This window comes from Paenibacillus allorhizosphaerae (assembly GCF_042659105.1).
Classification (GTDB): Bacteria; Bacillota; Bacilli; order Paenibacillales; family NBRC-103111; genus Paenibacillus_G; species Paenibacillus_G allorhizosphaerae.
In genome coordinates this window covers 113,083-170,515 of sequence record NZ_JBHSRV010000006.1, presented here as the reverse complement: position 1 = coordinate 170,515, position 57,433 = coordinate 113,083, and the positions used below count along the sequence as shown (strand labels likewise).

55 protein-coding genes and 1 riboswitch (1 of these 56 cut by a window edge) are annotated in these 57,433 nt (G+C 54.3%); of the genes, 32 read left to right on the top strand and 23 right to left on the bottom strand.

Annotated features, from left to right (window positions below; genetic code table 11):
- Positions 1-140 precede the first annotated feature (140 nt).
- Entirely contained in the window at positions 141-374 is a 234-nt protein-coding gene (locus tag ACFQI7_RS22175; protein ID WP_218101013.1) for a hypothetical protein, read from the top strand.
- A gap of 78 nt (positions 375-452) precedes the next feature.
- Here ACFQI7_RS22175 and ytvI read toward each other — a convergent pair whose 3' ends face one another.
- Together ytvI and ACFQI7_RS22165 are read right to left on the bottom strand one after the other, a co-directional pair.
- Positions 453-1,559 carry a sporulation integral membrane protein YtvI gene (gene ytvI, locus ACFQI7_RS22170; protein ID WP_218101014.1) on the bottom strand — a complete coding sequence of 369 codons (1,107 nt, stop codon included), beginning with the start codon at positions 1,557-1,559 and terminating at the stop codon, positions 453-455.
- A gap of 55 nt (positions 1,560-1,614) precedes the next feature.
- Positions 1,615-1,827 (bottom strand): hypothetical protein, encoded by a 213-nt coding sequence (locus tag ACFQI7_RS22165; RefSeq protein ID WP_218101015.1) that lies wholly within the window; start codon positions 1,825-1,827, stop codon positions 1,615-1,617.
- A 52-nt stretch (positions 1,828-1,879) separates the two neighbouring features.
- Here ACFQI7_RS22165 and ACFQI7_RS22160 point away from each other — a divergent pair, with 52 nt between their 5' ends.
- The 12 genes from ACFQI7_RS22160 (at position 1,880) to ACFQI7_RS22105 (ending at position 13,557) form a co-directional block, all read left to right on the top strand.
- A complete protein-coding gene (locus ACFQI7_RS22160; RefSeq protein ID WP_218101016.1) occupies positions 1,880-2,182 on the top strand; it encodes a HesB/IscA family protein in 303 nt (100 codons plus the stop codon).
- Positions 2,183-2,221: 39 nt separating this feature from the next.
- Positions 2,222-2,446 carry a DUF1450 domain-containing protein gene (locus ACFQI7_RS22155; protein WP_218101017.1) on the top strand — a complete coding sequence of 75 codons (225 nt, stop codon included), beginning with the start codon at positions 2,222-2,224 and terminating at the stop codon, positions 2,444-2,446.
- 231 nt (positions 2,447-2,677) lie between these two features.
- Positions 2,678-3,874, top strand: coding sequence for an MDR family MFS transporter (locus tag ACFQI7_RS22150; RefSeq protein ID WP_218101149.1), 1,197 nt, complete (start codon positions 2,678-2,680; stop codon positions 3,872-3,874).
- A 100-nt stretch (positions 3,875-3,974) separates the two neighbouring features.
- Positions 3,975-4,064, top strand: a riboswitch (cyclic di-GMP riboswitch).
- 94 nt (positions 4,065-4,158) lie between these two features.
- Positions 4,159-4,458 carry a hypothetical protein gene (locus tag ACFQI7_RS22145; protein WP_218101018.1) on the top strand — a complete coding sequence of 100 codons (300 nt, stop codon included), beginning with the start codon at positions 4,159-4,161 and terminating at the stop codon, positions 4,456-4,458.
- A gap of 103 nt (positions 4,459-4,561) precedes the next feature.
- A complete protein-coding gene (locus tag ACFQI7_RS22140) occupies positions 4,562-5,374 on the top strand; it encodes a DUF2935 domain-containing protein (RefSeq protein WP_230415300.1) in 813 nt (270 codons plus the stop codon).
- A 215-nt stretch (positions 5,375-5,589) separates the two neighbouring features.
- Entirely contained in the window at positions 5,590-6,534 is a 945-nt protein-coding gene (locus tag ACFQI7_RS22135) for an ArsR/SmtB family transcription factor (RefSeq protein WP_230415302.1), read from the top strand.
- 82 nt (positions 6,535-6,616) lie between these two features.
- Positions 6,617-8,089 (top strand): glycoside hydrolase family 43 protein, encoded by a 1,473-nt coding sequence (locus tag ACFQI7_RS22130; RefSeq protein ID WP_230415327.1) that lies wholly within the window; start codon positions 6,617-6,619, stop codon positions 8,087-8,089.
- 169 nt (positions 8,090-8,258) lie between these two features.
- Positions 8,259-9,224 carry a glycoside hydrolase family 43 protein gene (locus ACFQI7_RS22125; RefSeq protein ID WP_218101022.1) on the top strand — a complete coding sequence of 322 codons (966 nt, stop codon included), beginning with the start codon at positions 8,259-8,261 and terminating at the stop codon, positions 9,222-9,224.
- Entirely contained in the window at positions 9,221-9,601 is a 381-nt protein-coding gene (locus ACFQI7_RS22120; protein ID WP_218101023.1) for a hypothetical protein, read from the top strand. The genes ACFQI7_RS22125 and ACFQI7_RS22120 overlap by 4 nt, the downstream gene beginning before the upstream one ends.
- Positions 9,498-10,937, top strand: coding sequence for a sulfatase family protein (locus tag ACFQI7_RS22115; protein WP_218101024.1), 1,440 nt, complete (start codon positions 9,498-9,500; stop codon positions 10,935-10,937). The genes ACFQI7_RS22120 and ACFQI7_RS22115 overlap by 104 nt, the downstream gene beginning before the upstream one ends.
- A gap of 151 nt (positions 10,938-11,088) precedes the next feature.
- Positions 11,089-11,775, top strand: coding sequence for a VOC family protein (locus ACFQI7_RS22110; RefSeq protein ID WP_218101025.1), 687 nt, complete (start codon positions 11,089-11,091; stop codon positions 11,773-11,775).
- Between the two features lie 207 nt (positions 11,776-11,982).
- Positions 11,983-13,557, top strand: a complete 1,575-nt coding sequence (locus tag ACFQI7_RS22105; RefSeq protein ID WP_218101026.1) for a sigma-70 family RNA polymerase sigma factor — start codon at positions 11,983-11,985, stop codon at positions 13,555-13,557.
- 176 nt (positions 13,558-13,733) lie between these two features.
- Here the strand turns inward: ACFQI7_RS22105 and ACFQI7_RS22100 are convergent, their stop codons facing one another.
- Entirely contained in the window at positions 13,734-14,900 is a 1,167-nt protein-coding gene (locus tag ACFQI7_RS22100) for a THUMP domain-containing class I SAM-dependent RNA methyltransferase (RefSeq protein WP_218101027.1), read from the bottom strand.
- 148 nt (positions 14,901-15,048) lie between these two features.
- Here ACFQI7_RS22100 and ACFQI7_RS22095 point away from each other — a divergent pair, with 148 nt between their 5' ends.
- Positions 15,049-15,684 carry an O-methyltransferase gene (locus ACFQI7_RS22095; protein WP_218101028.1) on the top strand — a complete coding sequence of 212 codons (636 nt, stop codon included), beginning with the start codon at positions 15,049-15,051 and terminating at the stop codon, positions 15,682-15,684.
- A 132-nt stretch (positions 15,685-15,816) separates the two neighbouring features.
- Here ACFQI7_RS22095 and ACFQI7_RS22090 read toward each other — a convergent pair whose 3' ends face one another.
- A complete protein-coding gene (locus ACFQI7_RS22090; RefSeq protein WP_218101029.1) occupies positions 15,817-16,689 on the bottom strand; it encodes an AraC family transcriptional regulator in 873 nt (290 codons plus the stop codon).
- A gap of 190 nt (positions 16,690-16,879) precedes the next feature.
- Here ACFQI7_RS22090 and ACFQI7_RS22085 point away from each other — a divergent pair, with 190 nt between their 5' ends.
- The 3 genes from ACFQI7_RS22085 to ACFQI7_RS22075 all read left to right on the top strand — a co-directional run bounded on the left by ACFQI7_RS22085 (position 16,880) and on the right by ACFQI7_RS22075 (position 21,971).
- Positions 16,880-18,649 (top strand): alpha-1,3-galactosidase-related protein, encoded by a 1,770-nt coding sequence (locus ACFQI7_RS22085; protein WP_218101030.1) that lies wholly within the window; start codon positions 16,880-16,882, stop codon positions 18,647-18,649.
- Between the two features lie 13 nt (positions 18,650-18,662).
- A complete protein-coding gene (locus tag ACFQI7_RS22080) occupies positions 18,663-19,997 on the top strand; it encodes an ABC transporter substrate-binding protein (protein WP_218101031.1) in 1,335 nt (444 codons plus the stop codon).
- A gap of 93 nt (positions 19,998-20,090) precedes the next feature.
- Positions 20,091-21,971: a bifunctional metallophosphatase/5'-nucleotidase gene (locus ACFQI7_RS22075; RefSeq protein WP_218101032.1), complete on the top strand. Its 1,881-nt coding sequence runs from the start codon at positions 20,091-20,093 to the stop codon at positions 21,969-21,971.
- Between the two features lie 116 nt (positions 21,972-22,087).
- Here the strand turns inward: ACFQI7_RS22075 and ACFQI7_RS22070 are convergent, their stop codons facing one another.
- The 6 genes from ACFQI7_RS22070 to ACFQI7_RS22045 form a co-directional block, all read right to left on the bottom strand.
- A complete protein-coding gene (locus ACFQI7_RS22070; protein WP_218101033.1) occupies positions 22,088-22,270 on the bottom strand; it encodes a hypothetical protein in 183 nt (60 codons plus the stop codon).
- 49 nt (positions 22,271-22,319) lie between these two features.
- Positions 22,320-23,531 carry an MFS transporter gene (locus ACFQI7_RS22065; protein ID WP_218101034.1) on the bottom strand — a complete coding sequence of 404 codons (1,212 nt, stop codon included), beginning with the start codon at positions 23,529-23,531 and terminating at the stop codon, positions 22,320-22,322.
- A gap of 271 nt (positions 23,532-23,802) precedes the next feature.
- A complete protein-coding gene (locus ACFQI7_RS22060; protein WP_218101035.1) occupies positions 23,803-24,558 on the bottom strand; it encodes a metallophosphoesterase family protein in 756 nt (251 codons plus the stop codon).
- A gap of 118 nt (positions 24,559-24,676) precedes the next feature.
- Positions 24,677-25,648 (bottom strand): ABC transporter ATP-binding protein, encoded by a 972-nt coding sequence (locus ACFQI7_RS22055; RefSeq protein WP_218101036.1) that lies wholly within the window; start codon positions 25,646-25,648, stop codon positions 24,677-24,679.
- 16 nt (positions 25,649-25,664) lie between these two features.
- Positions 25,665-26,456 carry an ABC transporter permease gene (locus ACFQI7_RS22050; RefSeq protein ID WP_218101037.1) on the bottom strand — a complete coding sequence of 264 codons (792 nt, stop codon included), beginning with the start codon at positions 26,454-26,456 and terminating at the stop codon, positions 25,665-25,667.
- Positions 26,453-27,229, bottom strand: coding sequence for an ABC transporter permease (locus ACFQI7_RS22045; protein ID WP_218101038.1), 777 nt, complete (start codon positions 27,227-27,229; stop codon positions 26,453-26,455). The genes ACFQI7_RS22050 and ACFQI7_RS22045 overlap by 4 nt, the downstream gene beginning before the upstream one ends.
- A gap of 452 nt (positions 27,230-27,681) precedes the next feature.
- Here ACFQI7_RS22045 and ACFQI7_RS22040 point away from each other — a divergent pair, with 452 nt between their 5' ends.
- From ACFQI7_RS22040 to ACFQI7_RS22030, 3 genes are all read left to right on the top strand, one after another.
- Complete coding sequence (locus ACFQI7_RS22040) at positions 27,682-29,271, top strand: CapA family protein (protein WP_230415304.1); 1,590 nt, start codon at positions 27,682-27,684, stop codon at positions 29,269-29,271.
- A gap of 125 nt (positions 29,272-29,396) precedes the next feature.
- Complete coding sequence (locus ACFQI7_RS22035) at positions 29,397-30,029, top strand: fumarylacetoacetate hydrolase family protein (RefSeq protein WP_218101039.1); 633 nt, start codon at positions 29,397-29,399, stop codon at positions 30,027-30,029.
- 128 nt (positions 30,030-30,157) lie between these two features.
- Positions 30,158-30,982, top strand: coding sequence for a DUF92 domain-containing protein (locus ACFQI7_RS22030; RefSeq protein WP_218101040.1), 825 nt, complete (start codon positions 30,158-30,160; stop codon positions 30,980-30,982).
- A 168-nt stretch (positions 30,983-31,150) separates the two neighbouring features.
- Here ACFQI7_RS22030 and ACFQI7_RS22025 read toward each other — a convergent pair whose 3' ends face one another.
- The 3 genes from ACFQI7_RS22025 to ACFQI7_RS22015 form a co-directional block, all read right to left on the bottom strand.
- Positions 31,151-33,625 carry a beta-propeller domain-containing protein gene (locus ACFQI7_RS22025; RefSeq protein WP_218101041.1) on the bottom strand — a complete coding sequence of 825 codons (2,475 nt, stop codon included), beginning with the start codon at positions 33,623-33,625 and terminating at the stop codon, positions 31,151-31,153.
- Between the two features lie 144 nt (positions 33,626-33,769).
- Positions 33,770-35,560 carry an oligoendopeptidase F gene (gene pepF, locus ACFQI7_RS22020; RefSeq protein WP_218101042.1) on the bottom strand — a complete coding sequence of 597 codons (1,791 nt, stop codon included), beginning with the start codon at positions 35,558-35,560 and terminating at the stop codon, positions 33,770-33,772.
- Between the two features lie 231 nt (positions 35,561-35,791).
- Positions 35,792-35,974, bottom strand: a complete 183-nt coding sequence (locus ACFQI7_RS22015) for a hypothetical protein (RefSeq protein ID WP_218101043.1) — start codon at positions 35,972-35,974, stop codon at positions 35,792-35,794.
- A 133-nt stretch (positions 35,975-36,107) separates the two neighbouring features.
- Here ACFQI7_RS22015 and ACFQI7_RS22010 point away from each other — a divergent pair, with 133 nt between their 5' ends.
- Complete coding sequence (locus ACFQI7_RS22010) at positions 36,108-37,802, top strand: thiamine pyrophosphate-binding protein (RefSeq protein ID WP_218101044.1); 1,695 nt, start codon at positions 36,108-36,110, stop codon at positions 37,800-37,802.
- Between the two features lie 84 nt (positions 37,803-37,886).
- Here the strand turns inward: ACFQI7_RS22010 and ACFQI7_RS22005 are convergent, their stop codons facing one another.
- Together ACFQI7_RS22005 and ACFQI7_RS22000 are read right to left on the bottom strand one after the other, a co-directional pair.
- Positions 37,887-38,696, bottom strand: a complete 810-nt coding sequence (locus ACFQI7_RS22005; protein WP_218101045.1) for a TerC family protein — start codon at positions 38,694-38,696, stop codon at positions 37,887-37,889.
- A gap of 281 nt (positions 38,697-38,977) precedes the next feature.
- On the bottom strand, positions 38,978-39,211 hold the full coding sequence (locus ACFQI7_RS22000; protein ID WP_218101046.1) for a hypothetical protein: 234 nt from the start codon (positions 39,209-39,211) through the stop codon (positions 38,978-38,980).
- A 272-nt stretch (positions 39,212-39,483) separates the two neighbouring features.
- Here ACFQI7_RS22000 and ACFQI7_RS21995 point away from each other — a divergent pair, with 272 nt between their 5' ends.
- The 5 genes from ACFQI7_RS21995 (at position 39,484) to ACFQI7_RS21975 (ending at position 44,920) form a co-directional block, all read left to right on the top strand.
- The gene (locus ACFQI7_RS21995) at positions 39,484-40,209 is read left to right on the top strand and encodes a class I SAM-dependent methyltransferase (RefSeq protein WP_218101047.1); all 726 of its coding nucleotides are present in this window, start codon (positions 39,484-39,486) and stop codon (positions 40,207-40,209) included.
- Positions 40,210-40,302: 93 nt separating this feature from the next.
- Positions 40,303-40,500 carry a cold-shock protein gene (locus tag ACFQI7_RS21990; RefSeq protein WP_054974055.1) on the top strand — a complete coding sequence of 66 codons (198 nt, stop codon included), beginning with the start codon at positions 40,303-40,305 and terminating at the stop codon, positions 40,498-40,500.
- Between the two features lie 471 nt (positions 40,501-40,971).
- A complete protein-coding gene (locus ACFQI7_RS21985) occupies positions 40,972-41,988 on the top strand; it encodes an ABC transporter substrate-binding protein (RefSeq protein ID WP_218101048.1) in 1,017 nt (338 codons plus the stop codon).
- Positions 41,985-44,051 (top strand): iron ABC transporter permease, encoded by a 2,067-nt coding sequence (locus ACFQI7_RS21980; protein WP_329958262.1) that lies wholly within the window; start codon positions 41,985-41,987, stop codon positions 44,049-44,051. The genes ACFQI7_RS21985 and ACFQI7_RS21980 overlap by 4 nt, the downstream gene beginning before the upstream one ends.
- Before the next feature lie 128 nt (positions 44,052-44,179).
- Positions 44,180-44,920, top strand: coding sequence for a YebC/PmpR family DNA-binding transcriptional regulator (locus ACFQI7_RS21975; RefSeq protein WP_218101049.1), 741 nt, complete (start codon positions 44,180-44,182; stop codon positions 44,918-44,920).
- A gap of 207 nt (positions 44,921-45,127) precedes the next feature.
- On the opposite strand, the gene ACFQI7_RS21970 is transcribed toward ACFQI7_RS21975, so the two are convergent.
- The 6 genes from ACFQI7_RS21970 to ACFQI7_RS21945 form a co-directional block, all read right to left on the bottom strand.
- Positions 45,128-45,793, bottom strand: coding sequence for a nitroreductase family protein (locus tag ACFQI7_RS21970; RefSeq protein WP_218101050.1), 666 nt, complete (start codon positions 45,791-45,793; stop codon positions 45,128-45,130).
- 150 nt (positions 45,794-45,943) lie between these two features.
- Positions 45,944-47,041 (bottom strand): efflux RND transporter periplasmic adaptor subunit, encoded by a 1,098-nt coding sequence (locus ACFQI7_RS21965; RefSeq protein WP_218101051.1) that lies wholly within the window; start codon positions 47,039-47,041, stop codon positions 45,944-45,946.
- Between the two features lie 21 nt (positions 47,042-47,062).
- The gene (locus ACFQI7_RS21960) at positions 47,063-48,460 is read right to left on the bottom strand and encodes an ABC transporter permease (protein WP_218101052.1); all 1,398 of its coding nucleotides are present in this window, start codon (positions 48,458-48,460) and stop codon (positions 47,063-47,065) included.
- Entirely contained in the window at positions 48,457-49,149 is a 693-nt protein-coding gene (locus tag ACFQI7_RS21955) for an ABC transporter ATP-binding protein (RefSeq protein ID WP_218101053.1), read from the bottom strand. The genes ACFQI7_RS21960 and ACFQI7_RS21955 overlap by 4 nt, the downstream gene beginning before the upstream one ends.
- A 166-nt stretch (positions 49,150-49,315) precedes the next feature.
- Positions 49,316-50,503: an MFS transporter gene (locus ACFQI7_RS21950; protein WP_218101054.1), complete on the bottom strand. Its 1,188-nt coding sequence runs from the start codon at positions 50,501-50,503 to the stop codon at positions 49,316-49,318.
- Complete coding sequence (locus ACFQI7_RS21945) at positions 50,500-51,861, bottom strand: multi antimicrobial extrusion protein MatE (RefSeq protein ID WP_218101055.1); 1,362 nt, start codon at positions 51,859-51,861, stop codon at positions 50,500-50,502. The genes ACFQI7_RS21950 and ACFQI7_RS21945 overlap by 4 nt, the downstream gene beginning before the upstream one ends.
- A gap of 164 nt (positions 51,862-52,025) precedes the next feature.
- On the opposite strand from ACFQI7_RS21945, the gene ACFQI7_RS21940 reads away from it, so the two are divergent.
- The 4 genes from ACFQI7_RS21940 (at position 52,026) to pfkA (ending at position 55,264) form a co-directional block, all read left to right on the top strand.
- Positions 52,026-52,343, top strand: a complete 318-nt coding sequence (locus ACFQI7_RS21940) for a hypothetical protein (protein WP_218101056.1) — start codon at positions 52,026-52,028, stop codon at positions 52,341-52,343.
- Between the two features lie 225 nt (positions 52,344-52,568).
- Positions 52,569-53,174, top strand: a complete 606-nt coding sequence (locus ACFQI7_RS21935) for a hypothetical protein (protein WP_218101057.1) — start codon at positions 52,569-52,571, stop codon at positions 53,172-53,174.
- 43 nt (positions 53,175-53,217) lie between these two features.
- Positions 53,218-54,243, top strand: coding sequence for a tetraprenyl-beta-curcumene synthase family protein (locus ACFQI7_RS21930; protein ID WP_218101152.1), 1,026 nt, complete (start codon positions 53,218-53,220; stop codon positions 54,241-54,243).
- 55 nt (positions 54,244-54,298) lie between these two features.
- A complete protein-coding gene (gene pfkA / locus ACFQI7_RS21925) occupies positions 54,299-55,264 on the top strand; it encodes a 6-phosphofructokinase (RefSeq protein ID WP_218101058.1) in 966 nt (321 codons plus the stop codon).
- A 136-nt stretch (positions 55,265-55,400) separates the two neighbouring features.
- Here pfkA and ACFQI7_RS21920 read toward each other — a convergent pair whose 3' ends face one another.
- Positions 55,401-55,856, bottom strand: coding sequence for a peroxiredoxin (locus ACFQI7_RS21920; RefSeq protein WP_218101059.1), 456 nt, complete (start codon positions 55,854-55,856; stop codon positions 55,401-55,403).
- A gap of 174 nt (positions 55,857-56,030) precedes the next feature.
- On the opposite strand from ACFQI7_RS21920, the gene ACFQI7_RS21915 reads away from it, so the two are divergent.
- Both ACFQI7_RS21915 and ACFQI7_RS21910 read left to right on the top strand, forming a co-directional pair.
- Entirely contained in the window at positions 56,031-56,567 is a 537-nt protein-coding gene (locus tag ACFQI7_RS21915) for an NADPH-dependent FMN reductase (protein WP_218101060.1), read from the top strand.
- Between the two features lie 37 nt (positions 56,568-56,604).
- Entirely contained in the window at positions 56,605-57,297 is a 693-nt protein-coding gene (locus ACFQI7_RS21910) for a uracil-DNA glycosylase (RefSeq protein ID WP_218101061.1), read from the top strand.
- 64 nt (positions 57,298-57,361) lie between these two features.
- On the opposite strand, the gene ACFQI7_RS21905 is transcribed toward ACFQI7_RS21910, so the two are convergent.
- Positions 57,362-57,433, bottom strand: partial view of a putative glycoside hydrolase gene (locus tag ACFQI7_RS21905; protein ID WP_218101062.1) — the 3' end only. The gene runs 1,095 nt beyond the window's last position; the window shows 72 of its 1,167 coding nt (coding positions 1,096-1,167); the start codon falls outside the window, past its right edge; the stop codon is at positions 57,362-57,364.

Sequence of the window (57,433 nt, the reverse complement as noted above, 5' to 3'; positions counted from 1 at the left end):
ATCGTTCCATCACTCCATCGCTCGATACCCCCGGATCACATTCATGTTAGCCGGTTTTCGTATTTCAAGATGTCATAGTATAATACGAATAAGCTGTAATCAAGCTGTTACTATAACGGATGGAAGGGAAGCGAGGCGTTATGTGGTATCGCTTGTTGTCGCTGCGCCGCTGGGGTCACGTTTTCAGCCGAATTGTACCGCTCTTGCGTTCGCCGAAGGTGCCGCTGGGGGAGAAGCTTTTGTTTGCCGTTCCGGCGCTCGTATACATTGTTATGCCGGATGTGCTGCCCTATTTGCCGATTGACGATGTGGCCGTCACGCTGCTGCTGATGAACTGGTTTACGAGCCGGGCGGAGCGAAAGTACGGCGCTTGACCGGCCATGGTGCCGCAACAACCATAAGCAAAAGGACCTGACGGTTGAACAATCCACCGTGCAGGTCCTTTTTACAATTTATATCGTTCGTTCCGGTTCGTATTCCTCTGCCGGCATGCGAATCCATTTTTTCAAGTAGCCTTGCTCGTACAGCGCTTTGATTAAAATGATCAAAATAGGGGATAGAATCAATCCCGCAACGCCGAACAGCGATAAAGAGATAATCATGAACGACAGCATCGTAAATGCGGATACGCCCAGCGAATCTCCCGTAATTTTGGGCTCCAATATTTGTCTGACGGTGACGACTACAGCCAGCAGGACGGCAAGCCAAATGGCGAGCGCCGTTTGCCCGACGATGAGCAAGTAAATGATCCATGGAATAAACAGCGTCGAGACGCCTAGCAGTGGAAGCACATCGAACACCGCTGACAGCAGGGCGATCGAGAACGCGTTTTTCACGTCGAGCGCGAGCAGCGCGATGAAGACGACGACGAACGTCAAACTGATCAGCTTCGCTTGCGCTTTTACGTACGTGACGATACCGGCCAAAACGTTCTCGCGTAAAAACTGAAACGCGGTTTTGAACGTACGGGGCGTCTTCTCGTTCGCCGTCTTCTTCCATGATTCGATCTCGGCGCTGAGGAAGTAAGCGAGCACAACGCCGATGACAAAGTTAACGACGATGGTCGAGATGGACGTGATTGCATTGAAGGTAGCTGTCAGGAAGTCGCGGACGATTTCCGTCGCTTTCTTGGTAATTTCGGCCGAATATTCTTTGAGCTTGTCCAGCAGCTCCAGCTGTGTAGGCAGTGAACCGAACCGGTCGTTCAACTGGTCGGTACGCTGCACGATCTGCTTTTCGAGCACGGCGGCATAATCCGGCAGCTTATCCTTCAAGCTGATAATTTGCGTCGTAAAGATGGCGCCCGCTCCCGTAATGAGGCCAAGGATGACTAGAATGAACACAATCGTAGCGACTGCCGAGGCGATCGATTTTTTCAGCCCCCTCCGGTGCAGGAAACGGGCAAGCGGCTCGATAATCATATAGATGATGAACGCCCAGAAGATCGGCGTCGCGATCCGGTACAGGTGACTGAATAAAAACATGAACAGATATACCGTCACAACGAGCAGCGCGATATCGAAGATCGTTTTGTAATATTTTTTATAAAAGGAGAGCATCCTTCCACCTCGGCATCTTAGTACCGGAGCACCTTGAAGGCACCCTCAGTTTGATTTATTGCAGCATGAACGCTCTGGACAGGGCCTGTCTCATTGCAGGAGAAGGCGCATACCCGCTGAAGCGGGCGTGTCGGTCAAGCGTTCCGATAACGGACGCCGGTTTCTTGCAGTGGCCAGCCGTGCGGCTCGTACCTTCCATTTTATAGGATTGAGAGCCCGATAGCAACAAGCTCCGCCGCAGCAGAGCGGCATCAGGTATTGCTTTCATGCGCAGCTTTCTATACAATGGATTAAAACACAAGCGGTAGGAGATGTACCCGATGAACTGTAAAATTTCGCGCAATGCGGCAAAAAAAATTTTGGAAGAGCTGGAGCAAGAAGAGGACAAGTCTCTCAAACTCCGCGTCTATATTACGCATCAGCATGGAGATCATGCCCACTATGGGATGAGTCTCGACACGCCGACGGACAAAGATGAGATCGTATCGACCGATAAAAACATCGATGTCATTCTGGAGAAGGATCAACCGCTGCTTGACGGCATCCGCATCGATTATTTTTATGTCCCGGAAGAAGGCTTTGCGATTACCAATCCGAGCAAGGGCAACCACGGCGACCACTAAGAGCCGATCGGCTAGCTCTTCAAGGAAAGGAACATACGCATGGCCAACGATATTCGTGTTTGCGACAAGTGCAAGCACATGAAAATGAAAACGACGCTGCCTAAGCTGCAAAAGATGGCGCCCGACGCCGAGATCAAAGTCGGCTGCAAATCGTACTGCGGTCCGTGCTCGCGATTCGCATTCATCTTTATTAACGGACGGTATGTCACCGCACCGACGGAAGATGAAGTCATCGAGAAAGTGCAGAAATACGTAAAAAAATAACCAATACCGGTTTGCCGGCCGTGCAGGACTGTTTGACCCGAATAGGGGTCAAACAGTCCTGTTTTTGTGTGGATCAAAATGGTTGAAACGAAGCGGAGGCAATATTGCATCCATCTATGGGCAAGAGCGGTTTCATCTTGTATAATATAATTCTATTTAATTAACCATTGGTATAATAAGGGGATTTGCTCCGTGCTGGCACAACTTAGAAATTACGGCTCCGGACGTCTGATGCCGTTTCTGAAGCAATACCATCCGATCGTTCATCTGCTGTTGGTCGGTACGGTTATGGCCCGGATGGCCTCATCGATGAGCATGCCCTTCCTTGCGATCTATTTGTCCCGCGAATCCCAATTAAGTCCGCTGCTGATCGGCGCGTTTATCGGGCTCGGCTCGCTGGCGGGTACGGTTGGCGGATTCGTGGGCGGCGCCTTGTCGGACCGGGTAGGGCGCAAAGCGATCATGATGACCGCATTGCTCGGCTGGGTCGTTGTGTTCACCGGATTTGCTTTTGCGAAGGCGACGTTGGCGTTCATGCTGCTCAATATGCTGAACGGGCTATGCCGATCGCTCTATGAACCGGTATCCCAGGCGCTCATGGCGGATGTGACGGAAAAGGAAAAGCGGCTCAAAGTATTTTCGATGCGCTATATCGCTATTAATGTCGGGGTAGCCGTAGGCCCGCTGCTCGGCGCCTATGTAGGCGTGTTCGAAGCATGGCTCCCGTTTCTCGTGACCGGCTTTATTTATTTCATCTATTCGGCGATATTGTACACTTTCCTTCGTAAATTCGGGATACGCACGATTGAAGGCGAACAGCGCAAGAACGTGACGGTCCGTTCGGCGTGGCGGATTATCGTCAGCGATCGCGTATTCCGCTTGTACATTGGTGGGGGGATCATCGGGGCAATCGGCTACTCGCAGATGACGGTCACGCTGTCGCAATACGTAGAGCAAAGCGTGGCGAAAGGAGCAGCCCTGTTCGCGCTGCTTATGAGTTTGAACGCCGTTATCGTCGTGCTGCTGCAGGCGCCGATCTCCAGGTGGTCGGAACGCAGAGCGCCGATCGTTGCGATCGTAACAGGAAACGTCATGTTCGCGCTCGGCGATATCGGGTACGCTCTGTCGCACAGTTGGACGGCTTTCATGATTTCGATGTTTCTGTTTACGCTCGGCGAGATCTTAAATTATCCGGCGGCGAACGTGTTGATCGACCGGCTCGCGCCTGAAGGGATGCGGGGGACTTATTTCGGTGCGCAATCATTTTCTAATATCGGGCACTTTATCGGACCGCTGATCGGCGGCTACCTTTTGTCGAATTGGGGCGGAAACCGGCTGTTTTTCTTGCTTGCCGTCGTGACCGTATTCGGTACTTTCTTTTACTGGAAAGGCCACCGTCTCCATGAAATAGTTCGAAAGACCTGTTAAATTCGGTTGAAATGAGAATAAAGGATCATGTTATCCCTAGGTCTAATCTTTTATTCTTTATATGTAAGAAGAATCATAATGAGACAAATTTCGATTTCGGTCTCGATAAGGGCAACCCGGACGAAAGTCCGAGGACGCAAAACTACAGGGGCTAAAGCGATGATTGAAGCCATGCCAGCCAGTTGTCGAAGGAACGGTGATGACGTAACCATAGACGGACTCCCGTTACTGCAGTCCTGCGACGGAAGAGTCTTTTTTGTTTCAGAGAGGAGCGTTTGACAAGGATGTCGGAAAAGGGCTGGAATATTATGACCCGGAAAGGCTTTTACACGAAGATCGGCTCCGATTTGATCGGTGTGTACTCGTCATCCGAAGGGCCGAAGCTGTTCATTAACCGCGAAGTGTATGAGCTCATGTCGTCATGCTGGGATGTGGAAATGGTAGCGGGACGTCATCAGCACATCATTAATTTTTATTGGTGCGGCGAAGTGAAGCTTTCCTTACGGTGCGAAGCGGACAGCAACGTGTTTATGTCGCTGTACGACTATTTGGGTTGCCGGACGATGGCCGTCCGCAACGCCTAAACTTGAATGGAAATCGTGGATGGAGTAGGCACCTGTTTGGGCTCCTGTGCATACGATGCTTTTGTCAAAGTATGGGGAATCGCCAAACAAGGAGGGATCATTCGTGACCTACCATCCCGATTTCGTGCAATCCGCTCTGTTCGAGCACCGGTTTTGGCTGCAAATATTGGGGGATCATTCCCGTTTTATCAAAGACGGGCTTTCACCGGAGGAACGGGAAGAAATCGCGCGGGCCGGCAGCTTCGTTCAAGCGTTCGATCAGTTGCTGATGCGGGTGCGGGAAGAGGAACAGGTCGAGAAAGTAAGCGAGCTTACGCGCGATGCGGCTTCATGGACGCAGCAGCTCCGAGCGTTCAAGCTTTATCTGCTGCACCGTCATTTGACAGGTAAGATCAGGCTTCATCTGTCACCGTCGTTTCTCAGCCATATGGTAAATGAACTAGAAGAATACATGCGGGTGTTGGGAAGCTTGCTATCCGGGCAGCCGGCGCCCGTCTACGAGGATATTCATCATCATTTGCTGTGGCTCCAGGACGCTTTCGGCCATGCCGCTTCGATTGCGGGCGAGCTCGATATGGCGGAAAGCCGGCTTATGAAGACGGCTCGGACGTTTGACCGCGAATTTCGCGAATTTTATGTGAAGGCGGTCGAGCTCGCCGGCTATATGAGAGCGAATATTCGCAAGTTTCCTGCGCTGTCCCGTTTCAATAAGGAAGTGGAGCTGGAGATGGCTTTGTTCCAGCAATTTTTACGGGAGCTGGAAGAGCTCCGTTTGACGCGGGAAGCGCTCGGTACGCTGACGCCGCTGATGGCGGACCACATGGCCCGGGAAGAATGCTACTATTTAACGAAGCTGTCGCAGGTCACGGAGCTGAACTCGCCGAATTGCGACCCGACAAAGCCGCGTACGGAATAAATTTTGAAACGATTCAAGAAGCGAAAAAGCCGACTGCTGCAGTGAACTGCACCTCCAATTGCTAAGGTGTGTCTAACAATTGGGGTACTGTTCACAGCAGCGTTTTTTTTCATGCGCGTATATCACGGTAAAAGTATTGTCTTTACTTCATGTATTCATAAATTATATGATTACTATAAGAACGAATGTATAGAAACTGGAAGGGACTGCCCTACATGTCACAAGTATTGTCTGTCAACATCGATGAATTGGCTGAAATTGCAAAAGCGCTCTCTTCCGAGCTGCGCATTGAAATTTTTAAAGCGATACAGAAAAAAAGGATTAACGTCAACGAAATTGCCGAAATGTTTGATTTACCGGCTTCCACCGCGACAGTCAATGTGAAAAAGCTGGAGGAGGCGAAGCTGATCCGCACGGAATTGATCCCGGGCATCCGCGGGTCGCAAAAAGTATGCTCGGCGCTGTACGACCGCATGATTGTCGATTTCGGGAAAACGGAAAAAGTGGACCCGGCGAATTATCAATATATTAGCATGCCGATCGGCCACTACGTCGACTGCGATATTATCCCGACCTGCGGTCTTGCTTCCGAAACGGGACTGATCGGTTTTTACGACGATCCGCGGAGCTTTTACGAGCCGGACAAAGTGAACGCGCAAATCTTATGGTTCCGGCAAGGTTTTGTGGAGTACCGGTTCCCGAACAAAATCCCTTTCAACAGCCGGCTCACCGGAATTGAGGTGTCCATGGAGCTGTGCTCGGAAGCGCCGCTGCACAACAAAGATTATCCTTCCGATATAACGGTATGGATTAACGGGATCGAGCTCGGCACCTGGATGAGTCCGGGCGATTTCGGCGGGGAGCGGGGCCTCTTGACTCCGGCTTGGTGGGAGACGCACGTAACGCAGTACGGCGTGTTGAAGAAGTGGAAAGTCACGACGGAAGGCACGTTCATCGACGGCAGCCAGGTATCGAACCTTACGGTGGGCGATTTGGACATCGACGGGAAGCATTCTTTCTCCTTATGCATCGGGATTAAGCCGGACGCGGTCAATCAAGGGGGAATCAATTTGTTCGGCCGCAGATTCGGCAACTACGATCAAGATATTTTGCTTCGCATGGATTATGAACCGAAAAAAAGAGAGTCCTATTCCTCGTGAGGATTAGGTTTTTTTCACTTTATTAGTTTAACATTTGTTGAAATTAAACGAATATTGTTGAATGGTGGGGTTCAGGGTGAACATGACTGCAAAAGCTAGGGCAAGCCGCTTGTTTAGTGTCATTGTGTCCATTCCGCTCTTATGGATGGGAGGCTGCAGCTTGACGGAGCCTGCTCCGCCCGTTCAGGAGGTCAAGGGATCGCCAGCGCCGGCTTATTATCAAAATCCGCTGCTCAAAAACGCGCCGGACCCAAGCATTTTAAAGGCTTCGGACGGAACGTATTATGCTTATCCGACCGGCGGCAGCAAGTTCGAGGCGTATTCCTCGCGCGATCTTGTCCACTGGAATAAGGAAGGCGTTGCCCTTAGCGGCAAGGAGCTGAAATGGGCGAGCACGAAGTTTTGGGCGCCGGAGGTGATCGAACGGGACGGCAAGTATTATATGTTTTTTTCGGCAGCCGCTTCGGACGGCATCCCCAAATTATCGGTTGCGGTTAGCGATTCCCCGAAAAGGCCGTTCAAGCATCCTTCCGAGAAGCCGCTGTTCGACTTTGGATTCGGCACCATCGATCCGTTCATTTTCAAGGACGATGACGGCAAAATCTTTATGTATTTCACGAAAACGCTCTTCGATGTCGGAGACCGCAAAGAGAGCCATATTTATGTGGCGGAACTCGCATCTGATCTGCTTTCGGTCAAAGGGGAGCCGAAGCTGCTGTTGAAACCGGAGCAGTCCTGGGAGGTCCAGAGCGGCAAAATGCGTTGGAACGAAGGAAGCTACGTCCTCAAACGAAACGGGACGTATTATTTGATGTATTCGGCCAATTGCTATTGCGGTAAAGCGTACGCCGTCGGTTATGCCACGTCCAGGCAGGCGACGGGTCCTTTTACGAAGTATGCGAATAACCCGATTTTAAGCGCGTCTTATAAAGAAGTGTCGGGCACGGGACATCATAGCGTAACGACTTCGCCTGACGGGAAAGAATGGTTCATCGTCTACCATTCGCATATCGATCCGGCCAAAGGCGGGGCGCCGAGGCAAATGAACATGGACCGAATGGGATTCGGGCCAGACGGGACGTTATATGTGAACGGACCGACGATGACGAAGCAGCCGATGCCGTCCGGTACGACGGATTGGAGCAATATCGCGGCGGAGGCGAGGGTAACGGCCAGCTCCGGGAAGAAGGCGTTTCCGGCCGATAACATCAAAGACGGCATGTATGCGATGGCGGTCAAGGACGGAACGGGCGAATGGGTAACCGAAGGGGAGACGGACGGCGCTTGGGTCATGCTGGAATGGAGCAAAGCTAAGGAAATTTCCGATGTGCTGCTGTATGACAGTTCGGAAGTGCGCAGAGGCCTGATGTCGGGAAAATTATACGTAGATCATGACAAATCGCCCATCCCGGTCACGTTTCCCAAAGAACCCGGTGCTGCCGCGATCGTTACCGTCGACAGGAAAAAGGTGAACACCATCAAGCTGATCATCGATCAAACGCTGCTGGACGGTACGGAAACCGGAATGTCTGAGATTATCGTTATGGGAAAATAAAAATAAGTTGTTTTAGTGCGATAATAATTGAAAAAAATGATTGATGTGCAATAACGGGAAACGATAAAATTTTTATAGACGAGATCAAGTCATAAACGATTACACCCCGTATATATCGCTGCAATCAAGCTCACGAGGCATAAAAAATTACCGGTGGGAGGCAGTTGTCATGAAGGAGAAGGACATGGGCACATTTGCCAATCCGATCAAAGATGGCGGAGCGGACCCTTGGATGATATTCAAGGACGGAACGTATTACTACACGCAAACGACGGGAAAAGATATTTCGGTGTGGCAGACGCATTCCATCGAAGCGATCGGCACCGCGGAACGGCGGGTCGTGTGGACGCCGCCTCAGGAAGGTCCGATGAGCAGAAGCATATGGGCGCCGGAGCTGCATGCGCTGCAGGGGAAGTGGTACATCTATTTTGCGGCGGACGACGGAAAAAACGAAAATCACCGGATGTACGTGCTGGAGTCGGAAGGCGAAGACCCGTTCGGACCTTACCGTGTCAAAGGGAACATCGGAGATCGCACGAACAAGTGGGCGATCGACGGGACGGTATTGCAAAAGGAAGACGGCTCGCTCTATTTCATATGGTCCGGTTGGGAAGGCGACGTAAATGTCAGTCAAAAGCTGTACATTGCCCGAATGAGCAATCCTTGGACAATTGAAGGGGAACGGGTGGAAATCGCTTGTCCCGAATACGATTGGGAAACGATCGGCGATCCGAAGGTACTCGAAGGTCCGCAGGTGCTGTTGCATGAAGATCGCATCCATATCGTCTATTCCGCCAGCGGCAGCTGGACGGACGATTACTGCTTAGGCTTGTTGTCTGCGCGCAAAGACACGGACGTGTTGGATCCGGCATCCTGGAGCAAATGGCCCGAGCCCGTATTCCGGCGGACATCGGATGTGTTCGGTCCTGGCCACTGCTCGTTTGCCCGTTCCCCGGACGGCAGCGAGCATTGGATCGTGTACCATGCGGCCAAGCACCAAGGAGCAGGCTGGAAGCGCAATGTAAGAGCGCAGCGGTTCGATTGGACGGCGGACGGCAGGCCCGTTTTTGGCGAGCCGGTCTCCCCCGGGACCCCGCTGCAGAAGCCAAGCGGCGCAATGGTGGAACACCGATGAACGAACTGTCGAAGCCTACCACTTACCCGGATGCAGCGGTCTCCGGATGCAGGCAAGCAAGGCGATCTGCGAAAGACAATCCGGCCGTTTCAACCGAACCGGTTACGCTGTCCATGTGCAAGCATCAAATGAATATGAGCGCGTTGGAGCCGGTTACCATCAATACGGCGCTTCGAGAAGCGGAAGAACGAGTGAATCAAGCGATTGACGCTTTTAAACAAGCAAAAAGTAACCCGTCTTACTTGAACGAAATCTATCTTTGGGAGGGCACATATGAGCAGCAGCAGGCCGAACATTTTATGGATTTGCACGGACCAGCAGCGGTTCGACACTTTGCAGTGCTATGGCAATCCGTATGTCAGCACGCCGAATATTGACCGTCTGGCAACAAGAGGAGTGCTGTTTGAGAACGCGTATTGCAACTCAACGGTATGCGCGCCAAGCCGGGGGAGCTTTTTGACGGGACGTTATCCGCGAACCGTCGGTTTGCGCAAGAACGGGCAAAACATTCCGGATCGGGAAGTGCTGGTGACCAAAATTTTGCATGATGCGGGATATACGTGCGGGCTGTCCGGCAAACTGCACTTGAGCACTTGTTTTCCAAAAGTATGCCACGGCTCGGAGCGCCGGATCGACGACGGCTACGATATGTTCCATTGGTCTCATCATCCGGGGGAAGACTGGCCGACGAACGAATACAGCCAATGGCTCCGGGCCAAAGGAAAAGCGTTCGCGCCAAGGCCTATAGACGGATGCGAATACGTCGTTCACGGTCCGGATGCCGAGGACCATCAGGCGGCGTGGTGCGCCGAGAAGGCGATTCAGTTCATCGAAGCGCATGAGGGGAAGCCGCAGCCGTGGCTGTTTTCGGTTAATATCTTTGCGCCGCATCATCCGTTTGATCCGCCGGAAAGCCATTTGCGAAAGTATCTCGATAAGCTGGACGAAATTCCGCTTCCCAAGTATACCGAAGGGGAATTGGATACGAAAACCGAGTTTCAGCGCAAAGATCATCAGGGAGCATATGGCAATCCGAATCTATATCCGTTCAGCCGTATGAAGGATTCCGATCACCGCTATTTGACCGCAGCTTATTGGGCTATGGTAGGCCTGATTGACGAGCAGGTCGGGAAAATGCTCGATGCTTTGGAGCGCACCGGCCAATCGGATAACACGATCGTCATCTTCATGTCCGATCACGGGGAGCTGCTCGGCGATCACGGCATCTACTTGAAAGGGCCTCATTTTTACGAACCTTCCGTTCATGTACCTTTGATCCTCTCCTGGCCGGGACAATTCAAAGAAGGAATACGCGTTCCCGCTCTCGTGGAGCTCGTCGATCTCGCGCCGACGCTTCTGGAGGGGGCAGGACTCGAACCTCGCCCCGGCATACAGGGAAGGTCGCTCATGCGGCTCTTGAAAGGCGAGACCGACACGCACCGGGACGACGTATACTGTGAAGCCTATGAAACGATGCGAGGCAAATTTGCGCCCGGATACAGCATCATGGTGCGGGATTCGACGTATAAAATCATCGTCTACCATACGCGGCACGAAGGCGAGCTGTACGATCTTGCAGCGGATCCCGGCGAAACCGTCAATTTGTGGAACTCGCCCGAGCATGTGCCGCAAAAGCTCCGCATGATGGAGCGCTTATGCCACCGTATGGCCCAGACCGTCGACCCGCTGCCGGAACGATTGGCGCCGTGGTAATAGAGCATGAGTAAACGAAAGGCTGGAGCTCCCGTGCCAGCAACGGGCGGCGACAGCCTTTTCTGCAGCACATTTCTAATTCAATGGAAGGAAAAAAGGAATTTTTTGAAGAATTTAACATATGTATTCCGAACTTTCAGGAGGTGTAACGGTGAGCTTACAGTGGAAAACCGGTAACGAACCCCAAACCAAACCGTTCGAATGGGCGGGGCTGGCCTGCGTCTATATTCCGACCCGAGACGTAGCGAAAGCTTCCGAATGGTACAACCGCGTGCTGGGAATGAAGGTGACGCTTGTTGAGCCGGGAAGTCACGCCATGCTGTCGATGCCGGGCATGGGATTGTTTTTGGTACAGACGGACATCGAATCGACCGTCAATTACTATAAGCAGGATGGCGGCCAGCCGCAGGCGGCGTGGTGTTTCAAGGTGAAAAACATCGAGGATTTGCACGGCCGGCTGGCCGCAAGCGATGTTCGGGTATCGGAACTGACAGACCGCGACGAATGTGGAATCAACTTCCAATTTTACGATCCGGACGGAAATTTCTTTGATGTGAACGATGATTACCGGATTTTTGTGCCGCTGCAAAAGGCGGAACATGAGGAAGCTTTATTCACGCTGTTAAAACGGAAAATCGGGTCCAAGGAGCCTGTTGCCGACTGGGAAGCCGTTTCCGCGACCCTGCTAAGCAGCAGCCGGCTGCCTGGTCGTATCGTGCTTAACGAGTGGGAGACGTTCCGTTCCCGCCTGCCGGAAAGCGCAGACCGGCTGCTGTGGGTATTGGATCAGCATAATATGCTTCATCCCGAAAAACGGGCGGAAATCATCGTCATGTAAAATTCGTAACCTCAGCAAAGCGGAAGCCGGGTTAAAACAAGCCGGGTCCGCTTTTTTTTTGCGTCCGATTGGCATGAAGCATTATTATAAAAAGCATGAAAGAGTTGGAAACCATGAAGTTCTTGCGAAATCGTTTGAACGAGCGGGTAACCTTTTGGAACGATAACGGCACTTCTATACAGCAAGACAGAAAGGAACTGAGACAACGTGCTGCAATGGATAGAAGAGGCAAGGAAGGGAGACCGGGAAGCGTTTGAGCATCTCGTGCGGCAATTTTCGGCAATGGCCTACGCCGTGGCTTATGATAAGCTGCGTGATGCACATTTGGCCGAGGACGCGGTACAGGAGGCGTTCGCGGAAGCGTTCGTTCATTTGCGTAAGCTTCGGGAGCCGGAGGCGTTTCCGGGGTGGTTCAAAGCCATCGTGATTCGCCAATGCAACAGGCTCATCCGCAAGAAGCGGTACTTGACGGCACCGCTGTATGAAATGGACAACAATGCCGGATCGCAGCCCAGCGTATCGGACATCGCCGAACGAAAAGAAATGCAAAGCTTGCTTCATGACTCCATCGCGCATTTGTCCTCTAACCTGCGGATCGCCGTTCAGCTATTTTATTTTCACGGCTATTCCCTTCGGGAGATTTCGGATTATGTGGGAACTAGTGTTCCTGTGTTGAAGAAAAGGCTGCACGATGCCCGCAAGAAGCTGAAAGGAATGCTGCCCGTCGCCGATGTTGTCTCGGTGTTTCATGATTTGTACGAAGGAGGAGAGCACGCGATGCTTCATATTGTCAATGGCGATTCCGTCGCAGAGAAGCTGCGGCAAGGCGTCGTCCAAGGCGACATTCTGGTATGGAGAGAAATATACCCGGAAGGACCCGTGACAGCAGGTCCGGTACGGCCTGCAGAACGGCAGGCTCGGGCGAGCTACTTGGAAAAAGCGATGGGTATTCCAACTACGGAGTACATTCGCCTCAGCGAAGCGCAAGAAAAGGAATTGAACGAATTCGGAAAATATAAAGAAGTGGTGCTCTGGTTCGAACACGATTTGTTCGATCAGACGATGCTCTGTTATTTGCTCCACTGGTTCGCCCGTCAAACGTTAGGGAAAACGACATTGAGCTTGCTTAGCATCGGAACCTTTCCGGGAATCGAACTGTTTCGCGGACTAGGTCAGCTGTCGGTGAGCCAATTGAAGACTTTGTCGGGCACCTGGCAGACTATAGGACAGTCGGAGCTGGCATTGGGCAGCACGGTGTGGGAAGCGTATTGTTCCCCCGATCCCGGGGAGCTTGCACAGCTGATTAACGAGGAAAATACCACTGCGCTGCCGTTTGTGCATGACGCGTTTCAGCTTCATTTATCGCGGTTTCCGTCCACGTTTAACGGACTTGGGGTCGTGGAGCAGACGACGCTGGAGCTTGTACAATGCGGCTTGGACCGGCCGACGGACTTATTTGAGCAGGCAGGCAATAAGCTGCACTGGCTCGGCATGGGCGATCTTCAATATTGGCGCAGCCTGGCGAATATGTCGCAAGGCGCGTCACCGCTGCTCAAGCTCGAAGGCCAGGAAATGTTCCCGAGCTATTCGACGCCTTCACCGTCCTTTCGCCAGTGCAAGGTTGCGATGACCGAGCTAGGCAAGCGCGTGATGGAAGGAAAGGAAGACTGGGTCGCCGTGAACGGTATCGACGAATGGTACGGCGGCGTTCATCTGCAGGGACGGTCCGCAGCGTGGCGATGGGATCGCACGCGGAATACCGTCGTTAAGAAGCAGCAGTAGGAAAGGGGATGACACCGGATCATTCGCGCACAGAGAGTAAGAAGAAACCTCCAGCTCTGCTTTCATTCAAGCGGAGCTGGAGGTTCGTTGTCGGGACGGTTACAAGTCCTGTAGTTTAGCGATCCAGGCAATCCCGACATCGCGGATCGGGCCAGGCGACTTGGCTTTCAGCGAGGCTACTTCTCCGATTTGCGCCAGCCGTACAGCCCACCGGGAGCGAAATACTGATACAGCGCGCATTCGATGCGCCCGTTGAACAGCTTCCGCTTCTTGTCGGCGGTACGGCCCATATAATGCTCGAGCCGCTTACTCGGGCTCAAAATAAAATTCGACCAGGTCGGCAGCAGCGCATAGACCGACCCGAGCTGACGCAGCGCCTTCTCTACGTCGCTCGGATCGCCGAGCCGCTCGCCGTACGGCGGGTTCGTGATGATGCAGCCGTACTCGCCCGCCGGCCGTGCTTTCGCCACCGGCAGCACCGAGAGGCGAAGCTCCTTCGCGAGCCCGGCCGCCTTGGCCGCGGCCAAGGCCACATCGATTGCCGCCGGATCGATGTCCGACCCCGCGATCTCGAGCGGCACGTCGTCGCGCACGAGATCGAATGCTTCTTCGCGGGCTTGCTGCCACAGCTTCTCCGGGACGAGCGGCCACGCTTCGGCGTTGAAGCTGCGCCGCAGTCCCGGCGCCAAGTTCCAACCGATCATCGCGGCCTCGATCGGAATCGTGCCCGACCCGCAGAACGGGTCGTACAGCGGCCGCTCCGGCTGCCAGCGGCTTAGCAGCACGAGGGCGGCGGCCATCGTCTCCTTCAGCGGCGCTTCCGTCACGAGCTTGCGGTAGCCGCGCTTGTGCAGCCCGGGGCCGGTCGTGTCGAGCGTGAGCGTCGCCACATCGTTCAGCAGCGCCACCTCGATCACGAAGCGTCCGCCCGTCTCGCGGAACCATTCGGTGCCGTACCGCTGCTTCATTTTTTCCACGACCGCTTTCTTCACGATGCCTTGGCAGGCGGGGACGCTGGACAGCTGCGATTTATGCGAACGGCCTTCCACCGGAAATTCGGCATCCTCTGGGATCCAGTCCGGCCACGGCAGTGCTTTGGTGCCTTCAAACAGCTCGTCGAACGTTCGCGCTTCGAACTGGCCCATCTTGACAAGGATGCGGTCGGCGGTTCTTAACCACAAATTGGCGCGGCAGATGGCCAGCGCGTCGCCGATAAAGGTGACGCGGCCGTTCTCGACCGTCACCTGGCCATAACCGAGATCGCGGACCTCGCGAGCCACGACCGCTTCAAGCCCCATCGGGGCGGTAGCTATCAATTCTAGCGTAGGGGAAGCTTGGGGCATAACGAATTTCCTTTCATTTCATCGAATCGTCGGTAGTTGAAGTCTTTTTGGAAAAGCCATACAATAACCTAGTATAGGCGATTGGACTCGAATACACAACGACCGCAAGCGCCGGCAGGCGCATAAATCGCAAGGAGGATGATGGAGGATGGAGCAGCTGACGGGCGAGCAGTATGTGGAATCTTTATTTGCGCGGGATGAACAATTGGAGCGGGTGAAAGAAGGCATCCGCGCGAACCAAATGCGGGACATTTCCATTGCGCCAGGCTACGGCCGATTGCTGACGCTGCTGGTGAAGATGATCGGCGCGGGGCAGGTGCTGGAGATCGGGGCGCTGGGCGGCTACAGCGGCATTTGCCTTGCCCGCGGTTTGGGCGCGGACGGCAAGCTCGTGTCGCTGGAGCTGATCCGGGAATACGCCGATGTGGCTCACGGGCATTTGCAGCAGGCGGGGCTCGGCGACAAAGTGGAATACCGCGTAGGCGAGGCGCTTGACAGCCTCGAAGCGCTTGCGCAGGAAGGGCGTACGTTCGATTTGTTTTTCATCGATGCGGACAAAGGGAACTACCCGAATTACCTCGAATGGGCGATCAAGCTCGCTAACCCCGGGGCGATCATTGTTGGAGACAACACGCTGATGCACGGTGAAACGATGGATCCGAACGTTCAAGGCAACCGCGTGCTCAAAATGCGGGAGTTCAACGAGCGAATCGCGCGCGATCCGCGGCTGGAAAGCGTGATCTTACCTGCATATGACGGGCTGGCGATCGCAAGAGTGAAGTGACGGGTTTTGGCCCACGCCGAAAACAGCCTGTTGTATGTCATAAAGAAGGGAGCGGCCGAACATGGACTCGGCGGCTCCCATTCAGCGTTTTAGGCAGCGTTATCGAAAGAGCTTTGATCGGCAGCTTTCTTGTCAATCGAACATGAAATCGTACGAGTCGTAGTCTTTGCGCAGCCGGCCCGGCGGGATGCCGAGCGACTTGCGGAATACTTTGCTGAAATAGTTGACGTCCGCATAGCCGATCTCCTGCGATATTTGTTCGAGCGACCATGTGGTCGTCCGCAGCAGCTCCACCGCTTTTTCCATGCGTTTACGGGTCAAGTATTCGACCGGTGTTTTGCCCATCGACCGGTTGAACAGCTTGATCAGATGATATTTGGAAACTCCGAGACGGTGGGCCAGCTCGTCCAAACTTTTCATTTCATGATAATGCTCGTCTATGAGCTGGACGGCTTGCGTTACGATCTCCGGCCATACTTTGGGCATACCTAACCCTTTGCCGTACCGGTATAGTTCCATCAGAAACTGATAGGCGAACGCAGAGAGCTTGTAAGCGTCGCTTATTTTTTTTGCGCTGGCTTCCTGGTAAATGTGATTCGCGAGCCGGATCGGAGAAGAGTGCTCGGAGAAATGGTGGACGCTGCCGAGCTGGCTGACGAAAAAGGACCAGCATTTGGCCGCTTCATTCCCGTCAAACGAAAGAAACAAGCACTCGTAGTCGCAGCTTTCCTCCGGTATGTAATAATGATAATCGCTGTGAAACGGAACGAGGAATCCTGTTCCGGCATCCAGCCGAAACACCTGATCGTTGATCCGGATTGCCGCTTGGCCGGCCACGGTATACTGGAACAAATACGCGCCACTGCGGTCTTTGCGAGTCATCCCCGCGTGACTGTAATCCGACGTTTTTCTTTCTCTTCCCACCGCATACAGACTGACAGGCAGCGGCAATGCCGTATCTTGAAAACGAAAGATGTAGCTGGATATTTGGTTCGCTTGCAGCATAGGCACGGCTCCCCTTCGCGCAACGAGTCAATCGCAATATTTTACCCTTTTCTACCAATTTAGTTCATTGTGCTGCATGTAAACCCTTTCTTATACTACAAGTATACCACATGAAGCAAGGCACAGAGCGGCAAACTTCTCCCCTATAAGCAGCATATCACTCCCGCGGACGAAGAAGGAGAACCTCAATATGAACATCGACTTGAACGATTTCGGTTTGACGGCAGGCCGGGAACACGATGCGACACTCGCCGTGTATCGTGCCTTGAAGCATTGCAAAGAAGTCGAAAGGCCGACATTGGTTTTCCCGGCCGGTACGTATCAATTTCATCCCGAGAAGGCGGTGGAAGGGTATTACCACATTACGAACCATGATCAAGGAGGGACAAGAAAGATCGCCTTCCCCTTGATTGGGCCCGAGGGGCTGACGATTGACGGACAAGGCTCGGAATTTATATTTCACGGCCGCATCATTCCTTTTGTGCTGGAGCATGCACGCAACATTACGCTGCGAAATTTCTCCGTCGATTGGGAACGGCCCATGTTCGAGCAAGGTACGGTTGCAGAGACTGGGGAACAATCGTTTGTAATTCGGCTGCGCGAGGAAGCAAAGTACAAAGTGGACGCCGGGCGGCTGTACTTTACGTTCGGAGGCAGAGAAGAGCCCGTCTGGGGGCTGCATGATATCGACCCGAACACAATGGCGCACGCCTATCAGAGCGGGGACCGGATTAGCTGGAGCTCGTTTAAGAAGCTGCGGATGGAAGAAATCGGGCCGGGTCTGATCCGGGTTGCCGGAGGGCCGAGGCATATGCCGAAAGCGGGAAACATCATCGTCATGCGCATAGGCCGGCGTGAACACCCGGGCCTGTTCCTCAAGGACAGCGCGAACGTGCAGATCGACAATGTAACGGTCCATCATGCGCCGGGGATGGGGCTCGTCGCGCAGCGCTGTACCGATATCCGCCTGCACCGGTTCGACGTCAGGCTGAAGCCCGGTTCCGGCCGAGCGGTTACGGCAACCGCGGACGCGACGCACTTCACGAACTGCAAAGGCGCTATCGTGCTGGAAGATTGCCTCTTCGAGAATCAGCTGGACGACCCGCTCAACGTGCACGGCATTTACGCAAAAATTGCCGAGCGCCTATCGGATCGTTCCATCCTTGTACAATTAATTCACGGCATGCAAAAGGGCGTCGTCATCGCCGAGCCCCACGATGAGATGAACTTTATCCGCAGCGACAGTTTGACTTCCTACTCGTCGGCGGAAGTCGTAAGCGCAGACCGGTTAAACGCCGATTTTACCGCAATCACCTTTGATCGTCCGCTTCCGGAAACGATGCGGATTGGCGATGCCGTAGAAAACAAGACGTGGAATGCGGATCTCACTGTGCGCGGATGCACCGTCCGGGCAAACCGGGCAAGAGGCTTCCTGATTACGACGCCGGGAAAGGTGCTGCTGGAGCATAACACGATCAGCGCACCGGGGGCGGGCATCAAAATTTCCGGCGACGCCAATCTATGGTACGAATCAGGGGCTGTCGGCGATGTGACCATCCGGCACAATCGCTTCCTCGCCTGCAATTACTGCTTCCCGGATTGGGGGCGTGCCGTGATCGACATTGATCCGGAAATCGCGGAGCCGGAAGCGTATGCCGAAAGCTACCACCGAAACATCCGTATCGAACATAACGTTTTTGAAACGTTCGATATCGGTATCGTATACGGTCACTCCGTGAACGGATTCGTGTTTCGGGACAACGTCATTAGGCGGACTTCGGATTACCCCATGCACAAAGGGATGCCGTTTACGATTCAGCTCAAGGCCGTCAAAAACAGCTGCATATCCGGCAACGAATGTCCAGAGGATGCGCGTACGGCATTTATTGGTACGGAGAAGGTCGATATTTCGGCCGATCATTCGGCTAAGGTCGACGGAACGAATCGAATCATCATTTAATGGAGGGATTCGCATGAGGTTGGTAAAAAGCGGTTTGCTGCCGCTGCTGTCTATCGGGATCGCATCATCGATGCTGTCGGCCTGCAGCAGCTCAGGCACGCCTGGCGCGCCTGAGGCTAACGTAGAAACGAAGCCGGAAGCGTCTGCGCCGGCTAAAGTGGTCGCCTATTCGTACTGGCAGGAATTTTCCGACGATTACTGGAATAAATTGTTGATCGAACCGGTGAAAAAGCGGTATCCTCATATTGATCTGGAAATCGTCAAGCCCGGCACGAACGGGACGAAGCGGCTGGAAGAAATGATCGTTGCCGGCCAAGTACCCGATATCGTCATCAGCGACATCGGCACGGCCAAAGGCATCGGCGACCTCGGATTCAACTACGACATGACGCCGATGATTCAAAAGTACAAACTCGATTTGAGCAAGTATGATCAAAGCACGATCAATTACGTCAAGACGTTCAGTTCAACCGGCGGCGTCATTTCGCTTCCTTATTCGACCAATTTTATCGCCTTGTTTTATAACAAAGACATCTTCGATAAATTCGGCGTCCCTTATCCGAAAGACGGCGTTACCTTCGACGAAGTATTGACAAAGGCCAAGCAGCTTACCCGGTCCGATAACGGCACGCAGTACATCGGATTCGACCATAACAGCATTCACTTTTTGGCCGGGGGCATCACGCGGGATTATTTCGACCCGAAAACCGGCAAAGTCAATCTTTCCACCAAAGAATGGCGGATGGCCTACGATTTGTTAGCCCAGCTGATTGCCATACCGAACAACCGTTTTCCGCAGGACAAAACGAATATTACGAGGTGGCACAACGAAGACTTTTACAAAACGCAAATCGTCGCCATGTCCGGCGTGCCCAATCTAGTCTCGGCGGGTCTTCAGACGGTGCCGGATATGAACTGGGATATGACCTCGTACCCGGTGTTCAAAGAATATCCGAAAACGGCGCAAGCGGCGGGCGGTTATTCTTTGTTCATGAACCCGAACAGCAAAGTGCTCGATGACGCGTTCAAAGTCGTCTTGACGGCCTTATCCGAAGAAACGCAGCTGAGGGTTTCGCGGAACGGAGCCGGCCCGGTGCTGCTGACCAAAGATACGATGGATGCGTTTGCTGCGGATTTGCCGTATACGAAAGGGAAAAACGTGAAGGCCGCCTTCTACAATAAGCAGTACTGGCCGAAAAACCCGACGATCTACGACGCAACCGCTTTAGGCATCGCCTATAACCGCTCATTGGATTTGTACAACGGAAAAGATATTAACACCGTCATTCGCGAAACCGAGGAAGAAATTACGAAAAAAGTGGAAGAGATGAAGCTGGGAACGAAGTAATGCCCGCCTGGCGGACAACGGGGCGGGATCGTGCTGCAAACGCGCGTCTAACACGGAAACGGCAGGCTGAACAAGAGAGGAGCTTTTCAAGCAGTGTCCATTCAACCATCGAATGTCAAAGGGTATCAAAAGCACAGGCAATTCGGAAGAACCATGCGGCTGGCCGCGTGGTTATTGACTGCGGCGCTTGCGGTTGCTTTGTCATCCTGTTCCAGCCTGTTGCCGAAGGACGAGACGAAACCCGCCGCCGGCTCCGCTCCCATCGAGCTCCAACTGCTCTCGCTTACCGATTTTCACGGCTACTTGCAGCCTACCGCTGACAAAAACAACGGTCAACTCGTCACGCCGGAAGGCCAGCTTCGGGTCGGCGGGGCGACGTACGTTGCGGCGCATCTGAAGAAGCTCAAAGCCGAACGGGGGCAGGGGCATTCGATGCTGCTGTCGGTCGGCGACAACTTCAGCGGCTGGCCATTCGAAGTCGAAGCGTTCAAGAACGAGCCGACGATCGAGTTTTTGAACAAAATCGGCGTCGAGGCGTCTGTAGCCGGCAACCATGAATTCGATATATCCGCCGATTTTTTGACCCAGCATATGATGAAGGGACAATGCTTCGACACGGCGGACGCAGACAGCTGCTACAAGAACTCCGCCGGTAAGCCGTTCAGCGGCGCCGCCTTCGAATATCTCAGCGCGAATATCCGCGATGTCCTTACGAACCAGCTCGTGCTGAAGCCATACGTCATCAAGAACGTGCCCGACGGGCGCGGGGGGACGATTCCCGTCGGCATCATCGGTCTGACGGAAGCCGCCGCCTTGACCAAAGAACCGCTGTCGGTTCAGATAGGCGTTCTTGCGGCGGACGCCGCGCCCGAGCTGAAAGCGGGCATGCCGTCGGACCCTGCGGCGAGAGCGCTTGTGGAGCCGGCTAACCGTTATGCCAAGGAACTGCAGGATCAGGGCGTTCAGTCGATCATCCTGCTGCTGCATGAAGGCGCAAAGCAGAGCGGACCTTATAACGGCTGCCTTAACCCGACCGGACCGGCCATCGACTTTGCCAAATATGCGTCGCCGGCCATTGACGTCATTCTGACGGGGCACTGGCATGAGGCGTTTAACTGCATGATTAACGATCCTGCCGGCAACCCGCGGCCTGTCATGGAAGGCGGCTTTCACGGCAAGCTGATTACCGAAGTGAATTTGAAGATCGATGCGGCGTCCAAAGACGTCATCCGGGAACAAACGATAGCCAACAATCGACCTGTCACGCGGGATTTAACGCCCGATCCGGAAATCGCAAATCTCGTTTCGTACTGGGTGCAACGCGCGAAAGAAAAATGGGCGGAGCCACTGGCCAAACTGTCCGGCGATTTGCCCCGGACGCGCAATGCCTCAGGCGAAAGCGCGCTATCCGATGTCATCGCCGATGCTTTTTATGCCTCCGGCCAAGCCGACAGGCCGAATCCGGCCGACCTTGCGCTTACTTCCGGCGACCCGAAGCGGGATTTGACCTACGCTAAAGGTCAAAATGCGGGCGACCGTGACGGAATGATTACGTTCGGGGAGCTGTTCGATGCCTATGGAACGCAAATTTCGCAAGTCAACGTCAGTTTTACCGGCGAGCAGATCGTTCGCATTCTGGAGGAACAATGGAAGAAGAAGCCGGACGGAACGGAAGCGTTCAATCCGCTGAACGTTTCGCATAACGTCCGGTATGTGTACGACCGGACGAAGCCGATCGGGCAGCGTATTGATCCGTCCCGGCTGTTCGTTAACGATAAGCCCGTCGATCCGAAGAAATCATACCGGGTAGCTACAACGGGGCTGCTGGTCGTCTCCGGTGCCGCGACGTATCCGACATTCGCCGGCTACGCTAGCGCAAAGCGAGTCGCTTCGTGGCCGGTTGCCGACTACTTGAAAAAGCAAGGTCTCGTGAACATACCTGAACTCAACCGGATTCGTCCGGTCAATCCGTAAGCATGAACAAAGGAGCCCTGAAATTGTTCAGGGCTCCTTTGTTATGAGTGGTGCGCTCCCCTCCGCAGCGGTTCGGGGAATCGCGTTCCGATTGCCTATTGCCGCAGCCGAATAGCTCAGGAAGCTTTTTTTAATTCGGGTTCCGGCTGCTGCGTTGGGAGTTCCGGCTTCTTCGGCTGGCCTTTATCGTGCAGCACGACGGACCGGGGCGGTTCGCGAAGCTCCATACTTCCGTAATACCAAATCATTAATTCCGCGCAGACCAGGATGAACAATACTTTTTTAACATTAATTTTCATACCAAGCACCTCCTGCGGAAAATGAGCAAAGCAACACGCTATGGACGATCTAGCTCTCGGAAGTTGTATTTGAAGTACGCCGGTAAAGCGTCAGGCGCACCCAAAGCATATTCAGCAACAGCATCACTGTCGCAACCATAAAAATACCGCGGATGCCGATCCATCCGGAAATGGCGCCGCCGATGACCGGCCCGAGCATGTTGCCCAAGCTGAGGGCGCTTGTATTAAAAGCGTAGGAGCGGCTTTCCATCCCGTTCGGCGTATACTGCCGGATTAGCGTTTGCACCGAAGGCAGAAGACCGCCCATAAATACGCCGAGCATGAAGCGGGCGGCGAATAGCTGCCATATGTTCGTGACGAGCGCCTGCGGAATGAAAGCGAGCCCTGCGCCGATCAGCGCGATCGCGAGCACTTTGACCGAACCGATCCGGTCTCCGATTTTGCCGAGAAGGGGAGAGGCAATCATGTTGGAGAAGCCCGTGATTGACCCGACCAGCCCGGCGTAAAAAGCAAGAAGCTGTCCGCTTCCGTGCAGCTCCTGCACGAATAGCGGGATCAGCGGCATCGAGCTGAGAATCGAGAACTGGATAACGAACGTAACGGAGTACAGCGCCGGCAGTTCTTTGATTTTGCTCAACTCTTTGAGACCGACCAGAATCGATTGCTTCGGGCGCTTTTTCGCCTGTGCCGAATCGAACGATTCTTTCACAAGGAAAGTTGCCAGAAGCGAAGCGGCGAACAACAGCCCGCCGGTGATGTAAAAGATCGGCCGAAACCCGATCCATTCGGCAAGTAATCCGCCGAACAATGGACCGAGTATCGTGCCGGCCACCCCGCCGGACTGCAGCGTTCCCATGGCCATCCCCATCTTCTCGCGGGGGGTATTCGTCGACAACAGCGAAACCGCTGCCGGGACAAAGCCCGAGATCACGCCGTTGAGCATGCGCAGCAGCAGCAAATGCCACGGCGTGAGCGCAAATCCCATCAACGTCATGACGACCGCCATACCGAAGCCGGAACGAAGAAGCATGACCTTTCTACCATACCGATCGGCTAGACCGCCCCATATCGGCTGAAAAATAAACGAGGTAACAAAGTTGCCGGCAAAGATGATTCCTGCCCACATGGCGACCTCGTGCGCATCGTGAATACCCATTTCCTGGATATAGAGCGGCAGAAACGGGACAATCATCGTCATGCCGCCCATGACGAGGAAGTTGCCGAACCACAGTACGATCAGATTGATTTTCCAGTTTGCCAAAACGGTATCCTTCTTTCTTGTTGCTGCAAATAACACATGCTAGCGTCGGTTTACCATTCTCGGATAATTATTCCTTTGTATTATAGCACAAATTGATGCGTTCCTTGCATCGCCTGGCCTGGTCGCGGAAATCATCTGCATCGTACCCAGTCCATCCCGCTGCTATTGCGGTACTTGCGCGTACCGTCATGCCGAAACGGAAATAGGGATCCGATTTGACCGCCTGTCTTACAGCACCGCAACGCGCGCAGAAGAGAGCGGTGTGAACGGCCTACTGTTGCTCCAGGCCGGCGCGCATCTCATAGCAAAAACGGTCCAACTGCGGCATGCCCGCCCGTTCGGCAATGGCAATCACCCGCTCGACGTCGTACGGAACGCGTACGAGCCGAACGGAGAACGGGGCTGGCCTTGTTTCGTTGGCGATCCCCTCCAATATGGCGTAGCTGGCTTGCGCCAGTCCGTCGTAAGGCGCTCCTACGCTGCCGGTATTGAACAGCATGAGCCCTTGCCGCTCTTTCGATTCAAGCGTATGTACAAATGGAACATGAATATCTCCATAGCCGACGACATCGGGAGCTAGCCCAGATATGCCGTCAAAATCGCCCGTCAACTCCGTATTCGCGAACATGGCGAGCTGTTCCTCTTTGTTCGCTTCACGGTGAACCCGGTGGTAGACGCTCTTGGCGGAGGCATGCACCAGCCGGATGCGCCTGCCGCTCATCGTCAGCTCCGCGCAAAACGGCAGCTGCGCCAAGTAGTTCAATCGGCTTGCACTGAGCTGCTGCAGCTGCCATTTGCCTGCTTCGAGCACCTGGGGGCGGCCGATGCCCAAATCCCAGTTGCCGAGCACCGTCATTTCGCAAAGTTCGCGGATCCGTTCGACCGCTTCTGCAGGTTGAGGTCCTTTGCCGACAAGGTCTCCAAGACAAATGATGCGGCGTATGCCCCGGTTGCGAATATCGCTGGCAACCGCCTCAAGGGCAGGAATATTTCCGTGAATGTCGGAGATGATGGCGATGTTGTCCACGAATGCGTTCCTCTCGTTGGTTGGTAAACGATTCCAGTTTGGATGTGCCACCATTATACCACACAGTGGGAACCGCCCGAAACGGTTTATCCCTGGGAGCACGTATATGAAACGCGAGTCAATACACTTTGTGGATCACGTCTTCGAAATCCGGTTCTTCCATATGCATGTCGACTACCGCTCCGAACTGTTCCAGCCGACGAAGCACTTCCATGGCTTGCATCTCATGCCGGTTGAAGTGCACCGTCAGCTCCGTGCCGCCGTTTCCGTCGCCGACGCTGAAACCGTGCTGCGCGTTATCCGGGACGGCGACGGACTCACGGAACGTGACGCGCAAAATCGTCGGCAGCCCGATGCGTTCGCGAAGCTCTTGCGTGGTGCCGTCGTAAGCAAGCGCGCCGTGGTTAATCACCATGACGCGGCTGCACAGCTCCTCGATATCGTCCATATCGTGCGTCGTCAGCAGCACAGTTTTCCCGAACTCCCGGTTGACAGAGGCCAGCAGCTTCCGAATGTTGCGCTTCGCCACGACATCGAGACCGATCGTCGGTTCGTCCAAAAATAAAATGTCCGGCTCATGCAGCATGGCGGCGGCAAGGTCCGCGCGCATCCGTTGACCGAGCGACAGCTTGCGAACCGGCGTATCCATAAATTCGTGCAGCGTCAGCAGGTCGTCGAGCTCTGCCAGCATCCGCTTTTTATGCTGCTCATCCGTACGGTACATGGCGGCGAGAATGTCGAAGGAGTCGCGGACCGGCAAATCCCACCATAGCTGGCTGCGCTGCCCGAATACGACGCCCAGCCGCCTGACGACCTTGCGTCTTTCCTTGTGCGGGCTCAGGCCGTCGATCAGCACCTCGCCGGAAGTCGGGTGAAGAATACCGGTCAGCATCTTGATCGTCGTCGATTTGCCGGCGCCGTTCGGACCGATGTAGCCGACAAATTCGCCTTTCGTAATCGTAAAGCTGATGTCGCGCACGGCATCCTTTGCCGGTTCGCGGCCGGTCGCCCATGCCTTCAGACGCTTCCAGCGGCTCTTGTCTTTGGAAGGCATCCGAAAGCTTTTATGCAGATGATTCACTTCAATCATATCCGGTTTCTCCTTTCTAACTGCCGGTGCTTTGGTAACGGGACAGGCCGAGCCGCCAGAAACGGAACATCAGCCACAGGAACAAAGCGGCGAACGCCATGACGCCGGGAAGCAGCCAAGGGCCGAAAGCGTGGCGCAGGATGTACAGCGCCGGCACATAGTTGGCCATGCCGACGGGCACTGCCGTGAGCAGCAGCGTCCGCAGCCAGACGGGATATAGCTCCATCGGGTACTGCACCGCAGTACGAGCCGCATCCTCCGTCAAATTTTGCAAATCGCTAATCCGCGTGATCCAGAATCCGAACGTCGCCGTTCCGAGGCCGATGGCGAACAAAATAAAGGCGCCGGTCACAATGACGAGTGCGGTTAGCGGAATAGCGATCCAGCCGATTTGCCCGGTTCCTAACATCTGGATAATGCACACCGTCAATATAATGGTTCCTTGCGTCCATTCGCCGAGCATCGGCCGGAAGTTTTGCGACATCAGCGCGAGCAGCACCGGAATCGGCCGGATCAGCAGGCCGTCGAGATCGCCGGATACCAAATATTTTTCCAGGTGATGAACATCGTTGGCGAACATGCGGTACAGTGCCTTGGACAGCATCACGGTAGCATACAAAAAGCCGATCTCGTATAAGCTCCATCCTTGAATCCGGTCGAACTTCCATAATATGATCGAGATCAGCAGAAAATCGGTTGCGTTCACGACAGCAGCAAGCACGGTCGACAGCCAGAAGTTGAATTTATATTGCATGCGGCTCCGGACGCTGGCTTTAACGAGCAGCGCGAACAACCGGATCATGTTCATCCGCCCTGCACCTCCACCTTATGCCGGACGACGGCTGTCGCCGCAAAGCATAGCAAAGTGAAGGACGCACACCACAATAGACCGCCGAACATGGTGTCCGGGGAAGAGAGGCCCAAATATATTTTGCTCGGAACGTGCTGCATGTAAGGATACGGGGTTACGGTTGAAATGCGCTGCAGCCAGCTGGGAAGCCATTCGATAGGAATGAGGAACCCCGATAATATGCTGGAAACGGAAAAATGCACCCAGTACAGCCAGGCGGATTCGGTAGTCCAAAGTGCCGTTACGCCGATAAGATAGTTGATGCAGATGTTGAGATAGGCAGCGGATGCAAGCGCAGCGATCGTCCAGAACCACGTCTTGGCATCGCGGGGAACCGGCAAGGAGATCGTCCATACGTAAATCAGATAAATTGGGAGCGTCTTGTACAACAGCTGGTAGCCGATTTGGCCCCATTCCCGGCACGTCAACTGATAAAACAGATGAACCGGGCGCATCAAGTCAAGCGAAATTTGTCCGGTCCGCACGGATTGCTGAATTCCAAGCCCGTTCGTGAGGAATAGCGTAATCCATAACACCGCTTGATTGAACGCGACGTAATGAATCACGTTGTCCAGCGTATACTCGCTTCCTCCTCCGGTACTTCCGATGCCCTTCCAAATGGACACGTAAATAAGCCCGAACACCGCACTGGCGACCGTATTGATCGCGTGCGAGGCCCGGTACTGCAAGTTGCGGGCAAACGCCTTTTTAGCTAGTACGGCAAAAAGCATACACACCTCCGAACAAGTAGTATCGTTGCCAAGTGAAATTGGATTGCAGCATGCGAACGACTGCGTGACGGCCGGCCTTGCGACGCGCTGGTAACGGCAGCGGAAGCAGGAAACAGCCAGTTGATCTTGGGAGTTAGGCGAGCAGCCAAATAAAGAGAGGAAGTTCATCATACCAAAACTTTACAGGAGTTGGCAATTGTTTTTTTGTTCTACGTTATACCTGCCGTCCTGGAGCGGAAAGCTTCCCCGAAGCCGGCGGCATGCCCGGTTTATTGGAACTTTGGCCCATGACCGCGGCGGCATGATTTGGTATAATGGAGCAATGAGAACATTTGCGCTCGTTTATGGAAGGCAGCCGCGAAAAGGAGTAGGTTACAATTACATCGCGTTCTGAGAAGCATAAAAAACATAAGGAAACGAAATTTAAAAAAACGCTGTTCCTGAAGATCGGCGTGCTGACCGTGCTGACGATCGGCGCATTTGCTTACCTCGTTCATTGGCTTGATCAGCCGTCCGATTCGGGGCCGGGACAAGTCGCGGCGGAATCGCCGGGAATAACGGGCAAGCCGAACGATAGCGGCGGATCGAATTCTGCCGCAGGCACAGCTCCGAATGAGAAGCCGCCGCCGGATTCATCCGGGGGAACTGTCCAGCCGGTCCAGGAAGAACGCGTGAATCTTACGTTTATCGGCGATGTGATGTTTGCGGATAAAGTGAACGATTTGATTCGCGAGAAAGGCAAGGAGTATCCGTTCAAATATGTGAACTCGTATCTGGAAAAGGCGGACATTACGGTAGCGAATCTCGAAACGCCGATTACTTTGCGCGGCTCGGCGCAGACGAAGGAGTATGTGTACCGTTCCAGTCCGGAGATGCTGCCGGTAATGAAGAAGGCCGGGATCGATCTGGTTAATTTGGCCAATAATCATAGTATGGATTACGGCCAGGACGGGCTGGTCGATACGCTCGATTATTTGGATCAGTACGGTATACTGCGCGTCGGCGCGGGCCGAAACACGGAGGAAGCTTACCGTTCTGTCATTATGAATCATCAGGGGATCAAAATTGCGTTCCTGGGCTTCAGCCGGGTAATTCCGGAGACGAGCTGGTATGCGGGCAAATCGAAACCGGGTCTGGCGGAAACGTACAGTACGAAGCTTCCGCTCGAAGCGATCGCCAAGGCGAGGGAACAGGCCGATCTGGTCGTCGTGATCGCGCATTGGGGAGAAGAACGGAACGACCTGCAGGTGAAGCACCAGACCGACCTGGCACATCTGTATATCGACAACGGCGCCGATCTTGTCATCGCGAGCCACCCGCACGTGCTTCAAGGTTTCGAGCAGTATAAAGGCAAATGGATCGCCTACAGTCTCGGCAATTTTATATTCACGACCAACAACATCCCGATGACCTGGGAAAGCATGATATTGGAAGCATCCTGTACGAAAGCTCGCACCTGCGAATTAAGCATGGTGCCGATCATTACAAAATGGGCCCAGCCGATCCAAATGCCGGAGGAAGACGGCTTGAAGCTGTTCGAACGGTTGACGGGAATATCCGTCAATGCGAAAATCGATAAGGAAGGGAAAATAACGCCCGGTCCGGTCCGGACGCCCAAATCTTCCATAGTCAAGCCGCAGGATAGCGTGAAGAAGCCGGAGACGCAGAAGCCGGCCGAGACGGGTAAAAATACGGATTCGGCGAAGACGCCGGCTGCGACCCAGCCTTCCGGGACCGGAAACGGGAATGGCGCGAAGCAAGGGGAGACGAAGCCGGGAACCGCGAAGACTGGCGAAACGAAACCCGGTGACGTGAAGCAATCCGATCCGAAGCAAAACGGGGCGAAAACGCCCGATCCGAAATCATCCGATCCGAAGAAGAGCGACCCGAAGAAATCGGAGACCAAACCGGGCGACGTTAAACAAGGCGGTGATCCGAAGCAGTCCGACGCGAAGAAATCCGGCACTTCGCAGCCGGGATCGAAGACGACCGAGACTGACATACCGGCGGGAGCAAAGAAACCGTCGGAGTCATCGCCGTAACGGACTTTGCCGGTGTTTAGTTCTGGATGACGACTGGTCGCACGAGTCACAGTACGGGGCTACTATGCCGCTCCACGCATGGGGAACGTGCGAAACTAACATGAGATAAAGGATGAGTGACGAAGATGAGCGAGACGATTCGTAATATTTATTGCGTCGGCCGAAATTACGGCCTGCATGCTGCGGAACTTGGGAATGATGTGCCTGAAGAACCGATGATCTTCACGAAGCCGACCCATGCGCTCGCTGCAATTGACGGCGGAGAGATCGTGCTGCCCGGCAGCCGGGGGGAAGTGCACTTCGAGGCCGAGCTGGTGCTGCGGATCGGACGAAACTACGAGCACGGCCTAACCGTGAACGAACTGGTCGACGGGATGGCGCTCGGAATCGATTTTACGCTGCGCGACGTGCAGTCCGTGCTGAAAAAGAAGGGCCACCCGTGGCTCCCGGCCAAAGGCTTCCTGAATTCGGCTGCGCTCACACCGTTCCGCAGCTTTCCCGGATTCGAGGAAGCGAAACAAGTGGAGTATACGCTTGTGAAGAACGGGATGGAGGTGCAGCGGGGGAACTTGAACGACATGATTTTCGATTTCCAGACGGTCATCGATTACATCGCGCGGCATTACGGGCTGGGTGCGGGAGATATCATTTATACGGGTACGCCCGCAGGCGTAGCCGCGGTGAAAGACGGGGATCGCTACATATTGTACTGGGGAACGGAAGCGTTCGGCGCTTTTACCGCACGGCTCGAACAATAACGGCAGGACACGAGGAAACGGATCGACTCAAACGATATATCGAGATAAAAGCATCGACGCAAAGGCTGCCTTGGGTAGCCTTTGTTGTGCTTTGTTCTGAATAATCCATAACCAAGGGAGGGTAACGGATGATCAACGTATTGATCGGTCTTGCCGGCAGTGCGGCCATAGCCGGAGCGGCGTATGCGAAGCGGTCGCTTTCCATCTCGGGCTTTGCCGCTGCCGTCGTGCTCGGAACGCTGATGTATGCCGCCGGCAGCGCGGCTTGGTTCGGAACGCTGATCGCGTTCTTTATGTCATCCACACTGCTGTCAAAGTGGAAAAGCCGCAAGAAAGCGGCGGCCGAGAGCGTTTACGCCAAGTCGGGGCGGCGGGATGCCGGGCAAGTGGCGGCAAACGGAGGCCTTGGCCTGCTGCTGTGCCTCGGCCATGCGCTGCTGCCGCATCCGGCATGGTGGGCCGCGTTCATAGGCGTGATGGCGACGGTCAACGCCGATACGTGGGCCACCGAAATCGGAGGTCTCAGCCGCACGATGCCGCGCTCGATCGTCAGCGGCCGCAAGGTTCCGGCGGGCACGTCGGGCGGCATTACGCCGCTTGGACTGGCCGCATCGGCGGCTGGGGGACTGTTCATCGGCGCTGTCGGCTGGCTGTTGTTGGCACAAGCGAATGGGCCGGAGGCGAATTACGGCATCGCTTCATCCGCCTGGGGCCTCGTGATGATGGGCCTCGCCGGAGGGCTGGCCGGGTCGTTGGCGGACTCATGGCTCGGCGCCGTCCTGCAAGCGATGTACCGCTGCCGGGTATGCGGGAAAGAAATCGAAAAAAACCGCCACTGCGATGCAGCGGCGGTGCGGGTTCGGGGGGCATCGTGGATGACCAACGATGCCGTCAATGCGATCAGTTCCGCCTTCGGCGGTCTGGTCAGCTGGCTTCTGGCGTGGTCCCTCTAATCGTCCTTGCGTGAATACGCTTTGTTCGTAACATATATGGCCATAGCCGAAATGACGAGTGCAATAATAACACAGACTACAATAATGCCGGTAACCATGCTGCGAACGGCCTCCATCCGGGTTCATTCTTGTGCCCATTGTACCTTAAGGAGGCGGAAATGCCAAGCTTTACGGCTTTTTCGGCGTCCAAGGTGGCAGCGTCAAAGCGCCGATCTCGTGCAAATCTTTCAAATCGTTCGCTTTGATCATGCTTTGCGACGAAGTGTACAGCGTATCGCCGATGTACAGCAGCCGCTCGATATTTTTATCGCTGCCGTACCAAGAGCGGCCTGCTTTTTTGATATCGCCGTCGGACAGGTGCGTAATTTTGCCGCGCAGCTGGAACCCTTTCGTCAAGTCGAGCTGATACACATAGGCTCCTTGGAACGTAAACTCCCCGTATCGCATAATCTCCCTGGAAGGGTCGGTCGAAGGCGAGGGCGACTTCATTTCCGCAACGCTTACCGGGAAGGCGAGCAAGTTTTTCTCCTTGGAGAAGAGCAGCGCCTTGTGATTTCGCAGCAGCTCCGAGTCCGTGCCTCGGTCGCCGATCGTTTCTTTGAACAGCTCCTTCGGATTCGCTACATCGGTCACATCGAACATTGCGAGTTTCATGCCTTGATAATAGGCGGTCGTCTCCGCACCCGGCGTGCTGCTCTTGCTCGTTACCTCCACCGTATCTTTGCCGAAGCCGATAATATGATTCTCGTCATAAGGGTGCAAGTAGTCGCTGTAGCCCGGAATTTTCAATTGCCCGAGGATGCTTGGGGCAGCCGGGTCCTTCAAATCGATAACGAACAGCGGGTCCACATTTTTAAACGTGACCATATAAGCGCGGTTTCCGGCGTAACGGACCGAATAAATGCGTTCGCCCGGCGCAATATTTTCAATTTTGCCCGTAATGCTCATCGCATCGTTCAGCACATACAAATTATTTTTGGACGTATATTCGTCATTGCGCCATATTTCACCGCTCGTGGTGGCTATTCGAAAATTTCCGTTCGATTCGTCCATGGAAAATTGATTGAGCGGATGTCCGGGAACTTTGCCGCGGCCTGCGTATTGTACCAATCCGTTATTCATGGCGAACTTGTATATCACGCTGTTCGAATCCATCGGCGTCGGCCTTGGCAGCATAATCTTTCCTACGGCATCGCGTCCTTGGCCTGAAGCCGGTTCGGCGGCATCAGCCGGCGGAACAGCGGGTTCGTACTCGTTCACGGTTACATACAGATTGTTCTGAGACGCGTAGACGAATTGTCCGGAACCGAGGTAGCTCGTGACCTGCATTTTCTGATCCGGCTGGCTGAGGCTTATACCGCCGACCAGCAAGTAATTCGGCTCAACCGACTTCGGGAAATAGCGGATATCCTCAAAACCGATCTTGATGTAAGCGTCGCCCGCAGCCGAATCGCGGTACGACGGTGTTTCGATGGACGCCGGGTCGGGCTGGGATTTGCCGTTCAGCGGCATGATCCGGTAATTGATGCCTTTGTTCGCTACGATATATAGCGAATCGCCGACTTTGCGGGAAGAAATGTAGCTTCCTTCCAATTCCGCTTCTCTGACAGGCTTCAGGTTGGTACGGTCGCCAAGCTCGTATACGATCGCTTTGGTCGCCGATCGGCCGCGCGGTCCGGGCCAGATGGCGATTTTGCTGCTAACCGCCGTATCGGGCCCCATCGGCTGGACCGCGGGAGCAGGCTGCACCGATTGTCCCTTTTCCGAATAATACGTATTGCCGATGACGACAAGCTGCTTCTCATCCACGTAAATTTCACGCGGATTGAAGTTCGGATCCGCCCAATACACGGTGCTTACTACGCTCATGCTTTCCGCCGGATACGCTTGTGAGACGATGACGCGATCCCGGTTCACTTGATAAATGTACGTTCCGTCCGTTTTGATGACGTCGGCTTCGTCGACGCCTTCCACCTGCACGTTCGTTCCGGAGTAGGAAGGGGCGCCGGCTCCGGCACCATTGGCTCCGGCTCCCGAAGAACCCGCTGCTGCTGGAACCGAAGCAACCGCTTTCGATTCTGTCGCTGCGGAATCCATCGTCACCATCGTTTTGGCCATCGACCGGTAGGAACTTGCCGCCGGCGAATCCCTCAGCAGTTCCTGCATCCGTTCGAGCGAACCGACGGTCGGCAAGCTTTTGTCCGCGTCCACGATCGATACCGTCTGATTCAAGCCGTCCCAATACACGTTGAAATCGTACGACTCGCTAAAGAAACGAAGCGGGACGAGCAGCGTGCCGTTCTCAAGCAGCGGACCTTCCTCCAACTGGACGGCGGCATTGCCGCGAAGCGCCTCTTTGCTGCCGACGGTTAGCCGGATCGTGCGGTCTCCTTTCGCGGCGGTCACCGTTTGCCGCCCGTCATCCCACGAAATCGACACGCCAAGCGATTCGGAAATATCGCGAAGCGGGATCATGAGCGTGCTGCCGACCAGACGCGGAGCGACGGCAAGCCGGATGGGATTCCCGTTGAGCTGTACCGCGATGCCTTTTTCGGCGTTCGCTGCATTGGACGGCTGCACAGGCGCAGCCGATGTCAGCAAGGCCAGCGCAAGCAAAGTTGCGACAAGCGTACTTTTTCTCACCTAAAACTCCCCCCAAAGGATAGATTTACCTTTCAGACGCAGGATGGAGCCAAGATGTTTCACTCGCCATGATGCCCGTCCCTGTTTTTTTGAAAAATAAGACCGAAGCGGCGTTGGCCGGCCTCAGTCTTCACTTCACGCTGCTTATTTTGCCAGTGCTTCCATCTGTCCAAGCAGATCCTTGAATACGCTCATCGCCTGTTTGATCGGCTCCGGCGTAGACATATCCACACCTGCGCGCTTCAGGATATTGATCGAGTAGTCGCTTCCTCCGCTTTTCAGGAAACCGAGGTACCGATCGACCGCCGGCGCCCCTTCGTCCAAAATTTGCTTTGCGAAGCTGGTCGCCGCCGAGAAGCCGGTCGCGTATTTGTACACGTAGAAGCTGTTGTAGAAATGGGGAATGCGCGCCCATTCCATCTCGATGTCCTGATCCACCACCATGTCCTTGCCGTAGTACAGCACGTTCAGGTCGTAGTAAACTTTACTGAGTAGTTGCGGTGTCAACGATTCGCCTTGCTCGGCCTTTTCATGAATGATTTTTTCGAACTCCGCGAACATCGTTTGACGGAACACCGTCGTGCGGAATTGATCCATGTAATAGGTGAGGAGGTACATTTTCTCCTTCGGATCCGTCGTTCTCTTCAGCAAGTAATCCATCAAAAGCGCTTCGTTCAGCGTGGAAGCCACTTCAGCCAGAAAAATGGTGTACTGCGCATAACGGTACGGCTGGTTTTCATCCGACAAGTACGAATGAAGCGCGTGACCCATTTCATGTGCCAGCGTGAACATGCTGTTCAAGTTGTCCTTATGGTTCAGCAGCACGTAAGGATGCGTGCCGAACGCTCCCCAGCTGTAGGCCCCGTTTCGTTTGCCTTCGTTCTCGTAGGTGTCGATCCAGCCGTTGTCGAACCCTTGCTGCAGCGTGTTCAAATAAGCGTCGCCAAGCGGCTTCAAGCTTTCTTTGACCGTCTGCTTCGCCTGGTCATACGTAATGTCCATATCGAATTCGTCCACGAGCGGCGCGAACAAATCGTACATATGCAGCTCGTCAACCTTCAGCAGCTTTTTGCGGAGCTCCATATAACGGTACATGAGCGGCAGCGCTTCGTGTACGGCATCGATGAGATTCGTGTACACTTCCTTGTCGATGTTGTCGCCGAACAGCGACATTTCGAGAACGGAAGGATACTTGCGCGCCTTCGCGTAAAATATGTTTTTGGACACGTTGGCCGATAAGGTGGCGGCTATCGTGTTTTTCTGCTTCGCGTAGGTCGCGTACATCGTTTCGAACGCTTGTTTGCGGACACTTCGGTTGCGGCTTTCGAGAAATTGAATGTAACGGCCGTGGGTCAGTTCCACTTCTTCGCCTTTTTCGTTTTTCACTTTCGGAAATTTGAGATCGGCATTGTTCAGCATGCCGAAGATCGTGCTTGGCGCCTGCGACATATTGCCGACCTGCGCGAGCAGCACTTCCTCCGCTTTGCTGAGCACGTGCTGCTTCTGGCGGATCATTTCCTCCAGCGTCCGTTTGTAGAATGAAAGCTCCGGCGCGCTGACGAGCTTCTGAAGCCTCTCGTCGGTCAGGCTCAATATTTCCGGCGAGATGAACGAAGTCGCTTCGCCCGTTTGCACGCTTAGTTTGGTCGCTTTATCCGATAAAGCTTGATATGTAGGATCCGCCATGTCTTCGTGATGCTTCATGTTGGCGTATACGTATAAACGTTCCGTTTTCAGCGAAATTTGATCCTCGAGATCGAAGCATTGCTTAATGGCAGAAGCGTCGTTCAGCTTGCCTTGAAAACGAGCGACTTCCTTCAGCTCCTTTAGAACCTCTTGATACTCCTGATCCCAGGCTTCCTGGCTCTTGAACATGTCCTCCAAATTCCAACGATGCTCTTCGGGAACCTCGCTTCGCTTCAGTACTTGATTCATGGGAGCCCTCCTTGACAAATGATTTGGTTTCGTCATGCCGTCCGCCCGGGTCGCGGGAACAACAAGCGTACCGGAAAGCAGCATCACGGTTAACAATAGGGGAACAAGTCGCATAACCGCTCACGCTCCATGGATAAGATGTCCATCAGGAAAGCTTTGTATAGTATGGACGGAGCGCGGCTCAAATATTAGTATATGGAATTCCCAGGAAGAAGTCTAATGGCCAGACCGCTACATCGGAGCGGCCAAAAAGCTGTATACGATCAGCACGAACGAGAACGCGACCATCACGAGCGCCAGCAGCGCCAGCGGTCGCTTCACTCCGGAAGGCAAGCTATCCTTCTTCATAATAAGAACCAGCGCGAGTGAAAAAGAAACGATCAAAAACGTAATAATCGACGCAGCATTATTCATTCATTGTCACCTCTTGTTCCTGTTGGTTACTATATGTTCGCCAAGTCCTGGTGATTTCCTTCAGCCGCCCCGGAGTGTTTCTCGGGCAGAAGGGCAGACTATGCTCGAAAAAAGGAAAGGAGAAACTACTTCCATGAGTGAAACAGCGACTTTATCTCCCGCAGCTCCGCAGCAAGCTCCGGTCAATGCAGGGCAGCCCAAACCCGGTACGCAGCGGACCGTAGCGCAGTTTGTTCTTGAACAGCTTCGTCTCTGGAATGTGGAACGCATCTACGGCGTCATCGGAGACGCCAATTTAAGCTTATTGGATGAGCTTGGAAAACAGAACGACATCCGATATATTCCGTGCCGTCACGAAGGCGGAGCTGCGCTCATGGCTTCAGCGGAAGCGAAGCTGACGGGGCGGCTTGCGGTATGCCTTGCCACCAGCGGTCCCGGGATCGCGAACCTGCTGAACGGGCTGGCCGATGCCGCGATGGACCGAAGCCCGGTGCTTGCGCTCGCGGGACAAGTCGAAACGTCAAAGTACGGAACGCACTCAAAGCAGTATATCGACCAGCAAAAGCTGAGCGCCGCGGTTAGCGACCGTTCCGAGCTGCTTGCCCATCCGGATGCGCTGCCGCAGCTGATGGAGCAATTGCTGGTCCATTCGCTCACGCAAGGACAGGTGACGCTCCTGTCCATCCCGAAGGACCTGTATGCGGGTCAGGTGCGAGGAGAGCCGGCGCCCTGCGGCAGCCACTTGTACCAGCCATTATACGCTTCGGATACGGAAACGGAGGAACTCGTGCAGCTGATAGAGGCGGCTCAGCGGCCGGTGCTGCTTATCGGACGCGGCTCCGCTTCGGTGCGGGAACAGGTGAAGACGGTGGCCGAGAAGCTGAACGCGGCGGTCGTGACGACGCTGCCGGCGCGGCCGTTGTTCCCGAACGATCACGTGCTGTATGCTGGCGGCTTGGGGCAAGCGGGCAGCGAAGCGTCCAGCGTGCTGCTCTCGGAGGCGGATTTGATTGTGATGCTCGGCGCCACGTGGTGGCCGGACGATTATGTGCCGATGCAGGCGCGGATCGTGCAGATTGATCAAAACCGCGAGGCGATCGGCATCGGTCACCCGCTGCATAAAGGGATCGTGGGCGATTTATCGCAGTTCGTGCCGAAGCTGAGCGACAGGTTGGCTGCCGCTGCAAGCAAAGATCGCAGCCCGTGGCTTGCGCGTGTGAAAGAAACGACCGCCGGCTGGAAGCGGCGGATCGAGGCGGAGGCCAGCAGCGACGGGACGCCAATTCCGCCGCAGCGCATCATGAAGCTGATTGCCGAGCACGCCTCGGAGGATGCGGTGCTCGCCGTCGATACAGGCGACTTGACCTTATGGTTCAACCGCATCTTCCAGGCGAAGCCGTCTCAGGAAATATTGGTCTCCGGCCGCTGGCGGACGCTTGGTTTCGCGCTGCCGGCGGCCATCGCGGCGCAGCTCGCCTATCCGAACCGGCAGGTGATCGCGATTGCGGGGGACGGCGGGGCCGTGCAGACGATCATGGAATTCCAGACCGCGGTCGAACAGCAGCTGCCGATCGTATGGATCGTCTGCAACAACGGCGCCTACGCGATGGAAAAGCACTGGATGGAAGCTGCGGGGATGAACAAACTGGGCAGCGAAATCCGCAATCCCGATTTCGCTTTGCTTGCTCAAGCTTGCGGCGGTGCCGGTACGAAAGCTGCGACGGCGGCCGAGTTTGCGCAGCAGCTGCAGCAGGCGCTGGCCTCCCGTAAGCCGACGCTGATCGAGGCGACGACCGCCTGCATTCCGGTGCCGCATACGAAGATTTGAAATGAAAAAGCGGATCGGCCTGCAAGGGGAAGAGAAACACGAGGTTTCCCGGCTTGCTGCCGCTCCGCTTATTTCAATGGGATATCAAGTCAACCGTTCCGCTTCCAGCTTCACGAGGACGATTCGTCCTTTCTCGTCCCGGCTTGCCCGGAAACTGTCGTCCGGCTGAATATTCGCTTCCGTTTCCAGTTCGTGCGGAATCGTGAGCTGCCCCCGTTCGTTGACCGAAATCAAGAAGCCAAGCATTTTTTTCCATAAGCCTGCTAGCATGACACCGACCACAATAACGGCGATAATGACCCATTTCAAGATGACGTTTTCTTCAAAATATGCTTTTACGAACAGATCGCCCGTAATCATTTTTCCTGCTGTAAAGGCTAACACGCCCGAACCGATATAAATGATCCAAGGGTATTTCTCCACCCACCGGATGAAGAGCGTACTCCCCCAAACCATGATCGGCACACTGATCAATAGACCGATAATGACGAGGATGAAATCGCCGTGAGCCGCTCCCGCGACGGCCATGACGTTGTCGAAGCCCATCACCGCATCCGCGATAATAATGGTACGGATCGCCGGCCATAGTTGAGGCTTCGCTTCGATGGCGTGATCTTTATTGTCGACGAGCAGTTTGTAAGCGATCCAGATGAGGATGAATCCCCCGATAAGCAGCAGCGCCGGGAGTCCCAGCAGCCAAACGACGGCCAGCGTCGCAGCAGCGCGTATGACGACCGCGCCTACCGTCCCCCAGATGATGGCGCGTTTTTGATGTGTCTTCGGAAGATTCCGGGCGGCAAGTCCGATGACAATCGCATTGTCACCTGCCAACACAAGGTCGATCAGAATAATGCTGAGCAATGCGGCAAAAAATTCAGCGGACAAAAGTTCCATGCTGAGCCACTCCTTTTTGTATAATTTACACAAAAATGACCTCTACCATACGGTAAAGGTCATTTCATACGCAGAAAAAGACCCTTACCGTTATAGGCAAAGGTCTTGCTAACAACATGATCGTTGCCAATAAAGCCGGGGCTCTTGCAGGAACCCGAACTGACGACTTTACTGTAACAGCTACTCCCCTTTGGAGGACATCCTTATGTAATTGCCCTCATTATAACGAATGGACAAGGTGGGAGTCAAGCCTTTTTCAGCGGCAGGCTTTCCTTTTTTCGTCATACTTGGCGGAATGCTTCCATCATACTTTCATATTCTTCCTCGCTGCCCTCGAACGATTGCTTGGGAAATCGCTCGTTCACCCAATGCATCATCTCCGGCCGGCTGAGAAACGTATGGCAGTCTTCGCCCCATTGATCGGAAATTTCGCGCAAAATAAGCTGCTTGCCGTTGACTTCGACGGTGAGCATGTTCCACTTGTCTTTCTTGTATATGATATGTTTTTTGATCATGACGTTCGCGGGCTCCGTTTCGTGAAAAATGATAGTCCATGCGCGAAAATGATACCTTAACGGGCGTGGAAATGCAAGAGACCCGCATTCCAATCGGGCAGCCGTAAGGGGATCCGGCCGAATCTGCCGCGATTTTCGAAAAAAGCGGAAGGAAGCTATTGCCAACGGGACGATCCGAATGCTACAATGTGCCATAAGCTTCAGCACCGAGGCCGGAGGGCGGGTGGAGGCTTATTTATAGCAAGTAGCTGAGCAGAGGAGAGCTGAGTAAGATGAGCGAACAACAGAAACAAAAGTATGAACAAACGGGCGTAGCCATGACATGCAGGTCGCATGAAGAGTACGTGAGGATGTTTGCGCTGAAGATGGATATGGCGGCGGTAGGTCCCGTATTGGACGTTTCCGGAGGAGCCTCGTCTTTTGTCGCGGGACTATCCGATCAAGGAATTCAAGCCGTGGCGGCCGATCCGCTGTATGCGAAGCCGCCCGAAGACATATACGCGCACGGTGCGCGGGAGATCGAAGTTTCGACAAAGAAGCTGTCGAAGTTGCAGGAGCAGTTTGACTGGAGTTTTTACGGAAGTTTGGAGCAGCACCGCGCCATGCGGGAGCAAGCGCTCGAACGATTCATCGCCGATTACCGGAGAGATGCGGTTAAAAGCAAATATATCGCGGCCGAGCTGCCGAGACTTCCTTTTGTAGACGATACGTTCGGAGTCGTGCTGTGCAGTCACTTCCTGTTTCTGTACCACGAGCAATTTGATTATACGTTTCATTCGGAAGCCGTTCGCGAGCTGCTGCGGGTATGCAAGCCGGGCGGCGAGGTGCGGATTTATCCGGTTTATACGCTGGGATGGGATCGTTATCCGCATATGGATCGTCTCATCCATGAGCTTCACGAGCGCGGTGCGAAAGCGGAATTTGTACGTTCGGAACTGCCGTTTATTCCAGGATCTTCCGAGCTTTTATGCGTCATTAAGCACGCTCCGGAGCGCTGACGCATATTTTTAAGCGAGTTGATTTATCCTTATAACGGTGATATAATTTACACATTCGCCCATGATGGCGATACATCTAGGAGGTTGTTTTCATTGAAAGGTACAGTAAAATGGTTTAACGCAGAAAAAGGCTACGGCTTCATCCAAGTAGAAGGCGGCGACGATGTATTCGTTCACTTCTCCGCAATCCAAGGCGAAGGCTTCAAAACATTGGAAGAAGGCCAATCGGTTGAATTCGAAATCGTTCAAGGCAACCGCGGACCACAAGCAGCTAACGTTCACAAACTGTAAGATTGAAAACTAACTAATCCAACCTGTTCTGTACTGGACAATGGTTGAATCGATATAAGTTTTTTCAAGAAATCAAAACGATTTACTTCTTGAACTTCGCTTCTTGATTTCGTAAGAAAACTTACCGCATCCCGTGCGGTCGCTCGCCCGAGTCACATCGATCAGATAGTTTTCTTTTCACAATTGAGCAGTTGTGTTCTATCTTGCGACAAAAAACAAATGAAAACCGTTTTCGAATGATTCATTCGGAAACGGTTTTTTAAATTTATGCGCAAAATCCCCCGAAAAAGAGTTAGAAGCGACGTTTGCTGCCTCAAGGCCCTTTCGATCCAAAATGCTTAAGGAAAGTATTGACATTATCATTGAGAACGATTATCATTTTCAAATGTGAAATGATAATTATTCTCAATGATCGACAAGGGAAATTGCAGCACAATTTTCGCCTTCGTATGCGAATTAGGGGGAATCGGTATGATTTGCAGGAAGAAGAGTACGCCGCTTGTTATTGTTTTAGGACTTATTTTGATGTTTTTGACAACCGCTTGCGGCGCGCCCGGCGAATCGGCTAAAGGGACCGCGCAGCCGGCTGCAAGCACGGGCCAGGACGCATCGGCAGGCACCAGGTCGGTTAAGCATGCGCTCGGAACGACAGAGATTAAAGGGACGGCGAAACGCGTCGTTGCACTGGACTGGTCGTACGTCGAGTTTTTTCTGGCGGTTGGCGTACAGCCTGCGGGGGTAGCGGATATTAAAGGCTACAAAACATGGGTCAACATTCCTCCACAGCTTGACGCTAGCGTCGTCGATGTCGGCGTGCGTACGGAGCCGAGCCTGGAAGCCATTGCCGCATTAAAACCCGATCTGATCGTCGCGCCCGACTTCCGGATCAAATCGAGCTATGAAACGTTGAGCAAAATTGCGCCTACCGTCGCTTTCAACCCGTATCCTCCGGAGGGGTCGGGGAATCAGTTTGAGGAAATGGAGAAAACCTTTCTGACGGTGGCCGATTTGGTCGGCAAGAAATCGGAGGCCGAAAAGGTGATGGGCGATTTGCAAAAATCGTTCGAGGAAGCGAAAGGCAAGCTGAACGCTAAGGGCAAGGAAGGCGCGGAAGTGGCCGTAACGCAGGCGTTTTCCCAGCAAAATGCAGCAGTACTGCGCATGTTCACCGACAACTCGATGCTGATCCAAATTATGAATCGGATCGGGCTCAAAAATGTTTTTAAATCGGCGAAATTCGAGACCAACGGTTTCTCCACAACAAGCGTCGAGGCGCTGCCGGCTGTTCAGAACGCGAACTTCATTTATATCGTGCAGGATAACGACAACATTTTCGAGAAGCAGCTGAAAGATAATACCGTATGGACCGGGCTGACGTTCGTGAAAGAAAAACGTACATATAAATTGCCGGGCAATACATGGACGTTCGGCGGCCCGTTATCGGCCAAATCTATCGTCGATCTTGTGACGAACGCGCTTGCTAAATGACGAATATGGCCATGAACGCCGCTACAAGCACCGCTGCCCGTTCCATTGGTTGGAGAATACCGCTATTGTTCGGAGGCGGTCTGATTGTCCTCGCCGTTCTCCTTTTTATCAGCCTGATGTATGGCGAGGCGGATATTACGCTCGGGCAAGTCATCGGTGCCCTGACGAATCCCCAGGACTACGCGGCTCATCATATGATCCGCAGCATTCGGCTCCCGAGGGCACTGATGGGATTGCTTGCAGGAGCGGCACTTGCCGCGTGCGGCGCGCTGCTCCAGACGGTTACGCGCAATCCGCTCGCATCCGCGTCCACCTTCGGCTTGAATGCCGGTGCGTACTTTGTCATTATGGCCGCCGCCGTGTTTGTGCCGGGGCTGAAAGCAAGCGCGCCACTGCTGCTTGGATTGGCGGGGGCGCTGGGCGCTGCGGCCATGACGTACTGGATTGCCGGAGGCAAACGGAGCACGCCGGTACGGATGGCTGTCGCCGGGATGATCGTCGGCCTTGTACTCTCTGCCTTTACGAGCGCGCTGCAGCTGCTGTTCGAGACGCAAGCGTCGCAGCTGCTCGCCTGGGGAGCGGGATCGCTGATCCAGAACGATTGGAGCGGCGTGCAGTATGCGTGGCCGTGGATCGCGGCCGGTCTCATCTACGCGATGGTGTTTGCCCGCGCTTTCGATTTGCTGGAGATCGGGGAAGAGACGGCCCGCTCGCTCGGCCAAAAGGTTGAGCTTGCACGGTTCTCCGGCATGGCAGCCGCCGTGCTGCTGGCCGGCGTAACGGTCAGCGTTGTCGGCCCGATCGGATTTGTCGGGCTCATTGCGCCCCACCTGATGCGGCTGATGGGGCTGCGGCGCCATGCGAGCCTGCTGCCGGCTAGCGCTCTCTGGGGCGGGATCATTTTGGTCGGAGCGGATACGATCGCCCGCATGTTTCGCAGCTCTGTCGGCGAACTCCCGGCAGGCGCGGTAACGGCGGCAATCGGCGCGCATTGGCTCATATGGCTCGTCGTTAAAACGATGAAAGGACGGCAGTCTCAGGAGGGTGGAACGTCCATGAGCGTGGGCGCGATCGGTAGACGCCTTCCGTATCCCGTGCTTGTGATCGGGCTCCTGACCTCTCTGATTGCATTCATGGCAGCCGGGCTCATGGCAGGAACGCTGCACCTCTCTGTGAACGAGGTTTGGCTGGCGTTGATCGGCAGCGGCGAGGCATTTGCGCGGAACGTCGTTATGGACCTGCGGCTGCCGCGCATTCTGGTCGCGGCTTTTGCCGGCGGGGCTCTTGCAATTGCCGGCTCGATGATGCAGGGGGCTTTGCGAAATCCGCTTGCCGATCCATCTGTCCTGGGAGTTACATCGGGAGCGGGCTGCGGCGCGCTGGCCGTTCTTGTGCTGTGGCCGCAAGGTCCGGCCATGATGCTGCCTCTGGGGGCGATTGCTGGCGCCGCGGCTGCCGCGGTATGCGTCTACGCATTTACTTGGAGGAAAGGCTTCCATCCCGCCGCGCTCATATTGATTGGGATCGGCGTATCGGCGATCGGTACGGCGGGCATTCAGTTTTTCGTGATCAAGTCCGGCATTGCCGCGGCTCCGGCGCTGGCTTGGCTTGCCGGCAGCACGTATGCGCGCGGCTATGCGGAATGGCTCCGGATTGCCGTCGTTACGGCGATATTGGGACCGATCGCTTGGTCGCTCGGTCGAAAAATCGACCTGCTTGCCTTCGGCGATCAGGTTTCAACGGGGCTAGGGCTGAAGCTTCAGCATACCCGGCTTATTGCGACCGTCATCGGCGTCGCCCTAGCGGCGACGGCGGCTTCGAGTGTCGGCTCGATCGGCTTCATCGGGCTGCTCGCGCCGCATGCGGTCCGACTGATGATCGGTCACCACTACCGCAGGTCTGTCGTGCTTTCCGCGCTGCTAGGCGCCGTTCTGCTTGTCGCGGCCGATTTGATTGGCAAAACGGTCATCGCGCCGAAGGAAATTCCAGCGGGGATTATTGTTGCTTTGCTGGGCACACCCTATTTGCTTATGCTGATGTACCGCAGCGCGGTGCGAAAATAACGGCAAAGGGAATGTATCATGCTGCAGCGCCGGTCTTCCGACCGGTGCTTTTTTGAGGTCGCTTTTGACCGGTGCCGGGGACAGGTGGTAAACTAAAAGGGACATTTTCAAACAGGGAGCGTTAAGAAATGAAGTTTAAGTTGTTTAAAGAACGTAAAGGAAAAGCGGATCAAGCCAAAAACAATCAGTTTGTCAAGATCGGCCGAGAAATTTTTATGGCGGCGCGCCAGGGAGGTCCGAATCCGGAAGCCAACTTTGCGCTCAAAGTTGCAATGGAGAATGCACGACGCCTTAACATGCCGAAGGATAATGTGGAACGAGCGATCAAGAAAGCGACGGGCGACGGGGACAACATTGAATACGAGGAAATTATGTATGAAGGCTACGGTCCGGGCGGTATCGCCATTATGGTCAAATGCTTGACGGACAACCGGAACCGTTCGGCTGCGGATGTGCGTGCGGTCTTCAACAAAAGAGGCGGCAACATGGGCGAATCCGGCTGCGTCTATTATATGTTCGATCAGAAGGGGATTTTGCGCATCGATCGGGAAGAGCATGTGCTGGATGAGGACGAGCTAATGATGCAGGCGCTGGAAGCCGGGGCCGAGGATGTCGCTGCGGAAGAGGGAAGCTTTGAGATCGTAACCCACCCGCACGACTTCGAGCAGGTGAAGACGGCGCTCGAATCGCAGGGACTGCAGTTCACGGAAGCGGCGGTCACTTGGGTTCCGCAAAACACCATCAAGGTTGAAGGGGAAAATGCGGAAAAGCTGATGAAAATGATGGATGCGTTCGACGATTTGGACGATGTGCAGGACGTGTACTCCAACTATGAGGTAGACGAGGAAGAATTGGCCAAGATCGGCTGAGTAGAGGGAAGAAACGCTTCAGGCCTTTGGCGGCTTATGCAGAGGTGGTATCCGGCGGGAGCCATCGCCTGAGACGAAGTTCTGCAGGACAAGTTTCGCCGAAAGCCGGTAAGTTATATAAAAGGATGGACCCGAGACAGCCGAGGCGGCGCTCAGGTTCATCCTTTTATTCATCACACCAAAAATAATAAGGTTTATCGAAGCTTATCAGGTTACGATCCGCAGGATGTCGTCCACTTCTTTGCGCGCAAGGCGGGCGGGACGTTCTGCCGGATGACCGAGCGCGATGACCATATTGATTTGGCATTCCGGCCGAATATCAAGGTAAGTACGCAGCTGTTCCTGCGCGAGCAGTACCGGTCCGGTCATCGGGCAAGTCGCGAGGCCCCGGGCATGCGCGGCGAGCATCAAGTTTTGCGCGGCAAGGCAGCTGCTCTTGATGCCTTCCTCGGCCCAGACCGCGTCGTCCACCAGTTGCACGGGATCGAAGATGCGCTCGCGGAATTTGGAATTGTAAGGGGTGGCCAGGCAAACGATCAGCACCGGAGCTTCCGAGAAAGCGGTAGCGTATGGGCCGAACGATTTGGTCAGCAGCCGGGCTTCTCTGGAAAGACCGCGCTCTTCCGCTTCGGCGGCTCTCTTGTGCAGCTGTTCCCAAGTAAGTCTTTCGATTTCTTTGATCATATCGCGGTTTTTGACCGCGATAAATTCCCAAGTTTGCGAATTCGTATCGCTCGGGGCGTATCGGGCGCAGTCTACGATCTCGCGAATATCTTCATTCGAAATGTCCTGTTCCGTATACTTTCGGATGCTTCGACGGTCGAGCACGATCGTTTTGAAATCTTCATAAGATGCGGGCAAAGTGTTGTTCATTCTGGATCATCCTCTCCACGGTGTACCCTATAGCTTAGTACTTGGTACTAAGAGCTAACGTCCATTATAACGCGGTTTGCATAGAATAACAACAAGATGACCGAAAATGTGTGATTTGTCTTACAAGCTGCCGAGGGCATGGACGATTGCTTATTGCAGTACGACCGTCTCGCCTTCCTGCAGCCCGCTTACGATTTCGGTTTTCTCCGGCGTTTCCACTCCGACTTGTACCACGCGGCGCTCCAATGCCCCCGAGGCATTCATCACCATGACGAACGACTCTTCTTTTTCCCGCTGCACGACAAGCGTAGGGATGACGAGCGCGCCTGCTTTTTTGTCCGTTTCGATAGAGGCCGTTAAGCTGAGGCCTGCGATCAGCCGCTCATCCGGCTCGAGGGAAATGACGACCTCGAATTGCGCGGCCGTGGTGACGGCGGCTTCATCCGCATCCGAATCGTTTTTGGCAAACTTGGACAGGCGCTCGACTTTCCCTTGCAGTTTGACACCTTTGAGCGCGTCCACTTTTACTTCGGCGTCCATCCCTTCTTTGATGCGGAACAAGTCATACTCGCCTACGATAGCTAGCAGCTGGAGCTTTTTGAGATCGACGATTTTGCCGACCCGTTCGTTTTCTTTCAGCGATTGCGGTTCTTTGGTCGACTCGAATAGGAAAATGCCGTCCTCCGGCGCGCTGAATTGCGCCGACTGAAGCTTCTCCGTCATCTCCGTCAATTGGACGCGGGAATGCTCCAGATTCAGACGGGAAATGTCCTCTTGCATTTTGCGGCTCTCCGATTTCGCAAAGCGCTGCTTGGCGTCCGTTTCCGAAATGCCTGTATCGGCGGACGAATCGCTGTCTATCGTCTCTTGAAACTGTCCGAGCCGGATGTCCATTTCCATTTTTTTGGCGTCCGCCTGCAGCTTGGCGATTTCGTTGCGAAGCGACGCGTCGTCGAGCTGGAACAGCTTGTCGCCTTTGAGAACCTGGGCTCCGTCGGTCACGAACCACGATTTGATATCGGCCGAAAAAGGCGCATTAATATACGTTTGCTTTTGATACGACGATTTGCCTTTCACTTCTACGGTGCTGGTCAAGTCCTCCCGGGCAACTTTGAATTGCAGTGCGTTCGCCGGTTTTTGCATGGACTGCGCAGCCTGCTTCGATGGCTGGCTTTGCCAATACAACAAGCCGGTTATGCCGAGAACGAGAATCGCTGCGCCGGCGGTCATCCATTTTTTCTTATTCATAGCATCAAGGTCTCCTACGCATTAGTCTCGTTTGATAGCGGTCAGCGCGTCGGTGCGCGAAGCTTTGACAGCCGGATATATTCCCGACAGAACCCCCGTCATGATGGCGAAAAACAAACCGATCGGCAGGATCCACGGGCTGATAAACAATATTTCCTGCTGTGCTCCCGGACGGGCGGGAGCCAGCTTCATGACAGCGATGTTGATCCCCCAGATGACCCAGTACGATAATAAAATGCCGGTCATTCCTCCCAATAGTCCGAGCAGCGCCGACTCGACCATGAACATGTTGCGAATTTGTCTCAAATTCGCGCCGAGCACCTTCATGATGCCGATCTGCCGGCGGCGTTGGTAGGTGGACATCGTCATCGCAACGATGATCGAGATCGAAGCGACGAACAGGATAAATACACCGACCCCGCCGAAGATTAACCGGATGATCACAAGCTCGCTCTGCATGCGCTCCTCCCGGAACAGATTCGTTTCCACCGACAGCTTCAGTTTTTTGATCCATTGCTCCAACTCCTTGACGTTGGAGCTGTCGTCGACCTTAATTTTCACTTCGTTGAACGTGCCGCTGCTTGTACTTTTGGCTGCCGAGCCGGCGGAAGATTTACCATTCTTCTGTTCAATGGCATCCAGCAGCTTTTGGCCGAGCGCCGGGGACACAAAGGCGGTTTTCTGGTTCATTACGACATCGTCGGGCACGCCTTCGGGCTTTTTCAGGATACCGACAACCCGCAGCGGGAAAGGGGTTCCGCTCTCCTCCATACCGAGGTTCGGTTTATAAATTTGCGGCGTAAGTATGATTTGCTTCTGATACATCGGATACGCTATGTACATTTGATCTTCGAGGCGTTTCGCGGCCTGCGGGCTGTCGTTACCGCCAGGAGATTGAATCTGCCGCGCCTGGCGCATCTGCTGATCGAATAAGCCCATCGTTGCGCCGTAGCTGAGAATAATCGTGTTCTCCTGTTCGGACGGGCCTCCCTGATGCAGCTCGTAGCCGAAATCCGGCAGCGTCTCCAGTTCGGTGGCATACAAGCTGTTGATGTAACCCCGTTTGTTATCGACTTGGAATTGAAAGTTGTTCAGCGTTTGATAGGTGCCGAGCGCTTTGACGTTCGGGAAGGTGCGGATCAGATCAATCTTGGCCTTCGTGAGCTCGTACGGCTTTGCCGCATTCGGGTCGCCCGAGTCGCTCTCCGACCCGCCATGTCCGCTGCGCACCGTGATTTCGTCTGATTTTAAATAATAGCTCATCTGCATTCGGCTGTAATGATTGATCGATTCGCCAAATGACAGCGCGACGACGATCGAGGCGGAGCCAATGGCGATCCCCATAATGCATAGCGCTGTTACGACCACGCGGCGCTTGAGCTGATCCCAGCCCAGCCGCATGTAATCACTCCATCTCAATCGTCTTCACCTGCCCACACCGCGTCTTCGACTAAACGGCCGTCGCGCAGCTGGATGACGCGCCGCGTTCGTTTGGCGACTTCCAGCTCATGGGTCACGATGACAAACGTGATGTCGAGCGTGCGATTCAGTTCGATCAGCAGATCGATGATTTCCTTCTCGGTCTTCGTATCGAGATTCCCTGTCGGTTCGTCGGCAAATACGATGGCCGGTTCCGTCACGAGCGAGCGGGCAATGCTCACACGCTGCTGCTGACCGCCGGACAGTTGGGAAGGGAACATCTCCGTCTTCTCCCCGAGTCCGACTTTTGCGAGCAGCGACACGGCTTTGTCGCGGCGCAGCTTCGCTTTCATGCCTTGAAACACAAGTGGCAGCTCGACGTTTTCCCGGACAGTGAGATGGGGGATCAATTCGTAGGATTGAAAAATGAAACCGATTTGCGAGCGGCGAAATTCGGCCAGCCGGTTCTCGTTCATCGTCTCAATGCCGATGCCGCCTATCAGAATCCTTCCCGATGTCGGCTTCATCAGCCCAGCCATCAGGTTGAGCAGCGTCGATTTACCGGAGCCGGAGCTGCCGAGCAGGGCGACCATTTCGCCTTTGTCCACACTGAAGTCGATATGGTGCAGGACTGGCGTGATCTCGCCGCCGTTGCTGAAACTGTGAGAAAGCTTTTCTACTGCAAGCACATAACCCCTCCGTTGTTACGATAAGATACATACGATAAGACGGGGAGTTCACAGCGAAGTTGCAAAAATCAATGCGAATTAAGAAAATGTTAAGTTTTGCATAAAACAAAAAAACGCCGGAACACCCTCTATAAGAATAGACGGCGTTCCGGCGGAAAACCTTGCACTATGACGCACAATTTATGTTGTTGTTCAAATCTTCCTTGCTTCGGGCATTGAGCAGCAGGAAGCCGATCATAGCCAATGCCGATAAGGCCGAGCCGGTGGCATACATCGCATGAGGGCTCCAGTGGTTGAAAATCCAGCCGCCCAGCGTACCGCTCACCAATCCGGCAAGGCCCGACCAGGTGACGGCATACAGCGCTTGCCCGCTTGATCGGAATTGATCCGGCACAATCCGCTGAATATAACGGATCGCTGTAAACAAGAAAATGCCGAAGGACAGCGAGTGCATCGTCTGGATCGCGACGACCCACATCGGATTGTCGACCAAGCTCATCAGCAGGAACCGAAGAGCATAGACGAAGGAACAGACGGCGAGCAGTGGCAGTTCCTTGTATTTGTGCCCGTGCTTGCTGAGAAAAATGAACACGGGAATCTCGCTGAGCGCCGACGCCATCCACGAGTAGCCGACAATCGTCTGATCCGCGCCGAGACGCTGCAGGAATAATGCCAGAAAACCGTCGTTCATCCGCGTCGCGAGGGCCGCCGTGAAAATAATCAGCAAAAAGGCGAGAAACGACTTGGACGTAACGATCGGGACAAGTCCGGCAAAATCCGGCTTCGTATAGGTCGCGTCCCGCGCATCGGTGAGAAGCAGAGAGAGCAGCAATGAAATGGCGATGGTGGTCAGGCTAATAGCGGGCACAAGCCCGGTGCCGAACCCTTTCAGCACCATGCCGAAAACGAGTGCGCCTAACGCGAAGCCGATCGAGCCCCATACGCGGAAGGACGCATAGCTTTTTTTCGTACCGCTGATCGAGAGCAGCGTCATGCTGTCGTTCAGCGAGCTCATCGGTGATTGAAAGAAAAAGAAGATCGCCATAAACACCATCAGCAGCCAAAATGTGACGGTATGGAACAAGAGAAATGCAACTATGAGCTGACAGATCAATATGAGTATCATGATCTTTTTCACCGTACGGTATTTATCGCTCGTGAACCCCCAAAACAAGTTCGAAACGATGCCGATCATCGGTCCGACGGAGTAGAGCAGTCCGATCTGTATGGTTGAAAAGCCTTTGTACTGAAAATATAGCGGAAAATATGATACAATGACGGACATTGTCATGTAAAATGAAAAGGTAAAACCCCGCAGCGTGATGTCGCTTGAGGCCCCCGTTCGGCTGCTCATAACGTTTCACTCGATTCGTTGTTTTTTCTGGTTGCGGCATGAACTCGTGCAACAGGACGGCCTTCGGACCTTGCGAACTCTCGCAGCATGTACAAGACGACGAGCGCTTCGGCAACCATTCCGAGCGATTGGGCGAGCGCTCCGATCATCCCGTTCCATCCGGGATTCGAATAAATGCAAATGACCAGCGTAACCAGCAGCGTCAGGACGTTGGCGGCTTGCGACCATACCATTACTTTCGTTTGACTGCGCAGCATCAGCAGCCCGTTGCCGAAATCAAGCCATGGAAAAATGAACGTCATGATCATAAACACTTTCAGCGTCGACAAGCTTGCCTGCATCAGCCTCTCGTTCACGCCCATTATATGCTCCATGAACCACGGACCCGCGGGCGTGTAGGCGAGCAGCGCGATAAGGCAGCTTGGAATTAGCGACAGCATCAGGGTAAACCGGCGGACGGCCGCCGCATCTTTGCGGTAAAAATTCAGTACGATCTGGTGAATATAAGAAAAAAAGCTTTGCACCAGCTGCGTCAAGCTGCCGGCAATGGCGAATGCTGCAATGGAAAGCTCCAACTGCGTCGTCTTGCCGAGAAATGCATTGATCGCCGGGCCGGCGATGACCGCAATCGCGGAAGAATACAGCAGCGGCTTGTAAAACTGGAATATTTGTTTCGTACTTTCGACTTCGTGATCCGGCTTTTTCTCGGGAATTTTGCGCAGTAGCGCTCGTCCTTCCCAGAAGCTAACGGCCGCTTCGATGATCATGCCGGTCAGGAAGATGATGGCGCCGACCGCACCGCTGGTTACTCCGGTTTTGATAAAATAGAGCGATAGCGCATACATGCCCGCGAGACGGATCAGCATCCCGATCGTAAGCCATTTCGTACGCATGTTGAAAATGATGATCCCGTGAAAAATACAGCGGATGCCGGAAAAAATGCTGACGAACATCAGTACGCGGTACACGTTCACCATCGGACCGACCAACTGTTCGTCCGCGCCGAACAAATGCAAAAACACCCACGGGCCTACAGGGGTGTAGCTGATCAAACCGCCTATGAGAAATATAGAGCCCAGCACGTATACGCCGACGAGCGACATCGCGCGGAATGAGCGCCGGTCGCGGACCAGCGCCGAGCATGTCTGGCGAAGCAGCACGGCGGGACGCTCGGTGATGCCGAGGATGCTCATCGGCAGGGCATAGCTCGCAATGATAAGCTCCGGATGTGCGGAACGCGCTAGCGTACTGTTAATGATGACATGCGAAATGGTAACAAGGCTCGCCGATATTCCGAGAGGAATGAAGAAAGCGAGAAGCTGCCGGAATGAAATTCGGACTTGGTCTGGTTGATTCATTGTTGCTCTCCCTCTTTCAATGTCACCCATTATAACACGGATCCGGAACGAAAGGAGATAAAATTTACTTTTTCACTGGAAGCTATCCCATCGTTCGTGTTACATTAATATAGATAAACTGTCAGCGCCTTTTTCGTCATCTTGAAATGAAAGGTGGAGCAGGCATGAATGACTTTTTTGCGCTTGACGAGCGGCTCGGGATACCGCTGCCGCAGCTGCAAAAAGATTTTGACGAGTATACGAAATCGGAGCAGACGGAAATGCTTTTGCGCTGGGAGGAAATACGAGGTACGATTCCCGAGAGGATCAAACAGATCGAGCGCGTAATTATAGCGAAGCAGGATGAATTGAACGTGGAAAATAATTTTGCGAAGTCGTGCCGGTTAAACAGCGAAATTGCGGATCTCGCAAGCGCAATCAACGATTTGCACTTATGGTTCCGCGTCAATCAGGATATAACGGCGGAACGGGTTCATCGTTAACCGATTCGAAGTTCGCGCCTACGTTGCAACTGTTACAACGTCAGATCGTTGTCAGTTGTCAACAAACGTTGCAACTGTTACAACGTCAGATCGTTGTCAGTTGTCAACAAACGTTGCAACCGTTACAACGCAGCATCGTTGTCGGTTGTCAACAAACGTTGCAACCGTTACAACGCAGCGTCGTTGTCGGTTGTCAGCTAAATGATAACGAGGAGGTTGGAGGCTTTGACTTGGACCGATAGCTTGCGCAGGCTTGCCGCACAGCTTACCGACCACAAGCCTTCGCTGTACCCGACGGAGGAGCTTGACGATTTGACGGACATCAAGATCGCCAAGCTGTCGACGAACGGTTTTGAAGGAGAACGGTTGACTTTTGCGTTGGCCTTGAAATCCGGGCTGCATTTGTTCAATGAAAGCCTGGACCCGTCGCACGATATATCGCAGGAAATTCATACGCCTACCGGCAGCTATTGGCATGGCATCATGCACCGGATGGAGGGCGATTACGGCAATGCGAAATATTGGTTTCGCATGGTCGGGCATCATCCTGTCTATGATGCACTCGCCGATCAAGTCCGCGGACTGCTGAAGGAAACCGATCTGCAGCGAATCGGCAGCGCATTGCTTCGAGAGCCGCTTGAGAAACTGTCGAACGCGGGCAGATGGGATCCCTATCTGTTCGTCGATCTGGTGGAACGGCAAGTAACCCAGGTGCGCGATGATGCCGGAGAAGAGCTGCTGAAGGAAATGCAGCATCTCGAGATGAAGCTTCTGCTGGAGTACTGCTATGCCCAAAGCGGCGGGGGAGGCACGCTCCTTGAGCCCCGTTAAGCCGAGCCGCAGCGAACAAGTGCCCCGAGGCCCGGTTGGCTTAATGCTGCGCGTGTACCGCTACGTGCTTCCTGAAGTGCGGGAGCAGCTCCGTTACTGGCGCGGGAAGGCGGAGACGATACCCGATCCCGAGCTGCGAAAACAAGCGATCGCCAGCATGACGAGCAAGCAGTTTCATTGCGAGGGAGGCGCCGTGTATGCTGCGGCGCATTTGTCGATGCGCCATATATTGATTCCGCTCATTGTAGCGTTCCAGACGATCAGCGATTATTTGGATAATTTGTGCGACCGCAGCACTTCACTCGACCCCGAAGATTTTCGCCGGCTGCACCAGTCGATGCTCGATGCGGTCGATCCGGCCGAGCCGCTGCACGATTATTACGAATTTCGCGAAGAGCGGGAGGATGGCGGTTATCTCGGCGATCTGGTGAAGACATGCCAGGCGAGCATCCGGATGCTGCCCTCGTTTCCAACCGCAGCCGAGTCTGTCCGGGAACTGGTCGGGCTGTACTGCGATTTGCAGGTGTACAAGCATATTCGCAAAGATTTGCGCGAGGAAGCGCTGCTCGAGTGGTGGCAGCGGCATCAAGCCAAGTATCCGTCGATCAGCTGGAACGAATTCGCTGCAGCGACCGGCTCGACGCTTGGGGTCTTTATGCTGTTCCTCGCAGCTTCGGGCACCGAGCTTAGGCCTGCCGCCGTCAAGGCGATTCATGACGCATACTTTCCGTATATTTGCGGTTTGCACATTCTTCTTGACTATTTGATTGATCAGGAGGAGGATCGCGCCGGAGGCGACTTGAATTTTTGCAGCTATTACGACAGTGTGGATGTGACGGTGGAACGGCTCGCGCTCATTGTGTCCGAGGCGCGGTCCAAGTCGCAGCGACTCGATCATCCGCCGTTTCACCGGATGATCATAGAGGGCCTGCTCGCGCTTTATTTATCCGATCCGAAAGTGAGCAAACAACAGGATGTGAAGCGAATTTCCCGGGTGCTCATGAAGAACAGCCCTATGATGCGGATGTTCTTCTTCGTGAACAGCATCTGGATTCGCAGAACTTCTTAGCATATATCTTCTATAAATTATGGATAGAAGCAAGTGAACCCAAGGAGGAACCATCATGTCAGTTAAAAAAATTGCGGTGCTTACGAGCGGCGGCGATTCGCAAGGGATGAATGCGGCAGTTCGCGCGGTCGTGCGAAGCGGCCTTTATCACGGACTTGAAGTATTTGCCGTCCAACGCGGCTATGCAGGTCTGATCAACGACGATATTCGCGAAATGGACTTGCGCAGCGTGGGAGATATTATACAGCGCGGCGGCACGATTTTGCAGTCGGCCCGCTGCAAGGAGTTTATGACGCCGGAAGGGCAGCAGCTTGGGGCGGACAATTTGCGCAAGCGCGACATCGACGGTATTGTGGTCATCGGCGGCGACGGCTCGTATCAAGGGGCAAATAAATTGAGCAAGCTCGGCATCAAAACGATGGGGCTGCCGGGTACGATCGATAACGATATTCCGTATACCGATATCACCATCGGTTTCGATACGGCCGTTAGCATCGTGGTGGATGCGATCAACAAGCTTCGCGATACGATGAGCTCCCATGAAAGATCGTCTGTCGTCGAAGTCATGGGCCGTCATTGCGGAGATATCGCTCTGTATGCGGGGCTTGCCAGCGGAGCGGAGACGATTCTCGTGCCGGAAGTTCCGTTCGACCTCGACGAAATCGCGTCGCGGATGGCCGGCAACTTCTCGCAAGGGAAACGCCACAGTATCATCGTCGTCGCCGAAGGCGTAGGCAAGGGCGAGGATATCGCGGCGGAAATTATGCGCCGCAACGGCATCGAAGCGCGCGTGACCGTACTCGGCCACATTCAGCGCGGCGGAGCGCCGACGCATAACGACCGGGTGCTCGCCAGCAGCCTTGGCGATTTTGCCGTTCGTAAGCTGATCGAAGGCGATTCCGGAAAGTCGTGCGGCATCATTAAAGGCGAACTCGTCGCAACGGATATCGATAAGGTCGTGAATTCGAAGAAGCAGTTCAACATGGAGCTTTATGAGCTCGCGAAACGGTTGTCTCAATAAAATACGACCGGGGAAAAAAAGAAGACGCCAGCGTTTTATTCGCTTCGCGTCTTTTGTGCTTGTTGCAATGGCAATGGTGCGGCAGCTCGGCCTCCGGAGGGCGGCGGTTGGATGCTAAGAGCACTTATTCGCCCGCTTAGTCTGAACGATTCAGCCCGGCCGCGAGTGCCTCAACAATTTCGCGGGTCGGCCGGTTTCCTTTTTTGGCGTAAACGATCGTGGCGCTCTGATCGATGACGTAGACGATGCGCTGCTGGCCCAGCAGGCCGAACAGCGTATGCCCTACATCATACAGTCCGCGAATGCGCTCGCCTTCATCGGCGACAAGCGGAAAATCGTACGTAAACTTTTCGGCGAAATTACGGTGTTCCGCCATCGTACCGGGATTGACGCCGATCACGAGAGCGTCGTATTCCGCGTATTGGGCTTTGGAGTCTCGAACGGCGCACAACTGCTTCGTACAGATCGGCGTCTCGTCTTTCGGGTAAAAGATGAGTACGACAGGCCGTTTTCCAAGCACATCTTCCAGGCGCACGGTTCCTTGCGTGCTCTCGGCCGTGAACGCGGGAGCAGGCGTCCCTATGGCTAACATTGCGGTACCTCCCCATGGTCATAGATACATTCATTGTAGCGAATGGTCTTATACGCAGCAAGTGAAGACGCGGGGCGCCTCGGTCTCAAGAATCATTTGTTGCGCTTCATCGTTGACTTTACTTAATTTTCTATATTACGATGTATGTAAAGTCAGCGAGAGGAGATTGTTATTATGAAATTCATGATTGTTGCCGGCAGCAACCGGAACCATGCGACAAGCACGCAATTGTGCCGTTATATCGAACGGCTGCTTCGGGAGAAAGGCTACGAGGCAACATTATTCGACTTGCATGAAAAGCCGCTGCCCTTTTACAGCAAGGACTCGGAGCTGCAGGACGCCAATGTGAACGCACTGAAGCAAGGATTGCTCGAAGCCGACGGTATTGTGCTCGCAACGCCGGAATATCACGGAAGCATGTCGGGCGTGTTGAAGAATGCGCTTGATTTCGCAGGCTTCGACCACTTTGACGGCAAGATCGTCTTGTCCGTCAGCTCTGCCGGCGGAGCGGTCGGCGTAAGTTCGCTGCAGCAGCTGCAGACGATCGTCCGTAACGTTCACGGCATCAACTGCCCGGAATGGATTTCGATCGGCGGGGCACAACGCAACTTTTCGCCAGATGGCGTCCCGGAGGATGAGAAGACGCGGGAACGGGTGCAGCGTACGTTGAATTATTTTACACAGATGGTCCGAACGTTTCGTATGAAATAATCGAACGGTTCGAAGGAAAGGGGGAAGCATCGCGATCGTGGCTGCGATATTGCGTAACGATTGGGCGCCTCTGCTCGAGGAGGAATTTCAGAAGCCGTATTACTTGCAATTGAGGCAATACTTGAAGCAGGAATATGCCGCATATACGATATACCCGGACATGCATGATATTTTCAACGCGCTTCAATATACGTCTTACGAACAAACGAAAGTGGTCATTCTCGGTCAAGATCCATATCATGGTCCGGGGCAGGCGCATGGTCTCAGCTTCTCGGTGAAGCCGGGCATTCCGGCGCCGCCGTCGCTGCAAAACATGTTCAAGGAGCTGAACGGCGACCTCGGCTGCCGTATCCCTGACAACGGGCATTTGGTTCATTGGGCCGAGCAGGGGGTACTGCTGTTGAACACGGTTCTGACTGTGCGAGACGGACAAGCCGCCTCGCACAAGGGGAACGGATGGGAGACGTTCACCGACCGCGTCATTTCACTTCTGAACGAGAGGGAAAGGCCGATCGTCTTCATCCTGTGGGGCAATCACGCCGGACAAAAAAGCCAGCTCATTACGAACAGCCGCCATCATATTTTGCGATCGGTACATCCGAGTCCGCTGTCGGCGCATCGCGGATTTTTCGGCAGCAAGCCTTTTTCGAGCGCCAATGCATTTCTGCAAAGCATCGGAAGCGAGCCGATTGACTGGCAGATTGCGGATATCGGACGGAGTGCCAATTAATACCGGATCATCAACAAGACAGCCCGATACCCAGCGAATGGGAATCGGGCTGTCATCGTATCATTTAGTTGTAGTCGACATTCGGCGTATACGTATTGACGGCGTTCCAAAGCAAAAATTCGTCGACGCCGTTATC

What these genes read in the sequence shown, in the direction of transcription:
- ACFQI7_RS22130 (WP_230415327.1), top strand. Translation starts at nt 6,617, where the DNA reads ATGACTGCAAAAGCTAGGGCAAGCCGCTTGTTTAGTGTCATTGTGTCC.
- ACFQI7_RS22150 (WP_218101149.1), top strand. Translation starts at nt 2,678, where the DNA reads ATGCCGTTTCTGAAGCAATACCATCCGATCGTTCATCTGCTGTTGGTC.
- ACFQI7_RS22155 (WP_218101017.1), top strand. Translation starts at nt 2,222, where the DNA reads ATGGCCAACGATATTCGTGTTTGCGACAAGTGCAAGCACATGAAAATG.
- ACFQI7_RS22175 (WP_218101013.1), top strand. Translation starts at nt 141, where the DNA reads ATGTGGTATCGCTTGTTGTCGCTGCGCCGCTGGGGTCACGTTTTCAGC.
- ACFQI7_RS22165 (WP_218101015.1), bottom strand. Translation starts at nt 1,827, where the DNA reads ATGAAAGCAATACCTGATGCCGCTCTGCTGCGGCGGAGCTTGTTGCTA.
- ACFQI7_RS22145 (WP_218101018.1), top strand. Translation starts at nt 4,159, where the DNA reads ATGTCGGAAAAGGGCTGGAATATTATGACCCGGAAAGGCTTTTACACG.
- ACFQI7_RS22080 (WP_218101031.1), top strand. Translation starts at nt 18,663, where the DNA reads ATGAGGTTGGTAAAAAGCGGTTTGCTGCCGCTGCTGTCTATCGGGATC.
- ytvI (WP_218101014.1), bottom strand. Translation starts at nt 1,559, where the DNA reads ATGCTCTCCTTTTATAAAAAATATTACAAAACGATCTTCGATATCGCG.
- ACFQI7_RS21975 (WP_218101049.1), top strand. Translation starts at nt 44,180, where the DNA reads ATGAAGTTTAAGTTGTTTAAAGAACGTAAAGGAAAAGCGGATCAAGCC.
- ACFQI7_RS21945 (WP_218101055.1), bottom strand. Translation starts at nt 51,861, where the DNA reads ATGAATCAACCAGACCAAGTCCGAATTTCATTCCGGCAGCTTCTCGCT.
- ACFQI7_RS22030 (WP_218101040.1), top strand. Translation starts at nt 30,158, where the DNA reads ATGATCAACGTATTGATCGGTCTTGCCGGCAGTGCGGCCATAGCCGGA.
- ACFQI7_RS22010 (WP_218101044.1), top strand. Translation starts at nt 36,108, where the DNA reads ATGAGTGAAACAGCGACTTTATCTCCCGCAGCTCCGCAGCAAGCTCCG.
- ACFQI7_RS22070 (WP_218101033.1), bottom strand. Translation starts at nt 22,270, where the DNA reads ATGAAAATTAATGTTAAAAAAGTATTGTTCATCCTGGTCTGCGCGGAA.
- ACFQI7_RS22115 (WP_218101024.1), top strand. Translation starts at nt 9,498, where the DNA reads ATGAGCAGCAGCAGGCCGAACATTTTATGGATTTGCACGGACCAGCAG.
- ACFQI7_RS21915 (WP_218101060.1), top strand. Translation starts at nt 56,031, where the DNA reads ATGAAATTCATGATTGTTGCCGGCAGCAACCGGAACCATGCGACAAGC.
- ACFQI7_RS21970 (WP_218101050.1), bottom strand. Translation starts at nt 45,793, where the DNA reads ATGAACAACACTTTGCCCGCATCTTATGAAGATTTCAAAACGATCGTG.
- ACFQI7_RS22000 (WP_218101046.1), bottom strand. Translation starts at nt 39,211, where the DNA reads ATGATCAAAAAACATATCATATACAAGAAAGACAAGTGGAACATGCTC.
- ACFQI7_RS22090 (WP_218101029.1), bottom strand. Translation starts at nt 16,689, where the DNA reads ATGCTGCAAGCGAACCAAATATCCAGCTACATCTTTCGTTTTCAAGAT.
- ACFQI7_RS21950 (WP_218101054.1), bottom strand. Translation starts at nt 50,503, where the DNA reads ATGAGCAGCCGAACGGGGGCCTCAAGCGACATCACGCTGCGGGGTTTT.
- ACFQI7_RS22005 (WP_218101045.1), bottom strand. Translation starts at nt 38,696, where the DNA reads ATGGAACTTTTGTCCGCTGAATTTTTTGCCGCATTGCTCAGCATTATT.
- ACFQI7_RS22135 (WP_230415302.1), top strand. Translation starts at nt 5,590, where the DNA reads ATGTCACAAGTATTGTCTGTCAACATCGATGAATTGGCTGAAATTGCA.
- ACFQI7_RS21985 (WP_218101048.1), top strand. Translation starts at nt 40,972, where the DNA reads ATGATTTGCAGGAAGAAGAGTACGCCGCTTGTTATTGTTTTAGGACTT.
- ACFQI7_RS22120 (WP_218101023.1), top strand. Translation starts at nt 9,221, where the DNA reads ATGAACGAACTGTCGAAGCCTACCACTTACCCGGATGCAGCGGTCTCC.
- ACFQI7_RS22100 (WP_218101027.1), bottom strand. Translation starts at nt 14,900, where the DNA reads ATGCCCCAAGCTTCCCCTACGCTAGAATTGATAGCTACCGCCCCGATG.
- ACFQI7_RS21920 (WP_218101059.1), bottom strand. Translation starts at nt 55,856, where the DNA reads ATGTTAGCCATAGGGACGCCTGCTCCCGCGTTCACGGCCGAGAGCACG.
- ACFQI7_RS21980 (WP_329958262.1), top strand. Translation starts at nt 41,985, where the DNA reads ATGACGAATATGGCCATGAACGCCGCTACAAGCACCGCTGCCCGTTCC.
- ACFQI7_RS21965 (WP_218101051.1), bottom strand. Translation starts at nt 47,041, where the DNA reads ATGAATAAGAAAAAATGGATGACCGCCGGCGCAGCGATTCTCGTTCTC.
- ACFQI7_RS22035 (WP_218101039.1), top strand. Translation starts at nt 29,397, where the DNA reads ATGAGCGAGACGATTCGTAATATTTATTGCGTCGGCCGAAATTACGGC.
- ACFQI7_RS21940 (WP_218101056.1), top strand. Translation starts at nt 52,026, where the DNA reads ATGAATGACTTTTTTGCGCTTGACGAGCGGCTCGGGATACCGCTGCCG.
- ACFQI7_RS22160 (WP_218101016.1), top strand. Translation starts at nt 1,880, where the DNA reads ATGAACTGTAAAATTTCGCGCAATGCGGCAAAAAAAATTTTGGAAGAG.
- pfkA (WP_218101058.1), top strand. Translation starts at nt 54,299, where the DNA reads ATGTCAGTTAAAAAAATTGCGGTGCTTACGAGCGGCGGCGATTCGCAA.
- ACFQI7_RS21995 (WP_218101047.1), top strand. Translation starts at nt 39,484, where the DNA reads ATGAGCGAACAACAGAAACAAAAGTATGAACAAACGGGCGTAGCCATG.
- ACFQI7_RS22055 (WP_218101036.1), bottom strand. Translation starts at nt 25,648, where the DNA reads ATGATTGAAGTGAATCATCTGCATAAAAGCTTTCGGATGCCTTCCAAA.
- ACFQI7_RS22125 (WP_218101022.1), top strand. Translation starts at nt 8,259, where the DNA reads ATGAAGGAGAAGGACATGGGCACATTTGCCAATCCGATCAAAGATGGC.
- ACFQI7_RS22045 (WP_218101038.1), bottom strand. Translation starts at nt 27,229, where the DNA reads ATGCTTTTTGCCGTACTAGCTAAAAAGGCGTTTGCCCGCAACTTGCAG.
- ACFQI7_RS22015 (WP_218101043.1), bottom strand. Translation starts at nt 35,974, where the DNA reads ATGAATAATGCTGCGTCGATTATTACGTTTTTGATCGTTTCTTTTTCA.
- ACFQI7_RS21930 (WP_218101152.1), top strand. Translation starts at nt 53,218, where the DNA reads ATGCTGCGCGTGTACCGCTACGTGCTTCCTGAAGTGCGGGAGCAGCTC.
- pepF (WP_218101042.1), bottom strand. Translation starts at nt 35,560, where the DNA reads ATGAATCAAGTACTGAAGCGAAGCGAGGTTCCCGAAGAGCATCGTTGG.
- ACFQI7_RS22095 (WP_218101028.1), top strand. Translation starts at nt 15,049, where the DNA reads ATGGAGCAGCTGACGGGCGAGCAGTATGTGGAATCTTTATTTGCGCGG.
- ACFQI7_RS22050 (WP_218101037.1), bottom strand. Translation starts at nt 26,456, where the DNA reads ATGAACATGATCCGGTTGTTCGCGCTGCTCGTTAAAGCCAGCGTCCGG.
- ACFQI7_RS22085 (WP_218101030.1), top strand. Translation starts at nt 16,880, where the DNA reads ATGAACATCGACTTGAACGATTTCGGTTTGACGGCAGGCCGGGAACAC.